Below are 45,287 nucleotides of genomic sequence, written 5' to 3' on the forward strand. Positions count from 1 at the left end.
TCCCGCGGCCCTGAGCGCCCGCGCGGCGGCCTCGGCCTGTTCGGCGTACACCGCGTCGGAGGAGCAGAGGACGGCGACGCGACTGCCGGAGGCGGCGAACGCGTCCGCGGCGGCCTCGGCTCCGTCGAGCGGGCCGGGGTCGTGGGACGCGATGCCGCCCGCGGCGAGCAGGTTGGCGGCGAAGGAAGCGCGTGCCGTGTGCGCGGCGACCGGACCCAGCGTGGCCAGGAAGGCCGTGGGCCGGTGGCCGGTGTCGCCCGCCTGGGTGTCGCTGCGGTCGCGCAGTGCCTCGTAGTCGTCGGCGTAGCGGCGCACCGGGAAGCCGTCGGGACGCGGAGTCGCGCGTGAGGTACCGCGCGCGGGGTCGGCGGGCCGGACCAGCGGGACCTCGTCCGGGTTCGGGAACTCGCTGACCCCGGTGAGCGGGGCCCGGCGGTGGGCGAGGTCGAGGCGGCGGCGCGCCCACACCGCGTCCACGCGTTCGCGCAGCAGGCCGTGCTCGACGGCCTCGGCGGCCCCGCCCGCGGCCTCCAGTTCCTGGAGGAACGCCCAGCCCGCCCGGTACAGGTCCCGGGTGAGCGACTCGACGTAGAAGGAGCCCCCAGCGGGATCGATGACCCGTGCCAGGTGGGATTCCTCGATGAGGAGGGACTGGGTGTTGCGGGCGATGCGGCGGGCGAAGTCGTCGGACAGGCCCACCGCGGAGTCGAAGGGCGCGACGGTGACCGCGTCGGCGCCGCCGACCCCGGCGGCGAAGCAGGCCACGGTGGTGCGCAGCATGTTCACGTGCGGGTCGCGGCGGGTCATCATCGCCTCGGAGGTGGCGGCGTGCAGGCGCATGGTGCGCTGGCCGGCGGGCACTCCGCTCGCGTCGAGGACCTGGTTCCACATGGCGCGGACGGCGCGCAGCTTGGCGATGACGCCGAACTGGTCGGCGTTGGCGGCCAGGCGGAACTCGATGCGCCGGGCGGCGTCGGGCAGGTCCAGCCCCGCGGCGTGCAGGGCCCGCAGGTAGGCGGTCCCGGCGGCGATGGCGAAGCCGAGTTCCTGGGCCTCGGAGCCGCCCGCGTTGTGCACGAGGGTCCCGTCCGCCACGACCAGCCCCAGGCCGGGACGTCCTCCGGCGCGCTCCGCGGCGAAGCGGACGGAGTCCATGACGTCGGGGCGCTCACCGGCCAGGGCCGCGGTGGTGAGGGGGTCGATGCCCAGGTGGGAGATGATCCGGCCGTCGGGGACGCCGGCGTCGGCGTGCGCGTCCAGCAGTGCGGTGGCGGCGTCGGCGTAGTCGGCGCCGGGGTCCAGGACCACGGGGGCGAGATCCAGGTAGACGTCGGTGAGGGCGTCACCGAGCGCCGACGCGGGCAGACCGGTGCCGCCGACGGCGATCCACAGGGAACCGACGCCGTTCATGAGGTCGGCCTGTACGCGGCCGCGCAGGGCGGCCGGGTCGGCGTCTGTGTGGCGCGCGCGTATGTCCCAGCCCTCGGGGACTCCCCCGCCGGGCCGGTAGCCCCGGAGGAAGGGGGCCGCCCCGGGGAAGCCGGGGTCGGCGGCCGGGGGATCGGAGGTGTGCAGGGGCTCAATGTCGAACCCGTCGTAGGTGTGCGTGGCGAGTACCGACTCGGGTGCGTCGGCGAGCCGGTCCTCGGGGACACCGCTCTTGCGCAGCACCCCCGCCACGAGTTCGCGCCACCGTTCGGGTGTGGCGGCGGGGAACCCGTCGGCCAGGTTGGGGGCGCCGGGTGCGGCGGCCCCGCTCTCAGGGACGTCCATACATCGGATGGTAGAGAATCGCGTTCGGTTCCGCCGCCCCGGGGTGTGCGGTGCGTCGCATCACGGGTCAGCGGGGTCCGCGTGTTCCCTGCTCACAGCAGGTTCGTGCGCCACAGAAGGCTAGTTTCATCCCAGGACACCCAAAGTTCACCCAAGGGTAACCACTCGAATTCCGCCAGTGACATTCGCCACACTCCTCGTGTCCGGCCAACCGACGCAGCGTGACGGGAGTCGGAGAGTCGGGCCTCCCCATGCGCTTTTCGGCTCGCATCCCCCTCCCCCCTGATCCCTCAAAGGATGAAAAGGACAGAGATGCCCTTCTCCCCCTCCCCCCGCAGCGTTCACCTCCCCCTCGGCTCGCTGACCTCTCTCGCACTCGTGTTCACGCTGTCCGCGTGTGGTGACGAGGGCGGCGAGCCCGCCGCCGAGGCCGCGGCCCCCTCGACACCTGAGGAGAGCGCCGAGAGCGCCCCCACGGGGGACATACCCGAGGAGGAGCTCGCCGGGCTCCTCGTCGAGGCCCCCGTACCCAGCAGCAGACCCCAGGCGGACCTGTCCGCCCTGCCGCCCGAACCCGAGGACGCACCCATCTCCGAACAGGTGGCCTGGTTCCTGCTGACGGAGGTGTCCGAGAAGGCCTCCCACGTCGACCCGGACGCCTCGGCGGAATGCCCCGAGGAGATGCGGGAGGTCGCCGGGCGGTCCCACACCTGCACCCTCACCTACGGCGGCCTCACGATGGAGTTCCCGGTCAGCAGCACGGAGGACGGCGGCGACGTCGCCTTCCGGTTCGAGTACCCGGAGCTTCCCACCGTGCGCCAGGTCGTCGAGGACACCATCCGCTTCGACCACGGTGTCGAGGCGGTGTACTGCGACATGGAGGACGTCGTGGCCGTCGTGCCGGGCGGGGACAGGGCGCCCTACCTCTGCTACGCCATGGACGGCGGCCCCGAGTGGGTCGACGCCCCCTCCACCACGATCTCCCCCTACGAGGTCCACGTCCTCATCGGAGGCACCCTGGCCACCTACCAGTACCTGGAGGAGTAGGGTCTCCCCGCGCGGACCCGTCCCCGGAGAGGATGACGTGCCCTTCACTCCGAGCCATGTCGCGGCGGTCCTGCCCCTGTCGCGCACCCCGCTGCCGCTGGCCGCGATGGTCGCCGGTTCGGTCGTTCCCGACCTGCCGTACTACCTTCCCCTGCCCGTGGCAGCGACGACCACGCACGGACCCGCGGGNCCTGCTCGGGGCCGCCGTGCTGACCGTGTACGTGTACGTGCTCCGGTCACCCCTGTACGCGTTGGCCGGGCGGACGGCGCCGTCCGCCCGCCCGCACCGTTCCGCGCGGGTCGCGGTGCGCGCCGCCGCGCTGACCGCCGCCGCCCTCGCCGTCGGCGCGGTCACGCACATGGCCTGGGACTCCCTCACCCAGACGGGCGGCGCCCTCGTGCGCGCGTGGCCGTTCCTGAGCACTCCGGTGGTGGGCCCGCACCTGCTCCACAACGTACTCATGTACGCCAGCTCGGCGATCGGTCTGACCGCCGTGGCCTGGTGGGCCCACCACCGGGCACGGAACCGGAACGCGCGGCCCCCGGAGAGCGCCGTGGGCGGACGTGTGCGCGCCCTGGCGCTGGCCGCCGTCGCCGCGTGCGCGGTCATGGGCGCCGTGGTGGGCGGCCTGTCCGAGCGCGCGGCCGTGAGCGGCTACGACCTCGTGCGGTGCCTCCTCGTCGGCGCCCTCACCGGAACCGGTCTGGGGCTGGCCGCGTGGACGGTCACCTGGTGGTCCCGTCCGGCGTACCGGCCGCACCGGCGCCGGTCAGGTCCGGGCCGAACGCCGCGTACACCTCCTCGGCGGTGAGCCCGTAGCGGTCCAGGCTGTACCGGTGGCCGCCGGGGTTCCGGCGCCGGTCCCCGCGCGTGTAGGCCAGCGTGCGGGCGCGGGTGTCGGGGCCGAACTCCTCACCGAGGCCGGTCCAGACGCGTTCGGCCGCCCGGACGGGGTCGGGGACCAGCTCGTCGTAGGGCAGGTCGACGAAGCTCTCGGGGTCGTGCCCGCGGCGCACGCGGCGGGCACGCTCGGCGGCGCCCGCCCAGATCTCCAGCCACTCGCGACCGATCCAGTGCGGGTCGACGTCGCTGTTGTGGAGGCGCATCCCGGCCTCGGTCAGGCTCGCCCACGACGCCATCGCCCGCGCCGGGTCGCGGTCGGTCAGGACGATCACCGCGTCGGGGAAGACGTTCAGCAGGGCGTCCAGGTTGGGCAGGTGCAGGGGCGACTTGAGCACCCAGCGGCGTGCGGGCCGCTTCCACTGCAACGCCTGGAGCTGCTGCTTGAGGTAGGCGTAGTCGGGGGTGGCGTCGCGCTGCTCGACCCAGGCGCGGTAGCCGGGGATCGGCGCGCGGACGTGGAAGGACAGTCCGTGCGGCAGGAGGAAGACGCACTCCTCGGGTTCCATCGGGTGCATGGGGTGGATGGTCTGGAACCCCGGCCCCATGGCGTCCATGCCCCGGACCAGCCTCCGCGTCATGGCGAGGCGCTCACGCCTGCTCACGGTGCGCTCCCCGGGCCTGCCCGTGTCGGGGACCGGGCTCAGCAGCTCCCACAGCATCGGCGCGCGGGACCGGACGTGCTGGGCGAGGAGCCCGTGGCCGAAGGTCGTGCCCGTCCTGGGCAGACCGGTGATGAACACCGGCCGCTCGACGGGCTCGGCGGCGACCTCCGGGTTGGCGTCGAGCAGGTGGAGCATGCGCAGACGCGTCTCCAGCCGTCGCCGGATCTCGCCCCGGACGCTGATCCGGCCGACCGGGGTGAGTCCGGGCACCGCCTGCCAGGCGTCGTGGAGAACACGCGTGTCCGCGAGGAAGGTCTCGTCGGAGGGCCAGGGGAGCCCGCTGCGGGAGGAGACCTCCCTCAGCATGGCGTCGAAGGTCCCCTCTGAGGCGCCCAACCACCGCCCGAACGGACCGAGCAGGGTGTTCACCGGATTCAGCCACCACGCGTGCTGCACGTTCACGTGCGCCCTCTCACTTCTTGTCCGTCATGGACGACACATCATCATGATTCGACCACAGCGGAAAAGGGCCTAGGACGGCGTGCGCCCCGACGCTCCCGTACCGGCGCGTCCGCGTGTCAGCCGCAGTTGGTGCCGTTGCGCAGGACCCACCTGTCGCCGATCACGCCGCCCCAGTCCACGCACTCGCCCGCGGCCTCGACGTAGACCGGGCCGGCGTACTCCGTCCAGTTCCCCGGGTCGGTCTGCCACGAGGTGGAGCCGCTGGGCTTGAGCGCCGCGTCCATGTTCCTGGCGTCGCCCGGGTCGGACCTCACCACCACGACGCAGTTCCTGCCGTTGGAGCCGTTGTAGGCGAGGAAGACGGTGCCCCCGTTGATGGATGCCTGGTTGACCACGCCGTACCCGTTCCCGCACTGGCCCCCGTAGGAGGCGGCGCTGGCGGGGACGGGGGTGGTCGCCGCGACGGCCAGGGTCGCGCCCATCACGGCGGCGGCCCTGCGGAGGGTGGTCCTTGGCATGTCTCTCCCGTTGTTCACGTTCTGCCTGCTACCAGGGCGGGGTGCCCGTGCCGCTGGTGCGGTGCTGCTCCACCAGGCGGGTGATGGTGATGGTGCCGTCCTCGGCGGTGGTGTAGGTGACCTCCGCGGTGATGGTGCGGCCGCCCTGGTTGACGTAGCCGGTCAGGGCCGACGGGCTGGAGGACACCGACCCGGCGCCGCCGTCGCCGACCGATCCGCCCTGGCTCTGGCAGAAGCTCCAAGCGCACACCACGGTGGCGCCGTCGAGCACGGCGTACCGTCCCGAGCCGCCGGAGGGCCGGAAGGCCACGACGTGGTTCCCCGACGGGCGCGCGCCGCCGGCGCTCACCCCGGCGCCGACCGTGGCCGTCGTGGTGGTGGTCTCCCCGCCCGAGTCCTCCCCGCCGTCCTGTTCCTCCTCGCTCTCGGAGGCCTCCGCGGAGGGTTCCTCGGACGGCGACCGCGAGGGTGAGGGACTCTCCCGCGGTTCCCGTCCCACCGGCCCGGGGCGGCGCGGGTCCTCGGCGGCCTGCTGCGTCCCGGCCTCCTCGGCCGGGTCGTCCCCGAACCAGGCGGCCACGGGGAGGGAGTCCCAGTTGCTGGCGAGGGCCACACCGCCGAAGCCCAGGCCCCCGAGCAGGACCAGGACGCCCAGCACGGCGGCGGCCACGGTCAGGAGCCGCGTGGATCCGCCCGAACGTCCGGCCGGGGCCACGGAGAACTCGCGTTCCGGGGCCGCCTGCACGCCCTCCCAGTTGTGGTCGACCACGGCGGACATGACGTTGCCCGCCGCGGCGGCGGAGTCCACGGGGGCGTAGGAGCGCCCCGGGTTGCCCGCCGCGACCACGCCGCTGACCAGTTCCAGGGCGGTCGGACGCTCGGACGCCTCCTTGCTGAGCGCACGGGCGGCCAGGTCGGCGAGGGGGCCGGTGAAGCCCTCGCTGTCCGGCTCGCCGCTGATCACCCGGTGCGCGACGGCGGCCGGGTCACCGGTACCGAACGGCGGACGCCCGGTCGCCGCGTAGGTGACCAGGGCGCCCCAGGCGAAGACGTCGTCGGCGGTGCTGGGAGGCGCGCCCCGGTAGTGGTCCGGGCTGATCCAGCCGGGTGAGCCCAGCACGGAGCCCGTACGGGTCAGCGCGGTCTGGTCGATCGCGCGGGCCACGCCGAAGTCCAGGACCCGGGGGCCCTCCGGCGACAGGACGATGTTGGCGGGTTTGAGGTCGCGGTGGGCGATACCGATCTCGTGGATCTGGGCGAGCGCCTCGGCCACGCCGGCGGCCAGGCCGAGTAGCAACCGCTCGTTCAGCGGGCCGTGCTTGCGCATGTAGGCGCTGAGCGTCATCCCCCGCACCAGAGGGGTGACCAGCCACGGGCGCTCGGCCTCGGTGTCCGCGGCCAGCAGCGGCACGGCGCAGGCGCCGCCCACCCTGCGCAGCAGCTCGACCTCGCGCGCGAAGCGGGCACGGAACTCGTGGTCGGCGGAGTACTCGGGGTGGATCAGCTTGACCGCGACCAGCGCACCGCTCTGGTCGTGGGCCGCGTACACCACGCCCATACCGCCGGAGCCCAGACGCCTGAGCAGCCGGTAGGGGCCGATGCGCGTGGGATCGCTGGAGGTCAGGTCGGTGGCGGTCGCGGGGAGGGTGACGGCCGAGGGGTGCGTACTCACGATCGGTTCACAGATCTCGTTCGGGATGGAGTGGGCGGAGGAGCACGGATCCCTCTCACGGGACTGGGGAGAAGGGGGAGAACTGGGGGATATCCGGATCCTAGTGGGTTTCGGCCCGACCGCCCCGGGGAGAGGCGGTCGGAACCGGTCATGGCAGCGGCACCCTCACCTGCTGGATACGGCCGTCACCCAGGTGGAGGTAGGCGGTGCCGGGGGTGAGGCGGGGGCTGGACACGCCCTTGGGCAGGCGCATGCCCAGGACCTCGCCGTCGCTCTGGGCCTGCGGGGAGAGCAGGGCACCCACGCGGTTGCGCTTGAGGTGGACGTGCCACCCGTTGAAGCCGCCCTGGAGGGCCTCGTTGGTACCCGCGGCGACGATGCCCCATCCCGCGCCGACCATGCCGCGGGCGATCCGGGTGAACTCCTTGCCGAGGTCGCTCTGGAGGAGGAGCTCGGCGTCATCGATCATCACCACGGCGGTCTCGCCCTGGAACCGGCCGAGCACCTCGTGCAGCTGGGAGAGCTTCGGCTCGGCGGCGTCCAGGACCGCCTGCACGCCCGGGTGCGTCCCCAGGTCGGCCAGGCGCGAACTGCGCGGGGTGACCAGCAGCAGCTCGGTGCCGCCCTCCAACAGGGACCTGGCCATCACGGAGAGCATGCTGGAACGCCCGGACTGGGGCGGCCCGCTCACCAGGAACGTGGGGATGCGCGACAGGTCCGCGCTGATCGCCGTCAGCTCGTTGCCGCCCACGCCCACCAGCGGGCGCAGCGGACGGGCGGGCTCGGCCCGGTAGCGCGCCATGTCGTTGTAGGCGAGCTGGTCGGGCAGGACGTCCACCCGGAACGGACGCGACCCGATCCGCTCCTGCGGGCGCCGGGACACGAAGTCGGCGATGCGGCCCAGCTCGGCGCCCTGCACCGAGCCCTGCGGGTTGCGGTTCAGCAGCGCCAGCTGCACCTCCATGGCGTCCCCCGCGCGGAAGGCCCGGCCGTCGGGGATCTCCTCCGGCAGCGAGCGGGCGTTGAGCCCCGCCGCGCCGTAGTCGCCGTTGTCGTTGCAGCGCAGCACCAGCAGGTCCTCGGTGGTGGAGGAGTACTTGGTACGGGTCAGCACGCGGTCGCCGGTCGCCACGACGTGCAGGCCCACACCGGCGCCGTCGCGCATGAGGGTGGTGACGTCCTCCACCAGCGCGCCGTAGTTGTACTCGCCGAAGGCCTGCTCGAAGGAGTCCAGGCGGTCGACGAACAGCACCACGTGGGCGGGACGCTCGTCCGGGGGCAGCGAGGTGCGCAGTTCCTCCAGGTCGGCGCAGCCGTGCGAGGCCAGCAGCTTCTGCCTCCGGTCCAGCTCCTCGCCGAGCAGCCCCAGCAGGCGCACGACGCGCTCGCCCTGGGTGCGCTGGGCCACCGCGCCGCAGTGCGGGAGCTGTTCCAGCGGCAGCAGGGCGCCGTTGCCGCAGTCCAGGGCGTACATGTGCACGTCACCGGGGTGGTGGGCCAGGGCCAGGGAGGCGGCGATGGTGCGCAGCGCCTGGGAGCGGCCGGTGCGGCCCGCGCCCATGATGTGCAGGTGTCCCGTCTTCGCCAGGTCCAGCACGTACGGGAACTGGCGCTGCTGGGCGGGTACGTCGACCAGTCCGATCGGTGCGGGCTGGACCTTTCCGTGCACGGCCTGCGGGGAGCGGCCCCGGAGCAGGTCGGACAGGGTGAGCGCGGTGGGCAGCGCGGGCAGCCACGGGCTGGGTTGGCGGCGGGAACCCGAACGCTCGGTGGCCTCCTTGATCGCGGCGACCAGGACGGTCAGGTCGGTGACCTCCACGTCGCCGGTCTCGGCGGAGCCCTGCGGCGCCGAGGGGGCGGGCAGGGCCAGGTCCGACCACTTCACGGGGTGCGCGACCGGGTCGGAGGCGTTGGCCGCGGCCACGATCCGGCGCCCGCCCACCCGGCCGGACTGGAAGGGCAGCAGGGAGGCGTGGCCCAGGCGCGCGTAGGCGCGTCCGGGGGTGTCGATGCCGATGTGCGCGGACTCGGAGGCGTCGATGACGTCGCGGCTCTCGGCCTCGTCTGTCATCCGCAGGGCGATGCGCAGGTTGGTGTTGGCGCGGATGTCGTTGGTGACCACGCCGCCGGGGCGCTGGGTGGCCAGTACCAGGTGGATGCCGAGTGAGCGGCCCCGCTGGGCGATGTTGACCAGGCCCTTGACGAAGTCGGGGAGTTCGCGGGCCATGGACGCGAACTCGTCGATGACCAGCATCAGGCGGGGCATCCGCGGCATGCGCGGGTCGCGGTCCAGCAGTTCCAGGTAGTCCTCGATGTCCTTGGCCCCGGCCTTGGCGAGGATGTGCTCACGGCGGTGCAGCTCGGCGCCCAACGACACCAGGGCCCGGCTCACCAGGTGGGTGTCCAGGTCGGTGACCATGCCGACGGTGTGCGGCAGGTCCACGCAGTCCTTGAACGCGCTGCCGCCCTTGTAGTCGACGAGCACGAACGACATGGACTCGGGGGCGTTGACCGCCGCGAGGGAGGCCACGAGGGTCTGGAGCAGCTCGGACTTGCCGGAACCGGTGGTACCGGCGATGAGGGCGTGCGGACCGTCCCGGCGGACGTCCACCGAGAACGCCCCGTCCAGGCCCACGCCGAGTGTGGCGACCGTGCTGCGGCCCCCGGAGGCCCAGTGGGCGGCGATGGCATCGCCGTTGGGCGGCTCCAGGCCGATGACGTCGAGCAGGCGGGCGCTGCGCGGGAGGGANNCTCTCACCGACGCTGCTGTCGCGCATGGGCGCCAGGGCGCGGCCCAGCCGGTCGGCCCAGGCCGCCGAGGGGACGTCGGCGCGCACGTCCTCGACGTTGTCGTAGGAGGTGCGGCGCAGGCGCATGCCCTGCGGGGTGATGCTGACCACGGCCTGGCACTCCTCGGGGAGCAGGCGCTCCTCGGCGTCCAGGCACAGGACGTAGATGCCGACCTCGGGGCCCTCCCGCAGCAGCTGGACCACGCCGGGCAGGGAGCGGATGCGCCGGGCGCCGTCCAGCACCACCACGACCGCGGGCTGGTCGGCGAGGTCGCGGCGGGCCTGCTGGCGCGCCTCCATGAGCATGAGCAGTTCGGAGACGCGGCGGGCGCAGGTGGTGGCGTCGATGCCGATGCGGCCGAGTGAGAACTGGGGGCGGTCGCCGCGCAGGTGGGGCAGGTAGCGGGTCCAGCGCCAGCGGTTGTGGTCGCCCTCCATGGACAGCAGGTACAGGTGCAGTTCGGCGGGGCTGTGCAGGGCGGCGAGCTGGGCGATCAGCCAGCGTTCCAGGGCCTCGGCGCCCTCGCCCCTCCCGGCCACGCCCACGACCCCGTTGTCCCTGACCGACACGCTCACCGGAACGTCGCGCATGTCCCAGGTGACGTCCCTGCGGTGCTCGTCCTTGGTGGGGTCGCTCAGGACCACCTGCGAGGGGATGCTGCCGGTGCCCACGCGCAGCTGGGTGAAGTCCTCGTCGATCTGTCGGCGTTCCCACAGCCGGGCGCGCGGTCCGGTGGCCAGCAGCAGGACGGCGGCGGGGTCGGGGCAGGTGTCGCGGAGCTTGCGCTGTTCGGCGACGAGGGCGTCGCGGGCGTCACGGGTGACGCGCTCCGTCTTCTCCTCGAACTCGGCGAGCTGGGTCTCGTAGCGGGCCTTGGTGGTGCGGCGCTGCATGATCTGCATGAACAGCACCGAGACGGGGGCGAGCAGACCGATGAGGAGGTAGTGGGGCCGGTTCATGATGAGCGCGCTGCCGACCGCCATGGTGATCGGCATGAGGATCATGAGGATCATCTGGACGATGGGCTTGTCCGGCGGCTCGGGCGGACTGGGCAGCTTGAACTTGGTCCTGGTGGGCGCCGGATGCAGTCGGGGCGGCCGGTTGTAGTCCAGTCCGGTGCCGTCCTCGGAGTGGACCACGGACGCGTCGGGGCGGTGGTTGGGCCACACCTCGAAGAGGGTTCCGCCCAGGGTGAGCTGCTCGCCCTGCGGCCAGACGGTGTCGGGCCCGACCTCGTCGCCCTCCAGGGCGCAGCCCCGTCCGCCGCTCGTGTTCAGGATGGTGACGGTTCCGTCCGGGGCGACCCGGATCCGCGCCCAGTAACCGTCGGAGTCCACGACGAGCACGGCCACCTCGTCGTCCCCGATGACGTAGTCGCCGGGGTCGAGGCGGGCCACGCGTCCGGCGTCGGGGCCGGAGACCACACGGACCTCCACCACACCGGGCGGTTCGCCCTTGACCGGCGCGGGTCCGCCCACACCGACGAGCGAGCCGTCCAGGAAACCCGCGTCGGCCAGGGAGGAGGACGGGTCCACGACCTGGTCGCCCAGGTACAGCGGCACCTCCTGGCCCGGTGCCCGGGGCAGGGTGCGCACCATCGGGTCGACGACCTCGGCGAGCTGACGCACCGTGGAACTGGGGTCGGCGTCGACGAGGACGTCCAGGCGCAGGGCCGAGGACGCCACGGGGCCGGTGCCGCCCGGGCCGTCCACGGCCGGACCGGTGGCTGGGGTCGCTGTGAAGAGGAGGCGCACGGTGGGACTGCTTCCGGGTTCGTCGGGCAAAGGCGCGGGGCGTCCCGCCCGGACGCGTCATGGCCGGGCGGGACTGCGGGCGGCGCGGATCAGCCGCCGCTCAGGCCCTCGCCCAGCTTCTGGTCGGTGTCGCTGAAGGTGTCGCCGACGGTCTTGACGTACTTGGCGATGCCCTCGAGCCCCTTGTTGACGCTCTCGAAGCCGCTGTTGAACTCCTCGAAGAACGGACGGAAGTGCTTCTCCGCGGCCGGGGTGCTGTAGCCGTCGGAGATCAGGCCGTCGACCCTGGACTTGATGGCGGCCATACGCTCCTGGAACTCGGTGAAGTCCGACATGAGCGAGCTGGACGTTTCCTCCGTGCGGTCGGAGTCGACGTTGAACTGCGGCATGTGCTTGTCTCCTGGAAGTCGGCGCCGGAGCCGCGCCCGTCGACGTGCTGACGGACGCCGCGGCCGGCTTGTCGATATTCATACAGGGGTGCCCCCGTTTTCAACACGCGGGTGTCGTCGGAGGCACCGGTCCGCCCGGAGCGGCGGTGTCTTCGGGCCTTCGTCCCGGTCCGCGGTCAACCGCCGGAGGGGGCGGATCCCGGCGGCAGGTACTCGCGCCGCCAGAACCACGCGGTTCCGGTGATCGCGTCGAACAGATCGAGGACGTCGGCGGTCTGGTCCACGTTGGGGCTCGAACAGCTCACCAGGATCCGCTTGTCCACGCCGGGGGCGCGGAAGGCCGTGTGCATCGCGACGGTACGCACGGTGGCGATGTCGCCGACATCGTAGTCGGCCACCCCGTAGATCCGTCCACAGAGGTCGGCGCCCGACTCCGGAAGGCTGACCACGGTCTTCTCCAGCCACGCTCCGGGGCGGTCGGTGGCCGCCGAGGTGTACACGTGCTCGACCAGCTTGAGGGGGTCCATGTCCTGTCCGGGCGGGGCCGTGAAGGCGAACACGCACATGTTGGCCAGGAGGAAGCCGTCGTCGTACTCCTCCATGACACCCGCCGCCGACAGCAGTCCCGAGTCCGTCGTGTCCCTCAGGGAGGTCGTCATGTCCGCGAACACGTCGTTGAGCACGTCCATCTCCGCCGACCGCTCCCCGAACCGCGCGGCGGCCTGCGCCCGCATGTCCGCCAGTGCGTCACCGGACAGGTCGTACCGCGTCCAGTTGTCGGGCACGCGGACGTCGAAGCCGATCTCCTCGCCCGGGAGGTCCTCCTCGAACAGATAGGGCACCGTGTTCCTCCTCCGATCTCCCGCGCGCGGGCCGGATCGTGTGGTCGATGTGTCGGGCCGGGTGGGTCGCCCGAATACGTCGCCGGGGGTGGCTGGGGTGCTCCGGCCCCGGACGGTCCCGTCCTCACGGCGAGGTTCGACGACCGGGGTGCGCCGGGGGCACGAGAGGCGTCCCGGCGAACGGGGCGGGCCGGTGACCCCCTTCGGTCACCGCGCTAGACCTGGACGTTCGGCGGGGGGCCGGACCCCTCGTCGCCCTTGAGCTCGTTGCCCAGGTCCTCGTCCACCTTGTGGAAGCTCTCGATGACGGGGTCGATGGCCTCCTTGAGCTTGCCCATGTCGTTGGCCATCCGGTCGAAGACCTCGCGGCTGTCGTCGACGTAGTTCCGGGCCTCGTCGACCAGCCGGGAGGGTCCGAGGTCGTCCAGGTACCGGGCCGGGTCGGAGTGCTCACCCTCGAACCGGGTCCTGATGGTGTTGAGGGCGGTACTGATGTCCCCCAGTTCGTCGGTGTTGATCACGACGTGGGTACGTGGTCCGGCCATGGCGTTCCTCCTTCACTGGGTGTTGTCACACGGTATGCGGGGGTCGTGACCCTACGGGTTCTTCGCGGCCTCGATCCGCGCCTTGAGGTCCCTCTCCATGGCCTCGATCCTCTCCTGTCCGGACAGGTGCTCGTAGTCGGCCAGGAACTCCGGGGGCAGCTGGCCGGGCGGGGGAAGGCGCCCCTCCTCCAGGTGCTTGAGAGCGTCCTCCTGCTGGGCCAGTTCGTGGGCCTCGGGGTCGAACTCCTGGAGGAAGCCGTCCTTGAGGTCGTTGGCCATCTGCGCGCCACCGGTCTTCATCAGCGTGCGGGAGAGGAGCTGGCCCGCGCCGCCCTCGGGCACGCCCTGCTGACCGATCAGCCTGCCCTCGCCCATGGCCTGGTAGCCGTTGCCGACGAAGGTGCTGAGGTGGGTGGCCAGGGTCGTGACGTCGAGGTCCTTGCCCTGCATGAGGTCGAGGGCCAGGCCGCCCAGGGCGTTGAACGCGACCGCCCGCAGCTCCGTGAAGGCCGACGTCCACGACATGTCCCTGCGGAAGGCCCCGAGCTCCTGACTGGCGCGGTCGATCGCGCCCTGGTCGCCGGACTCCCGGGCGGTCCGCAGGTCCCTGGACAGGTCGGCCAGGTCGGTCTTGTGCCCCCAGTGCCCGGACGTGAGGTTGCCGTCGGCGCTGAGCTGGTGCGACTCCTCTCCCCGCACCCGGTAGTTGCGCGTGTTGGTCCGACCGTCGAAGTCCACGCCCACGCCCCAGCTCTCGTTCTCCGCACCGCCGGTGCGGTTGATCCGGGACTCCACCGCGCCGTCGTCACCGATGTGGGTGCGCGTGGTGTCCACGACGCCGCCGTCCTCCCGCCGCCCGTGGATCTCCAGGGTCCTGTTGCCGCTCTCGCGCACGGTGGTCTGCGCTCCGTCACGGTCGACCCGCGTGGTGGGAAGGCCGTTGCGGTTGAAGTCGACGGTCTCACCGCCGCTCCGGTAGGTCACGCCGCCGTCCGGACGCAGGACGACGCTCGTGCCGTCTCGTCCGGTGACGCGGACCTCGCCGTCGGGTTCGACGCGGACGCGGTTGTCGCCCTGTTGGACGACCCGGGGCCCGTCGGCGTCGGGGGTCAACGGCTGCCCGTCGGGACCGGTGAGGCCGCCGTCGGCGTCCCTGCGCACGAGGGTGTCCGGGCCGTCCGCGACGTGGACGGCACCGTCGCGTCCGGGACCCCTGGTCAGGCTGGGACCGGAACCGCGGGGCTCAACGGTGTGGTTGCGCTCGCCGACGGACCCCGTGCCGGAGACACGCAGGCGCTCCCCCTCGACGGTGGTCTCTCCGTCGTCCCTGCGGGTGACGGTCGGGGCCCCCTCGCTGACGCGGACCTCGGTGTCGCGTCCCCCGTGCGTGCCGTTGCTCTGCGTGGCGGAGAAGCCGTGCGGGCTCGTGACACCGCTCTCCCCCGTGGAGGGGTCGCGGGTCATCGTCGGCCCGTTCACCACCGGCGCGGAGGCGTGCCGCTGGTAACTGTTCTCGACCGTGTAGGCGTTCCCGTCCCGGGTCACCCTGGGCTCGGTCTGGTTGACCGGTCGGGGAGCGTCGGACCCCCGCTCCTGCCTGGTGGGCCCGTCCGCGCCGAACGACTGGCTCACACCGTCGCGGTCGACGTGCAGGTGGCCGTCCGCGTCGCTCCGGCCGTGACGGATCCGGACGGCGTCCGGATCGTCGGCACCGCCCCGCCGGTAGGTCGCTCCCGAGTCGTCGGCGGTGACCGTCCGACCGGATCCCTCGACGGTGAAGCCGTCGGGCCTGGCGGTGACGGTGCCGTTCTCGCCGTCGGAGACGGCACGGCCGTCGGAGTGCAGGGTCTGGTGCCCCACGTCGATGTCGTTGACGTCGACCCTGGACGGTCGCCCGTTCTCGTCGAAGCCGATCCGGTGGGTCTGCCCCTCGGGGGAGGTGACCCGGATCCCGTCCGGCTGGATCAGCGCGTTCGGTCCGCCGTCACCCCCGTCGACGCGCACCCCGCTCCGGGTGTCGCCGATCGTGGTACCCGACCGGTCGGTCACGGTGGTGCGGCCCGCTCCGGTCTGGTGGCCGCTGATGCCGTCTCCCGCCGTGAAGGAGACGTCGTCGCCGCGCCCGCCGGGCATGCGCGAGGACAGCCCGGTCTGGGGACGGGACGTGATCCGGTGGTCCGGGCCGGTGCCGCCGTGGACCTCGCGTCCGGGGCCGGAGCCGACCGACCAGCCGTCGGCGGCGGTGCCGTCGCGCACCTCGGTGCGCTCCCCCGACACGGTCACGTTGCGCTGACCGTCGGTCAGGGTCACGTCGTCACCGCCGCGTGTGACGTCCATACGTCCGGCGTCGCCGTGGCTGACGGTGACGCCGTCCGTCACACGGACGGTTCCCGTGCCCGCCGAGTGCTCGGCGACGGTGCCGCCCCCGGCCGCGTCGTCCGTGGTCCGCGCGGTCCCGTCCGGGGAGACGCTGGTGTCCAGTCCGCCGCCGCGCACGGTGTGCGTACCGTCGGGGGAGCGGACGGAGGAGTACCCGTTGGGAGCGCTGGCCTCGACACCGTCGCGGCCGGAGCCGACCCGGTGCCCGCCCGCCTCCATGCGCACGCCGCCGTCACGGGTGTGCGTGACGCTCAGCGACTCGCCCCGCGTGTTCGGGGGCGCCGTGAGGGTCACGTCCCCGCCGTTCGCGTGCAGGGTCATGCCCTCACCGGTGCGGACGGGCAGTCCCGCGCCGGGGGCGACCGTGGTTCCGTCCCGCGAGGTGAACACCGGCTGCCCGGTGGCCGGGTCGGTCCGCAGCGGCGGCGTGGGCGTCTGGCCGCCCGAGGGAACCGGTGTGCCGTCGGCCGTGTAGTCCCGGCGTCCGCCCTGGCCGTCCGAGACGGAGAGCGAGCCGTCCGGGTTGCGGACGAAGTCCGGCCCCCGGACCGTGCCGTCCGGGGAGACGGTGACCGAGCCCGAGACCAGGTCGCCGTCGGCGGTCCGGTGGGCGGTCGCGCCCGTCGCGTCGTGCCGGTAGGCGGCGGTGCCGTCCGGGGCGACCGTGGCGTTCGCGCCCGCCGCCGTGGCACTCCCCTCACCGGAGGCCGACAGGTCGAGCCTGACGGAGTCCTCGGGCCGCCCGCCGCCGTCCCGCCCGGTGCTGACACCGGCGCCCGTCGCCGTGACGTCGGAGCCGCCGTCCGACGCCCGTACGGTGCCCGTGTCCGCCCGGTAGTCGTGCCCGGCCCCGGACCCCGTGGAGACGGTGTGCCCCTGGCCGTCCACTGACGCCGTACGCCCCGTGTCGGGGTCGCGGACGACACTCGGCCCGGCCCCGTCCGGGGACAGGACGACCTGGGGTCCGTCCGTGCCGACCCTGAGCTGGGTCGGGTCGGCGCCCCGAGCGGAGACGGCCACGGGCTCGCCCGCGTCGCGGGGCGTCCTGACGTCGAGCCCGCCGCTGGCGATGTCGGTCCCGCTGGCGTCCCGGGTGACGGTCGTGCCACCCGCGCCGTCCGGAACGGTGATCTGCCCGTCGCGGTAGGAGGCGCCCGGGGTGCCGTCCGGGTTGGTCAGGTCCAGGCCGTTGGCGCGGCCCGACTCGCCGCGCGGCACGGTGACACCGCCGCCGGAGTCGTTCACCTGGAGCGTGGTGGCGTCGGTGCGCACGTTGGTGTCACCGCCGACCACCGCCTCGCCCGAACTCCGGACGTCGAGGGTGAGGCCCGGGTTCTCCGGGTCGCCGGAGGGCGCCGTGTAGAGGACGGAGGGCTCGGCGGCCTGGGAGCGGTCGAACCGGATCTCACCGAAGTCCCCCGTGCTGACGCTGGCGTCCCCGGAGACGATGGTGGTGACCGGGTTCTCGCCCGAGGTCAGCGAGGTACTTCCGGCGTTCGGTTCGGTGTCCACCTGGAAGTGCGCCACCGAACCGGGCTCCCCGCCGGTGACGGAGGCCGAGGAGAGCCCTCCGGACGGGTCCACCGTGGTGGACATCCGCGTGCCGTCGGCCGCCGTGGTGTCCAGTGTCGTTCCGGAGGACGGATCGGTGGTGACCGTCGTGACACCCTCCGGCGTGGTGACCCTGGACGGCCCGTCGGAGGAGAAGTCGGTGTCCACGCCCGCGAGGCTGCCCTGGGAGGGATCGGCGCCGGGTGTGTTGACGCCCAGTGGCGGCACCCCGTTCTCGCCGGTACCCACGAGGGGGCCCGAGCCGATCAGGTTGTGGTCGTTGGCGACGTTGAAGCCGCTGCCGAGGACGTTGGTCGCGAAGCCCGTCAGGAGTTCCTGGCCCAGGTCGATGTCGTTGCCCGCGGCCGCGTTGACGGCGACGGACCCCGCCGTTCCGATGGCCGTGTCGCGGGTGACCTGGAGTGCCGTGTCGACGGCGAGGCTGGTCTTGGGCCCGACGAAGGTCCCCTCCCGGATCGAGCGCATGGTGTTGCCGGTCCGGTTGACGACGTTGGTGACCGTGGTCCCCGCCCGGCTGGTGCGCAGGGTGTGGGCCCCGTTGCGCAGCGAGGTCGTGCTCAGTCCGGGAACACGGTTGGCGACGCGGGTGGCGCCCCGGCCCATCGCGCCCAACGCGACACGGCCGCCGCGCAGCGCGACCGCGCCGGGGACGACGGAGAGGACGTCGAGCCCCAGCGTGACGAAGGTCTCCAGGTTGAAGCCGAGCTTGCCGTCCCGGTGGAGCTGGGTGGCGCTGACCAGGAGGGAGAACACCCCCAGGGCGATCGCGAAGCCGATTCCCGGGATGAAGATCGCCGCGATACCCGCGACGATCATGGCGACGGCGTAGACGAGCGGATTCTCCTCGATCCACTCGACGACCTCGTTCCAGAAGTCCCAGAGCTTGCGCCCGAACCCGCGCTGGGCCTCGTCCAGGGCGTTGACCGCCTTGTCGACCGCCGTCTCCATGTCCCCGAGGACGGCGTTCAGGTCGCTGACGTAGCCGTGCTTGGGCGCGGCGTCGTCCTTGTCCCAGTCCTCCTTGTCCTCCAGGGCGTCGTAGGCCGCGGCCGCGTTCTCCACCACGGTCAGGCTGCGGGTGCGCACGTCCTCCAGGGCGGTCTCCCAGTCGCGGAACGCGGCGTGGGCCTTGCCGTAGGAGTCGCTGGCCTCGTCCAGCAGCTTGGGCAGCTGGTTGACCAGTTCCTTGAGGGCGTCGATGGTCGCGCCCTTGCCGAGGTCGCCCCGGTCCAGCTTGCGGATGTCGTTCGCCGCTTCGTGTGCCGCGTCGCTGACGGTGTCGTAGTACGTCTTGAGGCCGGCCGCGGACGTGCTGTCCCAGGGGATGGGGTCACTGGCGTGGTCGAGAAGGTCCCACCGCTTGTGGCGATGATTCGTCACGTCCGCCCCACTCGCTTTCCGTGTCCTCGTCCACGCTCCGGCCCGTCCCCGCCCACAGGTGGTCTCCTGGCCGCGCGGGGCTCTAGGGTGCACTGTGGACCCGACATACTAGGCCGGCGCACCCACGGGAGAACAGATGCCCTGGTGACTGGAGAGGTTCGGGGCGACCGGGTGACGTTTCGGTATACGAGATCCCGGGACCGTGCACAGCGACGAGATGACACAGGATGACGCAGCGGGAGAACGCGTGACTCAGGCAGGAGTGGTGTGGGCCGCGTCGGTGCGGCGCATGTTGGCCGCGGCGGTCCTGGCCACCTGGTGCGCCGCGTTCGCGGCACCGGCCGCCGCGGACACGACGGGGTCGGACACCGGGACGGGCTACGAGATCTGCCCGACGGTGTACTACTACGTGGTCCCCGAGGGTTCCCCCGGCCTGGAGAGCATCGCCGACCTCGTCCTGGGTGACCCCGAGCGCGCCGACGAGATCTACGAGTACAACGCCGGCCGTACCCAGGCCGACGGCGGCGCTCTGGGCGAGGACCGCGAGGTACGGCCCGGTTGGCGCCTGGTGGTGCCCTTCGACGCGGGCGGCGAGGGCGTCTACGAGGGCCCCGACCCGCTGTGCGTGGTCGCGGTCGAGGAGGCCAACGCGCTGGGGGTCGCCCCGCCCTCACCGCCTCCGCCCCCGCCCGCGTACACGCCGCCGCCAGAGGAACCGACGGCGGAGGCCTCGCCCTCCTCCACCGAGGAGGAGCCGAGCATCGACCCGCGCGTCCTCGCGGCGGGCGCGGCGGGCCTGGTCGTACTGACCCTCGTCACCCTGTTCTGGCAGCCGATCGGGCGGGCCGTCACCTGGCCTTTCCGTAGGATCGCCGCGGCCAGGGCGAACCGGCCGAAGAAGCGGCGTACCGCGCGCCCCGGTGTCGCGGCGCGGCGGCGCCGGGAGGCGACGGACCTGATCGACTCCGATCCCGACGCCGCGAAACGTGCGGGAACGGCGCACGCGGAGCTGATCAGCGCGCCCTCGGACGTGCCCGCACGGCCCGTGGCGCTGCTGACCACGCGTTCGGAGACGACCGCCGTGGTGCCCGCGGGCGCGACCCCGCCGGCCTCCTCCTGGCGGGTCGTGGACACGACCACCTGGCGGTACGGCAGCGGCCGGTCGTCGGCACCGGTGAACTTCGGGACGTCCGTGCACACGATGGTGGGAACCGCGCTGCGGGGCGTGCTGGTGTGCCTGGGCCGCAAGGAGGACACCGACGCCCTGGTGCACGTGGACTTCACCCGTATGCGCGGGCTGCTGGCCGTGGACGGGGATCCGAAGGTGGCCTCCGACACGGTGCGCGTGGTCGCCGACGGGCTGCACGCGGCGGGTCTGTCGGTGCGGGTGCTCAAGCAGGGGCGCCCCCTGCACTCGCTGGTTCCCGACACGACCCCGGTGGTGGCGGCGCCGGACCCGATCCACGGACTGGACCCGGGTTCGGAGACGCCGACGGTGGTGGTCGTCCCGCGCCCGCTGGGCCAGGCCGACGAGCACGTGCTGACGAGCCTGCCGCCGGGGATGATCGTGGTCGCCATGGGCGCGTCACACAGCGCGCGCTGGCAGTGGGAGGCCTTCGACGACGGCACGGTGGACACCGGCGCGCTGGGGATCGACGTCGTCGTGCGGATGCCCGGGCGCAGGGGCTGAGACCGGGGACGGTCGGCGCGGCCGGGGTCGGGCCCGGCCCCGGGGTCCGCGCGGGGGCCAACGGCCTCGTCACGAGGGGACGTGGCGCCCGCGCGAAGGCCGATCTCCCGGTGGTCGCTGGTCAGTGGGTCAGCTGGCCTCGTCGCCGGGTGGCGCGTCGGCCTCCCCCTCCGTGGGCTCCCCGCTTCCGCCGTCCGTCGGCTCCTCCGGCAGGGGTCCGTAGACGAACCGCTGGCGGTCGTGGACGAGGATGGCGTGCCCGCTGTCGGTGACCGCCTCCACGTACACCGGCAGCTCGTCCTCGACCACGTCCATCGTGAGGGCGTCGAGCACCGTCTGCCCGGCACCGCCGCTGGTGCGGGAGTCGCCGTAGACGAGTCCGTCGAAGGCGAAGGCCGGGGATACCGTCCCGGCGTCCTCGCCCAGGCCCCACAGGACCTCCCCGGCGGCCAGGTCGATCGCCACCACCGGCGCCGCACCGCTCGCCTGGGGCAGCAGGAGGGTTCCGGTGTCGTCGTCGTGGAGGCTCCCCGCGACCTCCGTGGCGTCGAAGGCACCGGAGACCGGGTTCGTGCCCGGCTCCTCCAGGGTCCACAGGAGGTCTCCGGTGTCGGGGTCGTGCGCGGAGAGGGTCGAGCGCGCCTCCGGCTGGGCCCAGCGCAGCAGCAGGAGTTCCTCGCCGCCGGCAGCGTCCTCGCCGGTCGCGTCCTCCTCGGCGTCCCCGCCGCCGGTGCTCTCGTCCCCGGGTTCGGGCAGCGCGTAGAAGCCGAGCACCTGCGGTGCGGTGACCGGTGCGGAGGTGGGCAGACCGAGTTCCTCGTCCTCACCGTCGACCGTCCACAGCTCCTCGCCCGCGGTGCCGTCCCCGACGGAGTGGGCGTTGAGGACGGGACCGCCGGTGGCGAGCAGGACCAGGTCGTTCCGCACGGCCACGGGTACGCCCAGGGCGGGATCCTCCGTGTCGGATTCCTCGCCGTCCCCGGTGCTCGGGCTCTCCTCCGGGCTCTCCTCCGGGGCCTCTGCCTCGTCCGGGGCCTGGAACCCGTAGTCCCACAGTGCGTCGCCGTCGGCGTCCAGCAGGGAGAACGTCCCGTACGGCTCCGCGGCGGTCCACCCCTCGGGGCGGCGCACCGCGAGACCGTCGAGGTAGGTGTCGCCCTCCCTCTCCGGCTCCCACAGGCGTTCGCCGTGGGCGTCCAGGACGAAGGGGGAGCCGTCGGCACCGGCCATGAGCAGGACGCGGTCGCCGTCGCGGTCGGTGCCGAACCCGTCGAAACGCGCCTCGCCCTCCCAGAGGGTCGCGCCGGTGGCGGCGTCGTGCAGCAGGTGGCGGTCCCCGCTGCCGGAGCTGATGAGGAAGGCGTCGCCGACCGGGCTGATCCGCACACCGGCGGGATCGTCGAGGATCTCGTGAACGTCGGCGGTGTCGCCGTGCAGGTACCGCAGCACCTCCCCCTCGATCCCGGGCGGCGCCTCCCCACCGAACGCGGTGGGAACGGGGGCGGGCCCCTCCTCCGGCGGGGGCGCGGGGGGCTCGGGGTCACCGGTGCAGGCGGCGACCAGCAGCACCGCGAGGCCACAGGTGAGGACCTGTGGCACCCGTGAGCCGCGCATGGCTGTCCTCTCCCCACGAACGATGACGTTTACGGCAAATCCTAAGCCGACCCGTGACGGGCCCACACACGGACCGTGGGACGTGACCGCCGCGTGACTCCGCGCGTGCTCAGGGCTCCACCTCGACGATCGTGGTGCCCCGCGTCTCGTACTCCGCCCTCCCGCCGGTCAGCTCGGACAGGCGGACGCCGAACCCGGGCAGGTCGGCCTCCGGCAGGGCCACCTCGATGCGGACCCGGTCCGTGTAGGCGACGTCGCGCACGATCAGGGAGGAGTCGCGCAGGTCGCTCTCCAGGCGTCCGCCGAGCACGTAGTCGGCGAACACGTCCACGACGAGGAGTTCACGGCGTTCCAGGACGCCGATCTCGTCGACGGCCGCGGACACCGCGTTCCCGTAGGCGCGGATCAGCCCGCCCGCGCCGAGCTTGACGCCGCCGAAGTAGCGGGTGACCACGGCGACGGTTCCGGTGAGCTCCCGGTGCCGCAGCACCTCCAGCATGGGGAGCCCGGCGGTCCCTCCGGGCTCGCCGTCGTCGCTGGAGCGCTGGATGTCGCCCCGGTCACCGAGCACGTAGGCGGTGCAGTTGTGGTTGGCGTTCCAGTGCGTCCTGCGGCGCTCGGCGATGAAGGCGCGGGCGGCGTCCTCGCTGTCCACCCTCGCCAGGGCACAGAGGAAGCGGGACTTCCTGATCTCCAGCCCGTGCTCTCCGTCACGTCTGATCGTTCGCATGTCGCCTGTTCGGCAGGGGTCGTCGGTCGCCCACCAGTGTCCCACTCCGGGGTTCGGGCACGGCCACCGGTCCGCGTCGCGGAGCGGAGCCCGCACGGGGCGGGCGGTGACGGGGCGCGCGGACAATGGGGGCATGGACGACTCCTCGATCGACGCGGCGCGGACCCTGGGCGACCCGGTGCGCCGCAGACTGTACGAGTACGTGGCGGCGGCGGGCGGCGAGGTCAGCCGCGGACAGGCCGCCGACGCCCTCGGCCTCCAGCGCACCCTGGCCGCGCACCACCTGGACCGGTTGGCGGACGCGGGCCTTCTGGAGGTGACCCGCCGCAAGGTGAGCGGCCGGGAGGGCCCGGGGTCGGGGCGCCCGGCCAAGCTCTACCGGCGTTCGTCCAGGGACCTGTCGCTGCACCTGCCGCCGAGGGACTACGAACTGGCCGCGCACGTGCTGGCGGAGGCGGTGGAGCGGCACGGGGCCGAGGAGGCCCTGCACGCGGCGGCGCGCGAGGAGGGCCGCCGGATCGGTGCGGAACACCGGGAGGAGGCGCTCCCGGACCTGCTGCGCGCACGGGGCTACGAACCCGAGGGCGGTGGGGGCGTGCCCGGACCCTCCACGCCTCCCGGGGACGGCGGTGCCGAGGCCGGCACCGAGGGCGGTGACGTGCGGCTGCGCAACTGCCCGTTCCACACACTGGCGGAGACCTTCCCGCCGCTCGCCTGCGGGATGAACCTGGAACTGCTGCGCGGGCTGCTGGAGGGGCGCGGCGAGGACGGTGCCCGTGCCCGGATGGACTCCCGTCCGGGGCGGTGCTGCGTGGTGATCTCCAAAAACAATACTCATTGACATAGAAGGCGGGGCGTGGTGTGCTGTGCCACATGAAGACGAGCTCCCCCTCCGCGTACCACCTGGCCCAGGTCAACGTCGGCGTCCTCAGGGCGCCCCTCAGCGATCCCTCCATGGCGGGGTTCAGCACCCGGATCGAGCCCATCAACGCACTGGCGGACGAGGCCCCCGGATTCGTGTGGCGGCTGGTCGGAGAGGGCGAGGAGGACGCCACCGGCCTGCGGCCCTTCGGCGACGCGCTCCTGATCAACTACTCCGTCTGGGAGGACGTGGAGTCGTTGTGGAACTTCACCTACCGCAGCGAGCACCTGGAGCTGCTGCGCGGCCGGAGGGAGTGGTTCGAGCACCTCCGGGAGGCGTATCTGGCCCTGTGGTGGGTTCCCAGCGGTACGATCCCCTCTGTCGAGGAGGCCGGAAGGCGCCTGGACCTACTGCGCGCGAACGGCCCCACCCCCGAGGCCTTCACCCTCAGAACGTCCTTCCCGCCCCCGGCCGATCGCGTCCCGCACACCAGGTGATCATTCTGACACTTTGGGTAGCATTGCGGGCGACCGTCGAGAACACACCGGGAGTTCCGCCATGCGCATCACACCGTTCGCCGCCGGCCTGGCCCTGACCGCGGTCCTCGCCACCGGATGCTCCCAGCCCGCCCCCTCCGAGGAGAACGGCGGCTCCGCGGCCCCCGACTCCTCTCCGCCCCAGCCCACCGCCTCCCCCAGCGTGACCGTGTCGACCTTCCTGCCTCCCGACGAGGCGACGGGCGCCTTCACCTACGACGAGACCGCCGTCCCCCCGGGCGCCACCTCCGACGTGCAGGTGCGCGTCCAGGACGGCCGGACCCACGTGCAGTTCACCGGCACCGGCCTGGCGGCCGACCGCGACTTCGGCGCCCACGTGCACACCCGGCCCTGCGGCGAGGACCCCGCGGACGCGGGCCCTCACTACCAGAACGAGGTCGACCCGGCCGCCGCCGAGGGCGAGCCCTCCACCGACCCCGCGTACGCCAACCCCGAGAACGAGGTCTGGCTGGACTTCACCACCGACGCGGACGGCAACGCCCGCACCAGCGCCATGGTGGACTGGGAGTTCCGTGAGGGCGAGGCCCGGTCACTGGTGCTGCACGAGCGCCACACCAGCACCGAGGAGGGTGAGGCGGGCAGCGCGGGCGACCGCCTGGCCTGCGTCAGCGTGGACTTCTGACGGCCTTCCGGGCCCCTGGGGGCCAGGGGCCCGGATCCGCTCAGTCGGGGACCACCCGGCGCAGGAGGAGCCGCTCACCCAGCGCCCACGAACCGGAGGTCAGCAGGTACAGGCCTCCGGCCAGCGGCACGAACGCGGCCACCACCACGGTCGTGAACTGCATGTAGGTCAGGATTCCCGGGGGCTGGAGCCCACCGGGGTTGGCGGCGGTGTTGGCCCGCATGGTGGGCAGCACGAGGTAGCGGCGGTTGGCCCAGGCCACGAGGGCGATCAGGGCGAGGAGCACGGCGAACACGGGCGCCGCGGACGCGCCGTCGGCGCCGCCCAGCATGGTCGCGCCCAGTTCGACGCCGCCGAGGGTGTGCGTGAGCATCGGCTCCTCGGCGTCCCCCGCTCCGACGAACACCCCGTAGACGGCGATCATGACGGGGATCTGGGCGAGGGAGGGCAGGCATCCGGCCAGCGGCGAGGTCCCCGCCTCGGCGTAGACCCTGCGCTGTTCGGCGACGAGCCTCTCGGGGTTCGCGCGGTGCCTGGTGGTGAGCTTCGCCAGCTGGGGCGCCAGGCGCGCACGGGCCTTCTCCGCGCGGACCTGCATCACGCCGAGGGGGACGAGCAGGAGGCGCACGGCCATGGTCAGGACCACCACGGCGAGTCCGGCGGCCAGGCCCCCGGTGAGGGGTGTGAGCAGTGAGGTCAGGGCGGTGAGGGTGGTCGAGAGCAGGGTCATGGCGGCCGCGATCGGCCCGAAGCTGTACAAGGTGGGATGGCCCTTCGTCCGAGGTCGGGAGGACAGACGTCGGGCCGCTCGGCCGGGGACACGGAGAGCGCGGCGTTCCGGAGCGGGCGCGTGGGGCACGCGTCGCGGAGGGCGCGCGGCACCGGGGCACGCGTCGCGGAAGGCGCACGCGAGGGTGTCGGGGAACGGTCAGCGAGCGGCCGGAAGGGCCGCGCCGGGCGCTCTCGGGCGGGGCCGCCCCGCCGCGTCGGGGTCGCGGAGGGTGAGCACGGGCAGGCGCGCGGACCTGCGGCGCATCGCGTGCGCCGCACCCGTGGCGGTGTCGCCCTCCGTCCCGGGGCTCGTGCCGCGCAGGACGTACCAGGCGACGGCCACCCCGACGGCGGCGAACAGCAGCACCAGGGAGCCGGGGACGGGGAGGAGCTCGGCGGGGACGACGCCCAGCATGAGGAACTCGAAGAACGCGAGGAGCAGGCTCACGACGTCCTCACCTCCCGTTCTCTCCGTCGGAACCGCATCCTACCCGCGCCGGAGCGCTCCTCCAACGGACGGGCGCGTCCGGGTGAGGGCGCTGCTGTGAGCGGACCGGCCGGAGAAATCCGCCGACACTCCGCCGAAGCTCCTCTCGGTTCGCGTGAACCTGTAGCTAAATGACACAGAGTAACCAACTCCGCGCTCGCCAGAAGCCCTCGTGCCCGTGCGAGTCCGGCAGAGAAGGGGAGCTACCGTGCCGATCCGTCCTGCGAACCTCGCCACCATGTCCGCCACCATCGCCGGAGCGATCGCCGGGTTGTCGAGCAGACAGGACCAGGCCTGCCCGGTCCAGGTCACCTTCGAGTCCGGATACCAGCAGACCGTGGAGAACGGCGGCTGCCGCGCCCTGAAGACGGGGCAGGGCGGCGTCACCGCGATCGCCACGGAGGGCAAGGTCAAGTTCGCCCTCTTCGCGGGCACGAGCTGTCAGGGCAGCCGCGCACTGGCCTCCGGGCACGGCTCGGTGAGCTTCGGCGACCCGGTCCTCGCCGGCGCCATCGTCATCGGCTGACCGCCCCGGTCGCGGAGGGCACGGGTACGGAGACGGCGCCGGAAGGCACGGAAACGGCCCTCGGAGGCACGGGGACGGCACCGGGCGGTCACCCCGTCACGGTGCCGCGGATGTCGGCGACGCCCTCGGGCAGGTCCTCCAGGGTGTCCCCGGGCGAGCACAGCACCGCACCGGCGACCGCGTGGCCCAGACGCAGCCGCCGTTCCGGGGAGAGGCCGTCGAGCAGGCCGGACAGGAACCCCGCGGCGAACGCGTCGCCCGCGCCGACCGCCTCGACCACGTCCACCGGCGGAGACGGCACGAACACCGGGCCGTCCTCGTCGAAGCAGGTGGCGCCGTGTTCGGCGTCCTTGACCACCAGCACCGGGACCTCGGGCAGCACGGCGCGCACGTCCTCGGCCGTCGGGGTGCCCCACAGCCGTTCGGCCTCGTCCCGGCCCACGAACACCACGTCCGCGCGGCGTGCGAGGTCGAGAAGCACCGGCGCGGCGGTTCTCGGCCGCCACAGCGCGGGCCGGTGGTTGACGTCGAAGGAGCGCAGCGCCCCGTTCCCGTTCCGCCGGTCCAGCAGGTGTTCCACGAGTGCGGCGGCACGCGCGGACAGCGCCGGGGTGATACCGGACAGGTGGACCACACGGGCACCGAGCGACCAGACCCTGTCGGCGTCGGCGGCCGACAGCGCGGACGCGGCCGAACCGGCGCGGTAGTACAGCACGCCCGCGCCACCGGGTCCGGTGTCCTTGACGTACAGGCCGGTGGGGCGTTCGGGGTCCACCTCCACGCCGCGCACGTCCACGCCCAACCGGGCGACGTCCTCGGTGACGATGCGGCCGAAGGGGTCGTCGCCGACGCGGCTGACCCAGGAGGAGGCGTGTCCCATGCGGGCCAGGGCAACGGCGACGTTGGACTCCGCGCCGCCGGTGCCCACCACCAGCTTCGTTCCGGCGGCGAGCGCCTCGGCGGAGGCCAGCACGGCCATGGTCTCGCCGACGCAGACGACGTCGGTCCCCGTGGTCTCTCTCGTGGGCTCGCCTCCCGTGGGGGCCGGGTGCTCGCTCATCGACGGTTCCTCCGGACGGATCGGCCGGGCAGGCGGTCGGTGCGACGGCCGTCCCGGACGGTGAACTCCCCCGACACGAGGACGTGGTGGATGCCCTCGGGGGCGAGGCGGGGCTCCTCGTAGGTGGCGCGGGCGGCCACGGTGTCGGGGTCCAGGACCACCAGGTCGGCGATCGCGCCGGCCTGGACGATGCCCCGGTCGGTGAGCCCGAGTCTACGCGCGGGCCGCGAGGTGAGGTGGCGGACGCACTCCTCCAGGGTGAGCACGCCGAGTTCACGCACATAGTGGCCGAGGTAGCGGGGGAAGGTGCCCCAGCCGCGCGGGTGCGGTTTGGCTCCGGCGAGGATGCCGTCGCTTCCGGCTGTGTGGGAGCTGTGTCGCATGATGGTGCGGATGTTCTCCTCGTTGCCGACCTGGAGCAGGCAGCCGCTGCGCAACTCGTCGGCCACGAGCAGATCCATGTAGAGGTCGCCGGGTGCGCGTCCGCGCCGCTCGGCGAGGTCGGCGACGGAGGAGCCGACGGCCCAGGACAGGACGGGGTCGGCGACACCGGTGACGACGATGGCCGACCAGTCCATGGGGACGCCGTGGTTGCCGTCGGTGCCCTCGGTCTCGATCTCGCGCAGGACGCGTGCGCGGGTGGGGGCGTCGCGCAGGCGTTCCAGGGTGGCGGCGGTGCCCCCGGTCTGGACCCAGCTGGGCAGCGGCGCTCCGAGGTGGGTGGCGCTGGCCCGGTAGGGGTAGCTGTCCAGGGTGACGTCGAGGCCGTGGCGGACGGTGGCCTCGTCGATGGCGTCCAGGACCTCGGGGGCGCGTCCGCGGTTCTGCGGAAAGTTGACGTGGCAGTGCGCGAGGTGGAGGGGGACGTGGGCGCGGCGGGCGATCTCCAGACACTCCTGGTACGACTCCACGACCCGGGAACCGTAGTTGCGATGGTGGGGGCAGTAGTAGCCGCCCGCGGCGCGGACGGGTTCGAGGAGGGCGGTGATCTCGTCGTCGGTGGCGTACATGCCGGGTGTGTAGGTCAGTCCGGCGGAGAGGCCGTGCGCGCCGTCCGCCATGCCCTCGGCGACGATCCCGCGCATGCGGTCGAGCTCGGCGGGTGTGGGCGGGCGGTCCTCGTTGCCGAGGACGGCCATGCGGACGTTGCCCTGGGGAACGAGGCAGGCGGCGTTGACGGGCGCGCCCGCGTCGATCCGGTCGAGGTACCCGCCGACGCCGCGCCAGGAGTGGTCGAGGTCGGGGAGGCCGTTCCATCCGGCGAGCTGGGAGCGGAGTTCCCCGGCCGTGTCGTCGGTGACCGGGGCGTAGCCGAGTCCGTCCTGTCCGAGGACCTCCAGTGTGACGCCCTGGAGGGTCTTGGCCTCGTGCGCCGGATCGGCGAGGACGGCCAGGTCCGAGTGGGAGTGCATGTCGATGAAGCCGGGGGCGACCACGAGCCCGTCCACGTCGACGACGGCACCGGTGGTGCGCGCGCTCCCGGCAGGGACGACGTGGGTGACGCGGCCGTGGCGGAGGACGACGTCGGCACGGCGGGAGGGTCCGCCGGTACCGTCGACCACCCGTCCGCCGGTGAGTACGGTCTCGGGCTGCACTGTTCCTCCGTTCGACGTGCCGATCCCTTCGGGCGGCGCGCCGCCGCCCGGGTGTCGGTGTGACCCAAGATACGCTTCCCGGAAGATAATTGGTAACTTTGTTGCCAATAAATGGGCACGTGGCCGCCCGTGCACCGGCACGGGACCGTGCACGCGTCACCACCCAGCGAAGGAGTCCACGGATGTCCAAGAAGGCGGTCCGCACCGAGAACGCCCCCGCCCCGGCTGGCGCGTACAGCCAGGGGGTGGTCGCGGGCGGGTTCCTGTACACCGCGGGCTTCGGCCCGCAGGAGCCCGGAACCGGCCGGGTGGCCACGACCGTGGGCGAGCAGACCGCCCAGGTGCTGGCCAACGTCTCCGCGGTGCTCGCCGAGCACGGGCTGACCCTGGACGACGTCGTGAAGGCGACCGTCCACCTGGAGAACCTCAAGGCGGACTTCCCCGAGTTCAACGCCGTGTACGAGGAGCACTTCAGTGCCCCCTACCCCGTGCGCACCACCGTGGGGTCGGACCTGGCGGACATCCTCGTGGAGATCGACGTGGTGGCCAAGCTCCGCGACTGACGGCGGCTCGTCACCGGTGGTCCGGGCCGTACGGCCGGTCAGGCGTTCCGGCGGGCACGGACCACCAGGTCGTGCGCGGTGCGGGGCTCCCCGCCCAGGACGGACGTCCCGGTGCGGATCTCGTCGGCCAGCACGCTCCACTCCCCCTCGGGCAGAGCCGCCGCCACCTCGTCCCCCGTGTAGAACAGCTCGGGGTTGTGCGGGCGCGGCACGCCCTCCTCCAGGTCGCGGACGTGGTGCGCGACGACCAGGAGCTCTCCCCCCGGTGCGACCGCGGCGGCCAGCGCCGGGAAGAACCGCGCCCGAGCCTCCGGAGGCAGGTGCATGAACTGCGCCGTCACCAGGTCGAACGCGGCCTCGGGCGGGTCCCACCGGGTCACGTCCGCCTGGGTCCACGTGATGCGCTCGGCCGCCTCCCCACCGCGCTCACGGACGTGGACCGCCGCTCTCTCCAGCGCCACGGTCGAGATGTCGAGCGCGGTCACCCGCCAGCCCCGCTCGGCGAGCCAGAGCGCGTCGGCGCCCTCGCCGCTGCCCACGTCCAGCGCCCGGCCGGGCTCCAGGTCCGCGACCTCGGAGACCAGGTGGCGGTTGGGCTTCCCACTCCAGATCCGGTCCTGGGAGCGGTAGCGCTCGTTCCAGAACTCCTCACCCATGTCCTCGGGCAGGGGGTCCCTCATCGGTTCACCGGCCATGTCGACCACCTCCGCGCCCCACTCTTCCCAGCGCGTCCGCGGCACGCAATGTTCTTTGCCGGTGTGGCAAAACGCGCCTCGAACCGCTGCCGGGCCCCGGAGGCGCTCACGGCCCGGGGTCACCCCCGACCCGGCTCCCCGTCGTCCTCCGGTTCCCCGAAACCGTCCAGGCACAGGTCCAGCAGCGCCTGGAGCCGGTCCGTGAGCCGCTCGCGGTCGAGCGCGCGCAGCGCCGTCGCCCCCTCGACCAGTCGGACCCGGGTGAGCCCCAGCATCACCGCCGACATCAACGACGCGTGCGCCCGTGCGTCGTCCCCGCCCAGATAGGCCGTCAGCGGATCGATCATCGCGGTGGTGATCCGCCCCTGGTAGACCTTCTGGAGGTCGGGGTCGCCCGCGGAGTCGTCCAGGGCGCGCTGGAGCGCGGTGCCCTCGCCGTGCAGGCGGCTCACCGCGTGCTCGGCCAGCCGACGCGTGAGCGTGGCCGGATCGCCCTCGATCAGCCCGGGGAAGACGCCGTCCGCGCGCAGGAGTTCGGTCAGCAGCCCGCGTTTGGCGCCGAAGTAGCGGTTGATCAACGCGACGTTGACCCCCGCGTGCGAGGCGATCATCCTCGACGACACGGAGCCGTACCCCTCGTTGGTGAACAGCTCCTTGGCACTGGCGAGGATGCGCGCCTTCGTGGCCTCACGCCCCCGCGTCGGCCCGGGGTCGCCTCCGGTTTCCTCCGGATGATCCATCTGCACACCCCTTGGCGGCTGCGGTCTGGCTTCCAGAACTCCAGGTTGGCACCCCTGGCGAACCGACGCATACCGAAACGTGCGGAGAGATATCGATTTGACAGGTCAACAGCGTTTACATATACCTGGAGGAGCATGACGCCCCCGGCAGAGCGCCGCGGGGCCTTTCGTGCGTCCGCGATCGGGGGCTTGCGTGGAACAGTCGTTGCGTGGGGAGACCGAACCGGAGCGCACGGGCGCCGATCCGGCCGCGGGCACCGAGACCTCCGATGATCCCTCCACCCGATCCCCGGGGGCCGCCACCACGGACGCTCCCGCGCGCACCGCCCCCGAGGGAGCTCCCCACGACGGCACGCCCCCGCTGCCCCCGCGCCGCGTCGTGCACCGCATCATGGTCGGCCTGGTCCTGGCCATGCTCACCTCGATGCTCACCAACTCCATCGTGGGCACCGCCCTGCCGACGATCATGGGCGAGCTCGGAGGCCAGGACCGCCTGGCCTGGGTCGCCACGGCGGCGCTGCTGACCATGACCGCCTCCACCCCCGTGTGGGGCAAGCTCTCCGACATCTGGGGGCGCAAGCTCCTCTTCCAGCTGGCCCTGCTCGTCTTCATCGTGGCCTCGGTCGCGGCGGGCCTGGCCCAGGACATCAACTGGCTGATCGCGGCCCGCGCCCTCCAGGGGCTGGGCGTCGGCGGCCTGGCCACGCTGCCCAACATCATCCTCGGAGACGTGGTCACACCCCGCGAACGCGGCCGTTACAGCGGACTCATCGGCATGGTGTTCGGTGTGTCCACCGTCCTCGGACCGCTGGTGGGCGGGTTCCTCGTGGACAGCCCGCTCGGCTGGCGGTGGTGTTTCCTCATCACCGTGCCGCTGGCCGTGTTCGCGTTCGTCGTCATCCAGTTCATGTTCACCATGCCCTTCGTCCCCCGCCGGGACGCGCCCGTGGACTGGCTGGGCGCCGGGTTGGTCTTCGGCGCGGCCAGCACCGTGATCGTCCTGCTCAGCCTGGGCGGAACCCAGATCCCCTGGAACTCCTCCCTGTCCTACGCCCTGGGCGCGGCGGCCGTCCTCCTCACCGCCGCCGCGGTGGTGGTCGAGCGCCGGGCGCGGGAGCCGATCATCCCGGCCCGCCTGTTCGGCGACCGCACGTTCGTGCTGGCCTCGCTCGGGTCGGTCTGCGTCGGGATGATGATGTTCGGCCTGATCATCTACACGCCGCAGTACCTCCAGATGGTCCACGGGATGACGCCGACCGTGTCCGGGCTGATGACGCTGCCCCTGGTGGCGTCGTTCCTGACCACCTCGATCGGCTCCGGCTACGCGGTGGGCGGCAGCGGCCGGTGGAAGGCCTACCCGGTGGTCGGCATGGCCCTGTGCCTGGTCGGGTTCACCGCACTCGGACAGGCCCACCTGGACCCCGGGCTGACCACGGTGGTCGCGGGACAGGTGATGGCCGGCCTCGGTTTCGGCCTGTGCATGCAGATCCTGCTCCTGGCCACGCAGAGCGCCCTGCCCGTTTCCGACATGGCCGCGGGCACGGCCTCCGTCGTCTTCTTCCGCAACCTGGGCGGTGCCACCGGTGTCGCCGCGTTCGGCGCGGTGATGGTGGGCAGGCTCGACTCCGCGTTGGCGCAGGCCTCCGCCGACGCCCGGGCACGGGCGGCGGCCGACGCCGGGGCCGGTGTCGACTCGGGGGCCGCGGAGCTGTCGGTGGGGCTGGCCGACGCCGCCGAGTCCGCCCAGGGCTCCCCCGAACTGGTGCACTCGCTGCCGGGCCCGGTCCGCGACGTGATCGTGGGCGCCTTCGACCACGCCATGCAGGGGGTGTTCCTGGCGGGGATCCCGATCGCCGCGATCGGGCTCGTCACCGTGGTGTTCATGAGGGGGACACCGCTGCGCGGCGGCCCGCGGGGAGGGCGCTGACGCCCGCGGCTCAGAGGCCGCGGCGGAAGCCCTCGGTGGAGCTGTCGAAGCCCAGTGCGAGGCAGAACTGGTGGAAACCCTGCCCGCTCCCGTGTGACAGGAGCTCCACCTTGTGGCACCCGGCCCCGGTCGCCCGGTCCAGCGCGTCCTCCATGAGCGCCCGGCCGATGCCGCGGCGCCGGACCAGGGGATCGACCACGAGGTTGTCCACCACGGCCCAGGGCTGGGCGTCATGGGTCAGGTTGGCCACCACCAGCAGGTCGAGGGTGCCGATGATCTGGCCGCGCTGCTCGGCGACGAGGACCGTGCGGTCGGGGTCGTTCTCCATCCGCGTCCAGGCACGCACGGCGGCGGAGGACATGCGGACGTGAGCGCTCTGCGTGTGGGTGGTGTCGCCGATTTCCCTGAGGAGACGCAGAATCGCACCGAGGTCCGACCGAATGGCCGCGCGGATAATCATGGCTGTCGGCATCGTAGCCGACAGCCTGCGACAAGGCGGACGTCACCCTACATCCGACCACAAAACACCGGGGGCGGGGACGGTGCCCGCCCCCGGAAACCGTTCCGGGGCCGGTGGGACCGACGGGCCACGACCTCCGGACACGGTCTAGGGCTTGCGGATGACCCGGACGCCGTCGTCACCCTTGGGCGGCTGGTTCTGCCCGGACTCCGGACGCCGGTAGACACCGGTGATGCCCGGGTCGCCGCCGGCCTCCTGGTCCTTGGCCTGGCTCTGCTGGGGACCGGACTGGCCCTGCTGGGCCCCGGCCTGTGACTGCTGCGGACCGGACTGCGACTGCTGGGCCCCGGCCTGCGACTGCTGCGGACCGGACTGCGGCCGCTGCTGGTTCTCCTCCGGTGCGGGGCCGGAGAAACGGGCTCCCTGCGGAGGGCGGGGAGCGGCCTGCGCCTGGGCACCGTCCTCCCTCCCGGGCTGGGCGGCGGCTCCGGCCGCGCTCTGTCCGGCCTGCTCCGGCTTGGCCACCGGCTTGATCCGCACGGTCGCCTCGTCCTGCTCCTGCTGGGGCGGAGGCATCGTGGCGCCGGCCCCCTCAGCGGGCTCGGCGGCGGCCGGAGCGGGTTCGGCCGCCTCGGTCCGGGCCTGCGGCCGGGAGGGCACCGGACGCGAACCGTCGGCACCGTCTTCGGGAGCCTTGGCCGCCTTCGGCTCGGCGGACGCGGCGGGCTTGGCCTTGCCCTGCTTGGCGTCCTTGTCAGGCGTGGGCGTCGCTTCCTCGCGGGACAGGCCGGTCTCCAGTGCGCCCGCCCTGTCCTCGGCCGCGACCAGGTCCGCCAGGGTCGAGTGCATGTCCTTGAGGCGGCGCAGCGCCTCGGCGTGCGTGGCGGTGAGCGTGGCGAGCCTGCGGTCCGCGGTGTCGTGGATCTTCTTCGCGCGCGCCTCGGCCTCGCTCAGACGGCGGTCGCCCTCCTGCCTGGCCTGGTCGCGGAGCTGGTCGGCCTCCTTCTTGGCGCTGTCGACCATGGTGGTGGCCTCCGAGCGCGCGGAGGCCAGGATCCGCTCGGCGTGCTCCTCGGCGTCCTTGCGGTACTTGGCGATCTCCTCCTGGGCCCGCTTCTCGGACTCCTTCACCTCGGCCTCGGCCCTGGAACGGCGTTCCTTGGCCTCCTCCTCGGCGATCCGCAGGATCTCGGCCATGCGCTCACTGATCTGCTCGTGCTCAGGCTTGACCTGCGCCTTCTCGTGAGCGATGGCGAGTTCACGCCTGTACTGCTCCAGATCGTCGTCCAACCGCTGCATACGCTCGCGGTTGCTCCGGAGCTGGTTCTCCGTCCGTACCACGTAGTCATCGACGTGCGTCTTGTCGTAGCCGCCCTTGCGCATCGTCGGGAACCTGTCTTGCTGCAGTCCGCCACCCGGCAACATATCGCTCATGTGCCTTTCATGTCCTTACACCGTTTTGACTGCACGTCGCAGAAGGCGCGAGTCGACCCGTACCCATTGTCACAACGACACCCGTCGGGTCCTGTTAACGACATCCGCCCGAGGGTGTCCTTTTTCGCACCGGCCCGGCCGCTCGGGGGCACCGGTCGGGAGCGGAGCGTCACCGCTGTGGACATCGTCCAGGCGACCAAGGTAGACACGCGCGGCGCAACCACGTCAAGATCCCCGACTGGTACATCGCCGTGCGGACCCCGGTCACGTTCTTACTAAGGTATGCGCGATCATCCCCGTACGGGGGCAGAGCGGTCAACTTCCCGCTGATCCGGCCCCCGGCGCCACAGGACTCAGGGAGGCCACAGGATGGGCAGTGCGACGGACGGCCGCGCGGAGAACGGACCCTCGGTACCGCGCGTGGGCGGCGCGGACTTCGGACGACCCGAGATCCATCCCAGCGCGTGGATCGCCCCCGGCGCGGTGGTGGTCGGCCGCGTACGCCTGGGGGCGCGGAGCAGTGTCTGGTACGGGTCGGTGCTGCGCGCCGACAGCGAGGACGTCGTCGTCGGGGAGAGGGTCAACATCCAGGACCAGTGCGGACTGCACTCCGATCCCGGGGAGCCCGCGGTCCTGCACGACGACGTCAGCCTGGGCCACAAGGCGATGGTGCACGGCGCGGTCGTGGAGGAGGGCGCGCTCATCGGCATCGGCGCGATCGTCCTGGGCGGCGCGCGCGTCGGCCGGGGGGCACTGGTCGCCGCGGGCTCGCTCGTCCCACCCGGCAAGACCGTTCCGCCGGACACCCTGTGGGCGGGCGTACCCGGCAAGGTGATCCGGGAACTGAACGACGACGACCGGCTCGTGCTCCAGCACACTCCGGCGCACTATGCCGCGCTCGCCGTCCAGCACCAGGACGTCACCTGGAGCTGACGGAGCCGGCCGGAAACGTTTCTGGCGTGACGCGTGGGCCCTGACCTGTACCCACGACGAACGAGGTTGAGGGTGGACCTTCACGGTCGCCGCCTCAGGGGCGGCCCGCGCGGCTGGGTCCCCACCAGAAGTAGCGACGAAAGAAGGGGCGGGGGCACCGGCACGGTGGCCCGAAAGCACCGCGCCCACCAGGGAGGGGCTCACGCCTGGCTAACCCGGGTGACCCCCTCCCTGGTCCTCACGGGTCATGCGCGTTGGACGCGCCGGTGCGTAGCCTGGTACTCCCTCACGCCCGCGTGGGAACGGCCCGTCGCACCCGTACCCGCACCGCTCCGGCGGGGGTGCCTCGTCCTGCCGCGACACCGTTGTCCCAGGGGGTGAGTCCACGTGAACGACAGCCTCGACCTGCGCCGAAGTGACCACCTCCACGACCACGTCGCGCTGGACGAGATCGAGCTGTACGCCGAGGTGCTCATCGCGGTGGCCGACGCCGACCGCCCGCTCAGCTCCGCGGAGATCGACCGGGTCCTCGGGTTGGGCGGCCCCTCCGAACCGGGCGACGAGAAGCCGGAAGCACGGCGGGCGTGGTCCACCGATCCGCTTCCGGCCGGGCCCCGGCTGCCTCCGACGGTGCTGCCCGCGCCCCGCGAGGTCCCCGGCCTCCACCCCCTGTGGGCCGCTCCCCTGCCCCTCGCCCCCTGGTACGTCTGAGGGGCGCCTCTCCCCGCCCCGGGAGACCCGCTCCCCCCGAGGAACACCGGCCGCGGCGGGCCCCGTCCTCCGGGGGCCGGGAGGTCCCGTCGCGCTGACGTACTCGTCGCCTCCGCGGCCGCTACCAGCCGCGGAGGAGTTCAGAGCGGGAGGACGGCGCGGAGCAGGAAACCCCTCCCCGGTGTGTGGGTGGCGGAGAGGGTGCCTCCGCCCATGGCGACGCGTTCGGACAGACCGGCCAGCCCGTTCCCCGACTCCCTGCCGTCCCGGTCGCTGTCCCGGGCACGGTCGTTGAACACCTCCACCACGAGGACCCTGGGGCCCACGGGGGCGTCGCGGGTCAGGGTGAAACCGATCTGGCACTCGGTGGCCTCGCTGTGACGGAGGACGTTCGTACCGCCCTCACGCACCACCCAGGCCGCGAGGGCCGCGGTCTCCGACGGCAGTTCCAACCCCTCCAGCCCCGTGGTGACCGTCCTGGTACCGCCCGCGTCGAGCACCGCGCGCACGGCGTCGACCTCCCCGTCCAGGTCGACCTCCCGATAGCCGCTGACCGCCGACCTCACCTGCTGGAGCGCCTGTCTGGCCAGTACCTGCACCTCGGCCATCTCCGCGGCGGCCCGGTCGGGTGCCCGCTCCACGAGTCTCCCGGCCAACTGGGCCTTGACCGCGAGTGCGGAGAGGCTGTGTCCGAGCAGGTCGTGCATGTCCCGGGCGAACCGGAGCCGTTCCTCGCTCACCGCCAGTTGGGCGCGGGCCCTCTGCCCGGCGACGGCCTCGCGGCTGACGTCCCACAGCCACATCATGGAGAGCGAGGCCCCGGCGAGCATGAGGGCCCAGAGGATCATCCCGATCCACACGAGGAGGTAGAAGAGCGGGTGGAACTCCTCGAACCCGTACAGCGGAACGAGGAGCCAGGGCAGGACCAGCAGGGCGACGGTGACGTAGGTGCCGCGTCGGCGCGGAGCGAGGAAGACACCGGTCCCCCACCACGCGGCCAGGAGGAACATGGTGTTGATCGGCTCCTGGAGGCACCCGGCGACGACCGCGAGCAGGCCGAGGGAGACCCAGTAGGCCTTCGGGGACGGGTTCCGGTCTCCGTCCAGCCTGCCCCGGAGCAGCACGATGAGGAGAACGGCGATCGGCACGGAGGCGGCCGCGCCGACCAGGGAGCGCCACAGCGGCCAGTCCATCGCCACGGCCGTGACGACGTCGACCAGGGGAATACCCACCACGAGCAGCGACGTGAAGCCCACCGAGAACATGATGACGGTCCGGGAGAAGCGGACCCTGCGGTCGCCGTCACGGTCGGCGGCGGTGTGGGCCATGCCCTTCGCGTTCAACGTGGCTCCTCGGGGCGACGGGATCCGCCGGGCAGGGGGAGAACGGCTCTGAGCAGGAAACCACCGTCAGCCGTACGGGTCCCGGACAGTGTCCCACCTCCGCGGGAGACCCGTTCGGAGAGCCCTCCCAGACCACTGGCGGAGGAGCCTTCACCCTCCGTACCCCCCCGCGCGCGGTCGTTGAGCACCTCCACCACGAGAGCGCTCCGCCCCGCCTCGACGGCCTCCAGGAAGGAGATGCGGCAGCGGCGCGCGTCGCTGTGCCTGAGGACGTTCGTGGTCCCCTCGCGCACCACCCAGGCGGCGGTCCCGGCCACGTCCGCGAACCGGTCCAGGTGCTCCGTTCCGCGGACGGTGGTGGCCGTCCCGTTGGCGCGCAGGACCGCGCTGACCGACGCCAGTTCCTCGTGGAGGTCGATGTCCCGGTAACCGCTGACCGCCGACCTCACCTGCTGGAGCACCTGACGTGCCAGTTCGTGCACCTCGTTGATCTCGGCCGTCGAGCGCGCCGGGTCACTCTCCACCAGCAGCTCGGCCCGTCTGGCCCTGACCGCGAGAGTGGTCAGCCCCTCTCCGATCGCGCCCTGCATGTCGTGGGCGAACCGGAGCCGCTCCTGGCTCACCGCCAGCCGGGCCCGGGCCCGGTGCCCCTCCCGCGCGTCGTTGATGACGTCCCACATCCGGACCATGGTCAGGCAGCCGGCCGAGACCGTCAGTGACCAGAGGACCGCCATCAGCCAGGCGAAGACCAGCCAGAGCAGGGGCGGATCCCCCGGGGAGACGAAAGGATGCAGCGGAGACAGCGCCGTCAGGGCGAGGGTGACGTGGAGAGCGCGTCCCCGGGGCGCCGCCAGGACCACCATGGCCCACCAACCACCGCAGAGGAAGAAGGCGTAACCGCTGCTCCGCATGAGGCCGCACGCCAGGACGATCAGGACGAGCGATCCCCAGAAGATCCAGGGGGCGACCCTCCTTCCGTTCACCCGGGAGTAGGCCATCCAGAAGGCCGCCAGCGAACAGACCAGGGTCAGCGCGGTGGCCGCCGCGGAGGGCCAGACCGGATACCGCCCGCTCCCGCCGAACTCCTGGGGGAGCCCGTACATGGCCAGTTCGGTGAGCGGCATCAGGGGGAGCGTGAACGTGAACCACGCCAACGACAGCACGATGACCCACCAGGCGATCCGCACCCTGCGCGCGAAACGGGTGCCCGGCCCCGCTCCGGCGGTGGGGTCGGTGACGGTGTCAGCGGACCCGGTGCCCGTGGCCTCGGGTACCGGAACGGCCGTCTGGCCCATACCCGTCACACCTCCCCTCGCCCCGCCGCGGCGTCGGCTCCTCCGCGGCCGCCGTCGGCCGCGTCACCACCACCCTAGAAGGCCCCGTTCCCTTCGGAACGGTCGTCCACAGGCCCTTCTCCGGCGTACGGGCCGGGGGGACCTCCGTCCCGGTCCCCCCGGCCCTCCCGCGCCCGGTCAGGGCTGGCGGGGGTCCCACCTGAAGTACCTGCGCACCAGCAGCGTGAGCACCGCGATCCAGGCGAGCAGCACACCGAGCGAGGGCAGTGCGGACACCCACAGCCCGAGGTAGCCCTTCTCCTCCGCGCTCCCGAACCCGCCGAACGCGTCGTACCCGGTGTAGGCGGCCTGCGCCATCTCCCCGGCCGGAACCGACGGGACGAAGGTCATGACCTGGCGTGCGGTCTCGGGCAGGAACTCCAGCGGGATGACTCCGCCGCCGGTGAAGAGCAGGATCATCATCGGCACCATCGCCGCCATCTGGGCGGCCTCAGCGTTGCGGACGAACGGGGTGACCAGCAGACCCATCAGGGAGTACATGACGCCGCTCAGGATCACGGCCACGACCAGCATCAGCGGGTCCCGGGGAAGCGTCCCACCGGAGGTCGCGAAGACCAACCCCACCACCAGGGCGGCGATGACCAGGGAGAACAGGACCACAACCCCGATGACCGCGCCGAAGATGACCGACTGGGGGACACCGCTCACCCGGAACCGCTTGAGGACGAGGGACTCTCGCCGGGCGGTGAACACGTTCGAGGGGTGCCCGACCCCGAGGATGAGGCCGATGGTGCCCATGGAGGCGATCATGGCCAGCTCGGCCGCTCCGAATCCGGGGATCACCTCGTCGTTGGGCAGCTGGAGGGTCACGAAGGCCAGGAAGAGCGGCAGGAACAGGAACATCCAGGCGGTCTTGTACCGCACGAACAGGGTGAACTCGGTCCTGGTCAGGCGCAGTACCTGCTTCGTCCGGCTGATGGTGGGCCTGGACCGCTCCGGAGCCGCGGCGGTGGTGGTCATGTGTGTTCCTCGAAGGTCTGTGGGGGGACGGGTGGGGAGGATGCCGGTCAGTCCGTGAGCAGGTCCGCGGCGCCGTCGGCGACCCGCAGGAAGACGTCCTCCAGGGAGGCGCCGCGCACCTGGAGGTGCTGGAGCGTGATCCCGCGTTCGGCGGCCCAGGCGATGAGCGCCGCGACGGTGCGGTGCGCACGGTCGGCCACGTCACCGCCCATGGCCGTGTAGGTGGCCCACAGGGCCTGGTCGCGGGTCTCCACGGCGATCTCGGCCTCGGGCAGTTCCGGCAGGTCGCCGGTGCGCACGTCCTCGGGCAGCAGGAAGCTCACCCGGTCGCCCCAGCCCGCCAGCACGCTGGCCAGGGTGCCCTCGACCCTCACCTCGCCCCGGTGCATGATCGCCAGCCGGTCGGCGAGCCGCTCGGCCTCCTCCAGGTAGTGGGTGGTGAGCAGGATCGCGACCCCGTGCTTCTTCAGGCCGGAGATGATCTGCCAGGTCTCGTGCCGGGCCTCGGGGTCCATACCGGTCGTGGGCTCGTCCAGGTACAGCACCTCGGGCCGGGTGACCAGGGCCAGCGCCAGGTCCAGGCGGCGCTTCTGGCCACCGGAGAGCTGCCGGACCGCGACACCGCCCTTGTCGGACAGGCCCACCAGGTCCAGGAGTTCGGCGGTGTCCCGGGGGTTGGCGGCCAGGTCGTGGGCCAGGCCGATGGTCTCGTCGACGCTGAGGTCGTCCAGCAGGCCGCTGCCCTGGAGGACCGCGTTGGTGCGCTCGCGGACGCCGCTGGGCTGGCCGTGGGGATCGAGGCCGAAGACCCGGACGCTGCCGGAGCTGGGGCGGCGGAAGCCCTCCATGGTCTCGATGGTGGTGGTCTTGCCAGCACCGTTGGTGCCGAGGAGGGCGAAGAGCTCGCCGGGGCGGATCTCGAAGGAGACCCCCTTGACCGCCTCGAAGTCGCCGTAGTGCTGGCGGAGATCACGGACGACCACGGCCGGGCCGGTGGTGTCCTGTCGACCCTGGTCGGCCGCCGCGGTGTTCGCTGTCGTCGTCATGCGTACGAGAATCCCGCATCAGGGGTGCCGCGGCACAGAGTCCGTTGTCACCGGCTACCGGTGTGGAACCTCCCGGCACGCGCACTGACAAATGTCATCCGCGCGAGGAGCGGGCGGCCGTCCGGATCTCCTCCCTCCCGGTGGCCTCCCGGCTGGTCGGCGACCGGGACCGGGAAAACGGAGGGGCCGGTGCGCCGACCCGACGGTCGGCGCACCGGCCCCTCGAAGGACCTCGTGCCCCCGGGCGTCAGCCCTGGGCGTCAGCGGCCTCGGTCTTCTCCTTGGGCGCCTCGTCCCGGACCGAACGCAGCAGCAGCTGGGAGACGTCCACGACCTCCAGCGACTCCTTCGCCTCGCCCTGCGACTTCTTCTCGTTGATCGCGTCGCCGAGCATGACCTGGCAGAACGGGCACGCGGTGGAGACGGTGTCGGGGTTGGTGGTCAGCGCCTCGTCCACACGCTCGGTGTTGATGCGCTTGCCGATCCGCTCCTCCATCCACATGCGGGCACCACCGGCGCCGCAGCAGAAGCCCCGCTCCTTGTGGCGGTGCATCTCCTGCGTCTTCACGCCGGGCACCTGCGCCATGATGTCGCGCGGCGGCGTGTACACCTTGTTGTGCCGGCCCAGGAAGCAGGGGTCGTGGTAGGTGATGTTCTCCTCCACGGAGTTGACCGGCGTGAGCCTGCCCTCCTCCACGAGCTTGGCCAGGAGCTGGCTGTGGTGCACGACCTCGTAGGTGCCGCCAAGTTGCGGGTACTCGTTGGCGAGGGTGTTGAAGCAGTGCGGGCAGCTGGCCACGATCTTGGTGACACCGGCCTCGTTCAGCGTCTCCACGTTCTGCTGCGCGAGCATCTGGAAGACGTACTCCATGCCCAGGCGGCGCGCGGGGTCACCGGTGCAGGCCTCCATGCCGCCCAGGACGGCGAACTTCACGCCCGCCATGTCCAGCAGTTCGGCGATGGCCTTGGTGGTCTTCTTGGCGCGGTCCTCCAAGGCGCCGGCGCAGCCGACCCAGAACAGGTACTCGGTGTCCTCGGGCAGCTTGTCGTCGACGACCTGGACCTCGACCGGGTTCTCCTGGGAGGCCAGCTCCTCGATCCAGTCCATGCGCCGGTCCTCGGCCATGCCCCACGGGTTGGCCTTGTTCTCCAGGTTCTTCAGGAGCGTGTTGGCCTCGGACGGGAAGTTGGACTCGACCATCACCTGGTAGCGGCGCATGTCGAGGATGTGGTCGATGTGCTCGATGTCGACCGGGCACTGCTCGACGCAGGCGCCGCAGTTGGTGCAGGCCCACAGCTCGTCGGGGTGGATGACGCCGTTCTCCTCCTCGGTGCCGACCAGCGGCCGGTTGAGGAGGGAGAGGACGTCCACGCCCGCGTGGCTCTCGTCGGGCTTCTCGGCGAGGGTCTCCTCGGTGATGCCCTGGAGCAGGTACGGGGCCTTCTCGTAGGTGTGGGCCTGGAGGTCGAGGATGACCTTCTTCGGTGAGAGGGGCTTGCCGGTGTTCCAGGCCGGGCACTGGGACTGGCAGCGTCCGCACTCGGTGCAGGTGGTGAAGTCCAGGAGGCCCTTCCAGGTGAAGTCCTCCAGCTTGCCCGCGCCGAACGGGTCCTCGTCGGGGTCGGCCTCCTCGAAGTCGAGGGGCTTGGTGCCCGACTTGTCCATCATCTGCTTGGCCGCGCCCAGGGACGGGGCGCCGTCCGCGTTGCGCTTGAAGTAGATGTTGACCGGCGCGAGGAAGCGGTGCCAGCCGATGCCCATGGTGAGCACGCGGGCGATGACCACGAAGAACAGGTAGCTGATGACCAGCTTGAACGCGGCGACCAGGGCGATGGCGGGCTCGGCGATCGCGGGATCGCCGGGCAGGACCGCGCCGAGGCCGGTGGAGATCGGCGTGGCCCAGGCCGGGAACGGGAAGTCGCCCATGGCGGACTTGAACCCGCGGATCACGAAGATCGAGATCAGCAGGAGCCACAGGTAGGACTCGACGTAGTACGCGGTCCAGTGCCGGGAGTTGGTGAACCGGGACTGGCGGCCGAGACGCTTGGGCCCGTTGAGCAGGCGGTAGACGGTCAGGCCGACGATACCGGCGAGGCTGGCCGCGGCGATGACCTCGATGGCCAGGCCGTAGAGGGCCCAGTCGTGGATGATCGGCAGCTTGAAGTGCGGGTCGAAGACCTCGCCCTGTGCCTCGATCACCGTGAAGACCAACAGCGGGAACGAGACCATGACGAACCAGTGGGCGACACCGATCCACGGCCGCTTGAGCATCCGCCCGTGTCCGATGATCTCGATGAGCGCCATGGTGAACCGCTGTCCGAACGGCCCCTTGCGCTCCGGCTCCACCGAGCGGCCCACACCCACGGTTCGCACGATCTGGCGGATGCTCAGAGCGAACATGGTGAACGCGACCACGGCGAAGACCGAGGTGATGATGCCCAGTGTCAGGTACAGCATCGTCCGTGGCCTCCCATCCTGCTTCGTCGTCCGGTGCGCCACACACCGGGGGTCGACATCTATGTTACTAGCGAGTAATAGCGCGGTCGCCAGCGAGGTCGCCCAGGAGGGCGCCCCGCCCCGTCACCACGCGATCCCGGGCCGCGGAACCCGGTCGCCGCGTGTGCTCCGGCGCTGGTCCGCACCGGTGCTGGTCCGCACCGGCACGGCGGGACCGCGCTGGATGTGCCCGAACGGAGTTCGGACGCACCGCACGTCCTATATGTAGCGGACGGCGGTCACGGGACGACTCGACGGGGGTATCGGTGTCTTCACCGTTTCTCCCCTATTACCAGGTTGCGGCATGGGCGGGGGTGGAACGACCACGACTTCGCACCTGTGGACGACCGCCGGGGCGCTCCCGGGAAGGGGGCTGGCGCGGGAAGGGGCCGGGCGGTGGAACGGGGGCCGGGCGTGTGCGGGCACGGCGACGCGCGGGGTGACGTGGGCCCCCGTCTTCCAGTCCCTCCGGGGCGTCCCACCGCTGACAACGCCCGCCCTCCGCCTGTGGAGGAACACCGAAGGTCAGGCGCAGCCGCCGAGCTCGCAGATGTCGGCGCGCGAGGTGGACACCTTCAGGTCGTCGTACCAGACGTAGCTGTCGTGTGCCGGGGCGAACCCCTCGGTGGAGCCGCCGAAGAAGGACCAGAGGTAGGCCTTCTCCACCAGGTCCTCGTTGCTCACCAGGCGCAGACCGGTGACCAGTGCGGCGGACTCGCCGCCGTAGAGGACCTCGATCTCCCCGTCGGGGTTGGCCCGGCCGTCGGTCACGGTGTTGACCCGGACCCGCTGGACGATGTGCACCCACTCGCCCCGGGGGTAGTGGACGACGCCCCCGTCGACGCGCAGGGGCTCGGAGTCGCCGAACTCGCCCTTCTTGTCCATGTGGTAGTAGTACAGCTCCGCCCTGCCGTCGCGGCGCCAGATCACGCGCGAGCTGTAACCGTTCTCCCCCGTGCAGACGTCCCCGCCCGAGCACCCCGCGCCGCCCGCCAGCCCGAACCCCAGCTTCCCGCCGAACGAGGTGGTCCCCCAGCTGAAGTCCGCCCCGAAGCGCGCCCAGAAGGACAGGTAGTACTCGCGTGCCGGGGTGAGCCGGAACGGCGCCAGCCCGCCGGAGTCCCGCGGACCGATCTCCCCCTCGGGATAGGACACGCGCAGCGACTGGTCGCCCCCGTGGGCGGGCACCGAGTCGTCGATCACGGCGCGGTCCTCCAGGCCCCTGGCGCTGGGGGCGTACCACCCGTCCCTCTCCCACTCCGCGAGGGTGTAGGCGCTGCCCGCGGCCGGACGCTCGAAGGTGTTGTGCCGGTACGTGGGGGAGAAGACGCCCCCGGTCGGCGCGGGATCGTCCCCGGCGAACGCGGGGACGGCGCCCCACGGGGCCAGCAGCACCGTGGTGGCGAGCGCGGAGGCGAGCAGGGCCTTGGGCGTCACGGGCGTCTCCGTTTCACGGGTGCGAGCACGGCGCTGGCGGGGG

General features: G+C 72.4%; 36 protein-coding genes and 1 pseudogene. 12 read left to right on the forward strand and 25 right to left on the reverse strand.

The genetic code is table 11. The annotated features are described in order from the left end of the window. A partial coding sequence (locus tag D455_RS0104070; protein WP_017569490.1) for a methylmalonyl-CoA mutase subunit beta occupies nucleotides 1-1,773 on the reverse strand: 1,773 nt, incomplete at its 3' end. Nucleotides 1,774-2,085: 312 nt separating this feature from the next. On the opposite strand from D455_RS0104070, the gene D455_RS0104075 reads away from it, so the two are divergent. The 3 genes and pseudogenes from D455_RS0104075 (at nucleotide 2,086) to D455_RS29145 (ending at nucleotide 3,632) form a co-directional block, all read left to right on the forward strand. After that, a complete protein-coding gene (locus D455_RS0104075) occupies nucleotides 2,086-2,820 on the forward strand; it encodes a hypothetical protein (RefSeq protein WP_017569491.1) in 735 nt (244 codons plus the stop codon). Between the two features lie 37 nt (nucleotides 2,821-2,857). Then, nucleotides 2,858-2,950 (forward strand): annotated as a pseudogene (locus D455_RS35815) (DUF4184 family protein); the annotation flags it as partial. Between the two features lie 76 nt (nucleotides 2,951-3,026). Then, entirely contained in the window at nucleotides 3,027-3,632 is a 606-nt protein-coding gene (locus tag D455_RS29145; protein ID WP_017569492.1) for a DUF4184 family protein, read from the forward strand. On the opposite strand, the gene D455_RS0104085 is transcribed toward D455_RS29145, so the two are convergent. From D455_RS0104085 to D455_RS0104120, 8 genes are all read right to left on the reverse strand, one after another. Continuing rightward, entirely contained in the window at nucleotides 3,547-4,788 is a 1,242-nt protein-coding gene (locus D455_RS0104085; RefSeq protein ID WP_017569493.1) for a sulfotransferase family protein, read from the reverse strand. The two genes, D455_RS29145 and D455_RS0104085, sit on opposite strands and share 86 nt — an antisense overlap. Before the next feature lie 116 nt (nucleotides 4,789-4,904). Continuing rightward, entirely contained in the window at nucleotides 4,905-5,306 is a 402-nt protein-coding gene (locus tag D455_RS0104090; protein WP_017569494.1) for a spore-associated protein A, read from the reverse strand. 28 nt (nucleotides 5,307-5,334) lie between these two features. Continuing rightward, a complete protein-coding gene (locus tag D455_RS0104095; RefSeq protein ID WP_017569495.1) occupies nucleotides 5,335-6,978 on the reverse strand; it encodes a serine/threonine-protein kinase in 1,644 nt (547 codons plus the stop codon). A gap of 148 nt (nucleotides 6,979-7,126) precedes the next feature. Beyond that, nucleotides 7,127-9,736 carry an FtsK/SpoIIIE domain-containing protein gene (locus D455_RS35075; RefSeq protein WP_241480152.1) on the reverse strand — a complete coding sequence of 870 codons (2,610 nt, stop codon included), beginning with the start codon at nucleotides 9,734-9,736 and terminating at the stop codon, nucleotides 7,127-7,129. Nucleotides 9,737-11,611: 1,875 nt separating this feature from the next. Further along, nucleotides 11,612-11,911, reverse strand: coding sequence for a WXG100 family type VII secretion target (locus D455_RS0104105; RefSeq protein WP_017569496.1), 300 nt, complete (start codon nucleotides 11,909-11,911; stop codon nucleotides 11,612-11,614). Nucleotides 11,912-12,087: 176 nt separating this feature from the next. Continuing rightward, nucleotides 12,088-12,753: a hypothetical protein gene (locus D455_RS0104110; protein ID WP_017569497.1), complete on the reverse strand. Its 666-nt coding sequence runs from the start codon at nucleotides 12,751-12,753 to the stop codon at nucleotides 12,088-12,090. A gap of 215 nt (nucleotides 12,754-12,968) precedes the next feature. Then, nucleotides 12,969-13,298, reverse strand: a complete 330-nt coding sequence (locus D455_RS0104115) for a hypothetical protein (RefSeq protein WP_017569498.1) — start codon at nucleotides 13,296-13,298, stop codon at nucleotides 12,969-12,971. Between the two features lie 51 nt (nucleotides 13,299-13,349). Then, on the reverse strand, nucleotides 13,350-18,629 hold the full coding sequence (locus D455_RS0104120) for a hypothetical protein (protein WP_026122296.1): 5,280 nt from the start codon (nucleotides 18,627-18,629) through the stop codon (nucleotides 13,350-13,352). Nucleotides 18,630-18,876: 247 nt separating this feature from the next. Between D455_RS0104120 and D455_RS0104125 the strand changes: the two genes are divergently transcribed. Then, on the forward strand, nucleotides 18,877-20,319 hold the full coding sequence (locus tag D455_RS0104125) for a hypothetical protein (RefSeq protein ID WP_026122297.1): 1,443 nt from the start codon (nucleotides 18,877-18,879) through the stop codon (nucleotides 20,317-20,319). A 129-nt stretch (nucleotides 20,320-20,448) separates the two neighbouring features. On the opposite strand, the gene D455_RS0104130 is transcribed toward D455_RS0104125, so the two are convergent. After that, a complete protein-coding gene (locus tag D455_RS0104130; RefSeq protein ID WP_017569500.1) occupies nucleotides 20,449-21,933 on the reverse strand; it encodes an outer membrane protein assembly factor BamB family protein in 1,485 nt (494 codons plus the stop codon). Between the two features lie 109 nt (nucleotides 21,934-22,042). Then, nucleotides 22,043-22,663, reverse strand: coding sequence for a YigZ family protein (locus D455_RS0104135; RefSeq protein ID WP_017569501.1), 621 nt, complete (start codon nucleotides 22,661-22,663; stop codon nucleotides 22,043-22,045). Between the two features lie 133 nt (nucleotides 22,664-22,796). Here D455_RS0104135 and D455_RS0104140 point away from each other — a divergent pair, with 133 nt between their 5' ends. The 3 genes from D455_RS0104140 (at nucleotide 22,797) to D455_RS0104150 (ending at nucleotide 24,704) form a co-directional block, all read left to right on the forward strand. Beyond that, nucleotides 22,797-23,504 (forward strand): helix-turn-helix transcriptional regulator, encoded by a 708-nt coding sequence (locus D455_RS0104140; protein ID WP_017569502.1) that lies wholly within the window; start codon nucleotides 22,797-22,799, stop codon nucleotides 23,502-23,504. Between the two features lie 32 nt (nucleotides 23,505-23,536). Continuing rightward, nucleotides 23,537-24,022 (forward strand): DUF3291 domain-containing protein, encoded by a 486-nt coding sequence (locus tag D455_RS0104145; RefSeq protein WP_394296615.1) that lies wholly within the window; start codon nucleotides 23,537-23,539, stop codon nucleotides 24,020-24,022. A gap of 61 nt (nucleotides 24,023-24,083) precedes the next feature. Next, the gene (locus tag D455_RS0104150) at nucleotides 24,084-24,704 is read left to right on the forward strand and encodes a superoxide dismutase family protein (RefSeq protein ID WP_017569504.1); all 621 of its coding nucleotides are present in this window, start codon (nucleotides 24,084-24,086) and stop codon (nucleotides 24,702-24,704) included. Between the two features lie 40 nt (nucleotides 24,705-24,744). On the opposite strand, the gene D455_RS0104155 is transcribed toward D455_RS0104150, so the two are convergent. Continuing rightward, the gene (locus D455_RS0104155) at nucleotides 24,745-25,464 is read right to left on the reverse strand and encodes a YidC/Oxa1 family membrane protein insertase (protein ID WP_017569505.1); all 720 of its coding nucleotides are present in this window, start codon (nucleotides 25,462-25,464) and stop codon (nucleotides 24,745-24,747) included. Between the two features lie 168 nt (nucleotides 25,465-25,632). Next, entirely contained in the window at nucleotides 25,633-25,923 is a 291-nt protein-coding gene (locus D455_RS0104160; protein WP_017569506.1) for a DUF6412 domain-containing protein, read from the reverse strand. Between the two features lie 247 nt (nucleotides 25,924-26,170). On the opposite strand from D455_RS0104160, the gene D455_RS0104165 reads away from it, so the two are divergent. Further along, entirely contained in the window at nucleotides 26,171-26,488 is a 318-nt protein-coding gene (locus D455_RS0104165) for a hypothetical protein (RefSeq protein WP_017569507.1), read from the forward strand. 88 nt (nucleotides 26,489-26,576) lie between these two features. On the opposite strand, the gene D455_RS0104170 is transcribed toward D455_RS0104165, so the two are convergent. After that, nucleotides 26,577-27,548 (reverse strand): sugar kinase, encoded by a 972-nt coding sequence (locus D455_RS0104170; RefSeq protein WP_017569508.1) that lies wholly within the window; start codon nucleotides 27,546-27,548, stop codon nucleotides 26,577-26,579. Next, a complete protein-coding gene (locus D455_RS0104175; RefSeq protein ID WP_017569509.1) occupies nucleotides 27,545-29,143 on the reverse strand; it encodes an N-acyl-D-amino-acid deacylase family protein in 1,599 nt (532 codons plus the stop codon). The genes D455_RS0104170 and D455_RS0104175 overlap by 4 nt, the downstream gene beginning before the upstream one ends. Nucleotides 29,144-29,325: 182 nt before the next feature. Here D455_RS0104175 and D455_RS0104180 point away from each other — a divergent pair, with 182 nt between their 5' ends. After that, a complete protein-coding gene (locus D455_RS0104180; RefSeq protein ID WP_017569510.1) occupies nucleotides 29,326-29,706 on the forward strand; it encodes a RidA family protein in 381 nt (126 codons plus the stop codon). 38 nt (nucleotides 29,707-29,744) lie between these two features. Here the strand turns inward: D455_RS0104180 and D455_RS0104185 are convergent, their stop codons facing one another. Together D455_RS0104185 and D455_RS0104190 are read right to left on the reverse strand one after the other, a co-directional pair. Beyond that, nucleotides 29,745-30,401: a class I SAM-dependent methyltransferase gene (locus tag D455_RS0104185; RefSeq protein WP_241480155.1), complete on the reverse strand. Its 657-nt coding sequence runs from the start codon at nucleotides 30,399-30,401 to the stop codon at nucleotides 29,745-29,747. Nucleotides 30,402-30,520: 119 nt separating this feature from the next. Beyond that, nucleotides 30,521-31,141, reverse strand: coding sequence for a TetR/AcrR family transcriptional regulator (locus D455_RS0104190; RefSeq protein ID WP_017569512.1), 621 nt, complete (start codon nucleotides 31,139-31,141; stop codon nucleotides 30,521-30,523). 193 nt (nucleotides 31,142-31,334) lie between these two features. On the opposite strand from D455_RS0104190, the gene D455_RS0104195 reads away from it, so the two are divergent. Next, nucleotides 31,335-33,068 (forward strand): MDR family MFS transporter, encoded by a 1,734-nt coding sequence (locus D455_RS0104195; protein WP_026122299.1) that lies wholly within the window; start codon nucleotides 31,335-31,337, stop codon nucleotides 33,066-33,068. A gap of 10 nt (nucleotides 33,069-33,078) precedes the next feature. On the opposite strand, the gene D455_RS0104200 is transcribed toward D455_RS0104195, so the two are convergent. Next, the gene (locus D455_RS0104200) at nucleotides 33,079-33,528 is read right to left on the reverse strand and encodes a GNAT family N-acetyltransferase (protein ID WP_026122300.1); all 450 of its coding nucleotides are present in this window, start codon (nucleotides 33,526-33,528) and stop codon (nucleotides 33,079-33,081) included. Between the two features lie 147 nt (nucleotides 33,529-33,675). Continuing rightward, nucleotides 33,676-34,953 (reverse strand): coiled-coil domain-containing protein, encoded by a 1,278-nt coding sequence (locus D455_RS0104205; protein WP_026122301.1) that lies wholly within the window; start codon nucleotides 34,951-34,953, stop codon nucleotides 33,676-33,678. Nucleotides 34,954-35,331: 378 nt separating this feature from the next. Here D455_RS0104205 and D455_RS0104210 point away from each other — a divergent pair, with 378 nt between their 5' ends. Both D455_RS0104210 and D455_RS29155 read left to right on the forward strand, forming a co-directional pair. Beyond that, complete coding sequence (locus D455_RS0104210; RefSeq protein WP_017569516.1) at nucleotides 35,332-35,895, forward strand: gamma carbonic anhydrase family protein; 564 nt, start codon at nucleotides 35,332-35,334, stop codon at nucleotides 35,893-35,895. A gap of 387 nt (nucleotides 35,896-36,282) precedes the next feature. After that, a complete protein-coding gene (locus D455_RS29155; RefSeq protein ID WP_017569517.1) occupies nucleotides 36,283-36,606 on the forward strand; it encodes a hypothetical protein in 324 nt (107 codons plus the stop codon). A gap of 140 nt (nucleotides 36,607-36,746) precedes the next feature. On the opposite strand, the gene D455_RS0104220 is transcribed toward D455_RS29155, so the two are convergent. The 6 genes from D455_RS0104220 to D455_RS0104245 all read right to left on the reverse strand — a co-directional run bounded on the left by D455_RS0104220 (nucleotide 36,747) and on the right by D455_RS0104245 (nucleotide 45,244). After that, nucleotides 36,747-37,949 carry a sensor histidine kinase gene (locus D455_RS0104220; protein ID WP_017569518.1) on the reverse strand — a complete coding sequence of 401 codons (1,203 nt, stop codon included), beginning with the start codon at nucleotides 37,947-37,949 and terminating at the stop codon, nucleotides 36,747-36,749. Then, nucleotides 37,946-39,244, reverse strand: a complete 1,299-nt coding sequence (locus D455_RS0104225; RefSeq protein ID WP_017569519.1) for a sensor histidine kinase — start codon at nucleotides 39,242-39,244, stop codon at nucleotides 37,946-37,948. The genes D455_RS0104220 and D455_RS0104225 overlap by 4 nt, the downstream gene beginning before the upstream one ends. A 177-nt stretch (nucleotides 39,245-39,421) precedes the next feature. Then, nucleotides 39,422-40,264, reverse strand: coding sequence for an ABC transporter permease (locus D455_RS0104230; RefSeq protein ID WP_017569520.1), 843 nt, complete (start codon nucleotides 40,262-40,264; stop codon nucleotides 39,422-39,424). Between the two features lie 47 nt (nucleotides 40,265-40,311). Next, nucleotides 40,312-41,310 (reverse strand): ABC transporter ATP-binding protein, encoded by a 999-nt coding sequence (locus tag D455_RS0104235; protein ID WP_017569521.1) that lies wholly within the window; start codon nucleotides 41,308-41,310, stop codon nucleotides 40,312-40,314. Nucleotides 41,311-41,557: 247 nt separating this feature from the next. Continuing rightward, a complete protein-coding gene (locus tag D455_RS0104240) occupies nucleotides 41,558-43,768 on the reverse strand; it encodes a heterodisulfide reductase-related iron-sulfur binding cluster (RefSeq protein WP_017569522.1) in 2,211 nt (736 codons plus the stop codon). A gap of 564 nt (nucleotides 43,769-44,332) precedes the next feature. Continuing rightward, a complete protein-coding gene (locus D455_RS0104245; protein WP_017569523.1) occupies nucleotides 44,333-45,244 on the reverse strand; it encodes a polysaccharide lyase in 912 nt (303 codons plus the stop codon). Nucleotides 45,245-45,287 lie beyond the last annotated feature (43 nt).

Source organism: Nocardiopsis halotolerans DSM 44410, from assembly GCF_000341065.1.
GTDB classification, from domain to species: Bacteria; Actinomycetota; Actinomycetes; order Streptosporangiales; family Streptosporangiaceae; genus Nocardiopsis; species Nocardiopsis halotolerans.

Coding starts and splice junctions, on each gene's coding strand:
- D455_RS0104075 (WP_017569491.1), top strand. CDS start 2,086: ATGCCCTTCTCCCCCTCCCCCCGCAGCGTTCACCTCCCCCTCGGCTCG.
- D455_RS0104090 (WP_017569494.1), bottom strand. CDS start 5,306: ATGCCAAGGACCACCCTCCGCAGGGCCGCCGCCGTGATGGGCGCGACC.
- D455_RS0104105 (WP_017569496.1), bottom strand. CDS start 11,911: ATGCCGCAGTTCAACGTCGACTCCGACCGCACGGAGGAAACGTCCAGC.
- D455_RS0104115 (WP_017569498.1), bottom strand. CDS start 13,298: ATGGCCGGACCACGTACCCACGTCGTGATCAACACCGACGAACTGGGG.
- D455_RS0104130 (WP_017569500.1), bottom strand. CDS start 21,933: ATGCGCGGCTCACGGGTGCCACAGGTCCTCACCTGTGGCCTCGCGGTG.
- D455_RS0104135 (WP_017569501.1), bottom strand. CDS start 22,663: ATGCGAACGATCAGACGTGACGGAGAGCACGGGCTGGAGATCAGGAAG.
- D455_RS0104140 (WP_017569502.1), top strand. CDS start 22,797: ATGGACGACTCCTCGATCGACGCGGCGCGGACCCTGGGCGACCCGGTG.
- D455_RS0104145 (WP_394296615.1), top strand. CDS start 23,537: ATGAAGACGAGCTCCCCCTCCGCGTACCACCTGGCCCAGGTCAACGTC.
- D455_RS0104150 (WP_017569504.1), top strand. CDS start 24,084: ATGCGCATCACACCGTTCGCCGCCGGCCTGGCCCTGACCGCGGTCCTC.
- D455_RS0104170 (WP_017569508.1), bottom strand. CDS start 27,548: ATGAGCGAGCACCCGGCCCCCACGGGAGGCGAGCCCACGAGAGAGACC.
- D455_RS0104180 (WP_017569510.1), top strand. CDS start 29,326: ATGTCCAAGAAGGCGGTCCGCACCGAGAACGCCCCCGCCCCGGCTGGC.
- D455_RS0104185 (WP_241480155.1), bottom strand. CDS start 30,401: ATGGCCGGTGAACCGATGAGGGACCCCCTGCCCGAGGACATGGGTGAG.
- D455_RS0104190 (WP_017569512.1), bottom strand. CDS start 31,141: ATGGATCATCCGGAGGAAACCGGAGGCGACCCCGGGCCGACGCGGGGG.
- D455_RS0104200 (WP_026122300.1), bottom strand. CDS start 33,528: ATGATTATCCGCGCGGCCATTCGGTCGGACCTCGGTGCGATTCTGCGT.
- D455_RS0104205 (WP_026122301.1), bottom strand. CDS start 34,953: ATGTTGCCGGGTGGCGGACTGCAGCAAGACAGGTTCCCGACGATGCGC.
- D455_RS0104210 (WP_017569516.1), top strand. CDS start 35,332: ATGGGCAGTGCGACGGACGGCCGCGCGGAGAACGGACCCTCGGTACCG.
- D455_RS0104225 (WP_017569519.1), bottom strand. CDS start 39,244: ATGGGCCAGACGGCCGTTCCGGTACCCGAGGCCACGGGCACCGGGTCC.
- D455_RS0104230 (WP_017569520.1), bottom strand. CDS start 40,264: ATGACCACCACCGCCGCGGCTCCGGAGCGGTCCAGGCCCACCATCAGC.
- D455_RS0104235 (WP_017569521.1), bottom strand. CDS start 41,310: ATGACGACGACAGCGAACACCGCGGCGGCCGACCAGGGTCGACAGGAC.
- D455_RS0104240 (WP_017569522.1), bottom strand. CDS start 43,768: ATGCTGTACCTGACACTGGGCATCATCACCTCGGTCTTCGCCGTGGTC.